The sequence below is a fragment of the Agrobacterium sp. CG160-95 genome (assembly GCF_053521725.1).
Map to the genome: position 1 here is coordinate 971577 of NZ_JBNWDU010000002.1, position 57671 is coordinate 1029247.

46 protein-coding genes (2 of these 46 cut by a window edge) are annotated in these 57671 nt (G+C 57.7%); 20 read left to right on the plus strand and 26 right to left on the minus strand.

Annotation, left to right across the window (positions count from 1 at the left end):
* The 4 genes from ACQZ63_RS11060 to ACQZ63_RS11075 form a co-directional block, all read right to left on the minus strand.
* On the minus strand, nt 1-980 hold the 5' portion of the coding sequence (locus ACQZ63_RS11060; RefSeq protein ID WP_113556229.1) for a DUF4910 domain-containing protein. 364 nt of this gene lie to the left of the window's left edge; only the first 980 of its 1344 coding nucleotides appear in the window; the start codon lies at nt 978-980; its stop codon lies off the left edge, out of view.
* A gap of 13 nt (nt 981-993) precedes the next feature.
* Nucleotides 994-2064, minus strand: a complete 1071-nt coding sequence (locus ACQZ63_RS11065) for an NAD-dependent epimerase/dehydratase family protein (RefSeq protein ID WP_080800974.1) — start codon at nt 2062-2064, stop codon at nt 994-996.
* 117 nt (nt 2065-2181) lie between these two features.
* Nucleotides 2182-3585, minus strand: coding sequence for a glutamate-1-semialdehyde 2,1-aminomutase (locus ACQZ63_RS11070; RefSeq protein ID WP_113556228.1), 1404 nt, complete (start codon nt 3583-3585; stop codon nt 2182-2184).
* A 216-nt stretch (nt 3586-3801) separates the two neighbouring features.
* Nucleotides 3802-4530, minus strand: coding sequence for a LuxR C-terminal-related transcriptional regulator (locus ACQZ63_RS11075; RefSeq protein ID WP_038493595.1), 729 nt, complete (start codon nt 4528-4530; stop codon nt 3802-3804).
* A 787-nt stretch (nt 4531-5317) separates the two neighbouring features.
* Between ACQZ63_RS11075 and ACQZ63_RS11080 the strand changes: the two genes are divergently transcribed.
* Nucleotides 5318-9601, plus strand: coding sequence for a CheR family methyltransferase (locus tag ACQZ63_RS11080; RefSeq protein ID WP_113556227.1), 4284 nt, complete (start codon nt 5318-5320; stop codon nt 9599-9601).
* Between the two features lie 33 nt (nt 9602-9634).
* On the opposite strand, the gene ACQZ63_RS11085 is transcribed toward ACQZ63_RS11080, so the two are convergent.
* From ACQZ63_RS11085 to ACQZ63_RS11095, 3 genes are all read right to left on the minus strand, one after another.
* Nucleotides 9635-10594 (minus strand): glycosyltransferase family A protein, encoded by a 960-nt coding sequence (locus ACQZ63_RS11085; RefSeq protein WP_113556226.1) that lies wholly within the window; start codon nt 10592-10594, stop codon nt 9635-9637.
* Nucleotides 10591-12102, minus strand: coding sequence for an oligosaccharide flippase family protein (locus ACQZ63_RS11090; protein WP_113556225.1), 1512 nt, complete (start codon nt 12100-12102; stop codon nt 10591-10593). The genes ACQZ63_RS11085 and ACQZ63_RS11090 overlap by 4 nt, the downstream gene beginning before the upstream one ends.
* A 222-nt stretch (nt 12103-12324) precedes the next feature.
* Complete coding sequence (locus ACQZ63_RS11095; RefSeq protein WP_113556224.1) at nt 12325-13557, minus strand: polysaccharide pyruvyl transferase family protein; 1233 nt, start codon at nt 13555-13557, stop codon at nt 12325-12327.
* A 270-nt stretch (nt 13558-13827) separates the two neighbouring features.
* Here ACQZ63_RS11095 and ACQZ63_RS11100 point away from each other — a divergent pair, with 270 nt between their 5' ends.
* From ACQZ63_RS11100 to ACQZ63_RS11125, 6 genes are all read left to right on the plus strand, one after another.
* On the plus strand, nt 13828-15027 hold the full coding sequence (locus ACQZ63_RS11100) for a glycosyltransferase family 4 protein (protein WP_113556223.1): 1200 nt from the start codon (nt 13828-13830) through the stop codon (nt 15025-15027).
* 64 nt (nt 15028-15091) lie between these two features.
* The gene (locus ACQZ63_RS11105; protein ID WP_448799140.1) at nt 15092-16351 is read left to right on the plus strand and encodes an apiosidase-like domain-containing protein; all 1260 of its coding nucleotides are present in this window, start codon (nt 15092-15094) and stop codon (nt 16349-16351) included.
* 254 nt (nt 16352-16605) lie between these two features.
* A complete protein-coding gene (locus ACQZ63_RS11110; protein ID WP_112155848.1) occupies nt 16606-17751 on the plus strand; it encodes an MraY family glycosyltransferase in 1146 nt (381 codons plus the stop codon).
* A 142-nt stretch (nt 17752-17893) separates the two neighbouring features.
* Nucleotides 17894-18457: a YdcF family protein gene (locus ACQZ63_RS11115; RefSeq protein WP_448799141.1), complete on the plus strand. Its 564-nt coding sequence runs from the start codon at nt 17894-17896 to the stop codon at nt 18455-18457.
* Nucleotides 18454-19731, plus strand: a complete 1278-nt coding sequence (locus ACQZ63_RS11120; RefSeq protein ID WP_162763658.1) for a hypothetical protein — start codon at nt 18454-18456, stop codon at nt 19729-19731. Before ACQZ63_RS11115 ends, ACQZ63_RS11120 begins: the two co-directional genes overlap by 4 nt.
* A 3-nt stretch (nt 19732-19734) precedes the next feature.
* Nucleotides 19735-20343 carry an LbetaH domain-containing protein gene (locus tag ACQZ63_RS11125; protein ID WP_113556221.1) on the plus strand — a complete coding sequence of 203 codons (609 nt, stop codon included), beginning with the start codon at nt 19735-19737 and terminating at the stop codon, nt 20341-20343.
* Here ACQZ63_RS11125 and ACQZ63_RS11130 read toward each other — a convergent pair.
* Genes ACQZ63_RS11130 through ACQZ63_RS11140 form a run of 3 tightly spaced genes read right to left on the minus strand, consistent with a single transcriptional unit; the run spans nt 20307 to nt 23961 of the window.
* On the minus strand, nt 20307-21482 hold the full coding sequence (locus ACQZ63_RS11130) for a glycosyltransferase (RefSeq protein WP_019566354.1): 1176 nt from the start codon (nt 21480-21482) through the stop codon (nt 20307-20309). The genes ACQZ63_RS11125 and ACQZ63_RS11130 overlap by 37 nt on opposite strands.
* Entirely contained in the window at nt 21479-22762 is a 1284-nt protein-coding gene (locus tag ACQZ63_RS11135) for a glycosyltransferase family 4 protein (protein WP_113556220.1), read from the minus strand. The genes ACQZ63_RS11130 and ACQZ63_RS11135 overlap by 4 nt, the downstream gene beginning before the upstream one ends.
* Nucleotides 22759-23961, minus strand: a complete 1203-nt coding sequence (locus ACQZ63_RS11140) for a glycosyltransferase family 4 protein (protein WP_448799149.1) — start codon at nt 23959-23961, stop codon at nt 22759-22761. Before ACQZ63_RS11140 ends, ACQZ63_RS11135 begins: the two co-directional genes overlap by 4 nt.
* A gap of 687 nt (nt 23962-24648) precedes the next feature.
* On the opposite strand from ACQZ63_RS11140, the gene ACQZ63_RS11145 reads away from it, so the two are divergent.
* Together ACQZ63_RS11145 and ACQZ63_RS11150 are read left to right on the plus strand one after the other, a co-directional pair.
* A complete protein-coding gene (locus tag ACQZ63_RS11145) occupies nt 24649-25125 on the plus strand; it encodes an Hsp20 family protein (RefSeq protein ID WP_113556272.1) in 477 nt (158 codons plus the stop codon).
* A 73-nt stretch (nt 25126-25198) separates the two neighbouring features.
* On the plus strand, nt 25199-25498 hold the full coding sequence (locus tag ACQZ63_RS11150; protein WP_065660130.1) for a DUF982 domain-containing protein: 300 nt from the start codon (nt 25199-25201) through the stop codon (nt 25496-25498).
* Between the two features lie 196 nt (nt 25499-25694).
* Here the strand turns inward: ACQZ63_RS11150 and ACQZ63_RS11155 are convergent, their stop codons facing one another.
* The 11 genes from ACQZ63_RS11155 to ACQZ63_RS11205 form a co-directional block, all read right to left on the minus strand.
* Nucleotides 25695-26942, minus strand: coding sequence for a glucarate dehydratase family protein (locus ACQZ63_RS11155; RefSeq protein WP_113556218.1), 1248 nt, complete (start codon nt 26940-26942; stop codon nt 25695-25697).
* Nucleotides 26942-27739 (minus strand): TIM barrel protein, encoded by a 798-nt coding sequence (locus ACQZ63_RS11160; RefSeq protein ID WP_113090417.1) that lies wholly within the window; start codon nt 27737-27739, stop codon nt 26942-26944. The genes ACQZ63_RS11155 and ACQZ63_RS11160 overlap by 1 nt, the downstream gene beginning before the upstream one ends.
* Nucleotides 27736-28770 (minus strand): hydroxyacid dehydrogenase, encoded by a 1035-nt coding sequence (locus ACQZ63_RS11165; protein WP_162763657.1) that lies wholly within the window; start codon nt 28768-28770, stop codon nt 27736-27738. Before ACQZ63_RS11165 ends, ACQZ63_RS11160 begins: the two co-directional genes overlap by 4 nt.
* Nucleotides 28767-29936 (minus strand): SGNH/GDSL hydrolase family protein, encoded by a 1170-nt coding sequence (locus ACQZ63_RS11170; RefSeq protein ID WP_019566346.1) that lies wholly within the window; start codon nt 29934-29936, stop codon nt 28767-28769. The genes ACQZ63_RS11165 and ACQZ63_RS11170 overlap by 4 nt, the downstream gene beginning before the upstream one ends.
* A gap of 15 nt (nt 29937-29951) precedes the next feature.
* On the minus strand, nt 29952-30701 hold the full coding sequence (locus ACQZ63_RS11175) for an SDR family NAD(P)-dependent oxidoreductase (RefSeq protein ID WP_003517575.1): 750 nt from the start codon (nt 30699-30701) through the stop codon (nt 29952-29954).
* Nucleotides 30702-30719: 18 nt separating this feature from the next.
* A complete protein-coding gene (locus ACQZ63_RS11180) occupies nt 30720-33050 on the minus strand; it encodes an alginate lyase (protein WP_448799142.1) in 2331 nt (776 codons plus the stop codon).
* A gap of 70 nt (nt 33051-33120) precedes the next feature.
* On the minus strand, nt 33121-34650 hold the full coding sequence (locus tag ACQZ63_RS11185; RefSeq protein WP_003517573.1) for an extracellular solute-binding protein: 1530 nt from the start codon (nt 34648-34650) through the stop codon (nt 33121-33123).
* Nucleotides 34651-34710: 60 nt separating this feature from the next.
* Nucleotides 34711-35592, minus strand: a complete 882-nt coding sequence (locus tag ACQZ63_RS11190; protein WP_013761268.1) for a carbohydrate ABC transporter permease — start codon at nt 35590-35592, stop codon at nt 34711-34713.
* Nucleotides 35593-35603: 11 nt separating this feature from the next.
* The gene (locus ACQZ63_RS11195; protein ID WP_013761267.1) at nt 35604-36533 is read right to left on the minus strand and encodes an ABC transporter permease; all 930 of its coding nucleotides are present in this window, start codon (nt 36531-36533) and stop codon (nt 35604-35606) included.
* Nucleotides 36530-37645 carry a sn-glycerol-3-phosphate ABC transporter ATP-binding protein UgpC gene (locus ACQZ63_RS11200; RefSeq protein ID WP_113556216.1) on the minus strand — a complete coding sequence of 372 codons (1116 nt, stop codon included), beginning with the start codon at nt 37643-37645 and terminating at the stop codon, nt 36530-36532. The genes ACQZ63_RS11195 and ACQZ63_RS11200 overlap by 4 nt, the downstream gene beginning before the upstream one ends.
* 30 nt (nt 37646-37675) lie before the next feature.
* Nucleotides 37676-38464 carry a GntR family transcriptional regulator gene (locus ACQZ63_RS11205; RefSeq protein WP_003517566.1) on the minus strand — a complete coding sequence of 263 codons (789 nt, stop codon included), beginning with the start codon at nt 38462-38464 and terminating at the stop codon, nt 37676-37678.
* 365 nt (nt 38465-38829) lie between these two features.
* Between ACQZ63_RS11205 and ACQZ63_RS11210 the strand changes: the two genes are divergently transcribed.
* Both ACQZ63_RS11210 and ACQZ63_RS11215 read left to right on the plus strand, forming a co-directional pair.
* The gene (locus tag ACQZ63_RS11210) at nt 38830-40152 is read left to right on the plus strand and encodes an NAD(P)/FAD-dependent oxidoreductase (RefSeq protein WP_113556215.1); all 1323 of its coding nucleotides are present in this window, start codon (nt 38830-38832) and stop codon (nt 40150-40152) included.
* A gap of 15 nt (nt 40153-40167) precedes the next feature.
* A complete protein-coding gene (locus ACQZ63_RS11215) occupies nt 40168-40869 on the plus strand; it encodes an SDR family NAD(P)-dependent oxidoreductase (protein ID WP_019566339.1) in 702 nt (233 codons plus the stop codon).
* Here ACQZ63_RS11215 and ACQZ63_RS11220 read toward each other — a convergent pair.
* The gene (locus tag ACQZ63_RS11220) at nt 40863-41633 is read right to left on the minus strand and encodes an IclR family transcriptional regulator (protein WP_019566338.1); all 771 of its coding nucleotides are present in this window, start codon (nt 41631-41633) and stop codon (nt 40863-40865) included. The genes ACQZ63_RS11215 and ACQZ63_RS11220 overlap by 7 nt on opposite strands.
* Nucleotides 41634-41808: 175 nt before the next feature.
* Between ACQZ63_RS11220 and ACQZ63_RS11225 the strand changes: the two genes are divergently transcribed.
* The 7 genes from ACQZ63_RS11225 to ACQZ63_RS11255 are packed head-to-tail and all read left to right on the plus strand — an operon-like array spanning nt 41809 to nt 49091.
* Complete coding sequence (locus ACQZ63_RS11225; RefSeq protein ID WP_013761261.1) at nt 41809-42642, plus strand: transporter substrate-binding domain-containing protein; 834 nt, start codon at nt 41809-41811, stop codon at nt 42640-42642.
* A gap of 18 nt (nt 42643-42660) precedes the next feature.
* On the plus strand, nt 42661-43377 hold the full coding sequence (locus tag ACQZ63_RS11230; RefSeq protein WP_113556214.1) for an amino acid ABC transporter permease: 717 nt from the start codon (nt 42661-42663) through the stop codon (nt 43375-43377).
* 2 nt (nt 43378-43379) lie between these two features.
* Nucleotides 43380-44192 (plus strand): amino acid ABC transporter permease, encoded by an 813-nt coding sequence (locus ACQZ63_RS11235; protein ID WP_003517556.1) that lies wholly within the window; start codon nt 43380-43382, stop codon nt 44190-44192.
* The gene (locus tag ACQZ63_RS11240; protein ID WP_013761259.1) at nt 44189-44935 is read left to right on the plus strand and encodes an amino acid ABC transporter ATP-binding protein; all 747 of its coding nucleotides are present in this window, start codon (nt 44189-44191) and stop codon (nt 44933-44935) included. Before ACQZ63_RS11235 ends, ACQZ63_RS11240 begins: the two co-directional genes overlap by 4 nt.
* Nucleotides 44936-44980: 45 nt before the next feature.
* Nucleotides 44981-46297, plus strand: a complete 1317-nt coding sequence (locus ACQZ63_RS11245; protein ID WP_113556213.1) for an FAD-dependent oxidoreductase — start codon at nt 44981-44983, stop codon at nt 46295-46297.
* A 1-nt stretch (nt 46298) separates the two neighbouring features.
* The gene (locus ACQZ63_RS11250) at nt 46299-47759 is read left to right on the plus strand and encodes an aspartate ammonia-lyase (protein WP_112154452.1); all 1461 of its coding nucleotides are present in this window, start codon (nt 46299-46301) and stop codon (nt 47757-47759) included.
* A 3-nt stretch (nt 47760-47762) separates the two neighbouring features.
* Nucleotides 47763-49091 carry an NAD(P)/FAD-dependent oxidoreductase gene (locus tag ACQZ63_RS11255; RefSeq protein ID WP_113556212.1) on the plus strand — a complete coding sequence of 443 codons (1329 nt, stop codon included), beginning with the start codon at nt 47763-47765 and terminating at the stop codon, nt 49089-49091.
* Nucleotides 49092-49262: 171 nt separating this feature from the next.
* Here ACQZ63_RS11255 and ACQZ63_RS11260 read toward each other — a convergent pair whose 3' ends face one another.
* From ACQZ63_RS11260 to ACQZ63_RS11275, 4 genes are all read right to left on the minus strand, one after another.
* Nucleotides 49263-51086: an ABC transporter ATP-binding protein gene (locus ACQZ63_RS11260; RefSeq protein WP_112682004.1), complete on the minus strand. Its 1824-nt coding sequence runs from the start codon at nt 51084-51086 to the stop codon at nt 49263-49265.
* Nucleotides 51087-51103: 17 nt separating this feature from the next.
* The gene (locus ACQZ63_RS11265) at nt 51104-51946 is read right to left on the minus strand and encodes an ABC transporter permease (protein ID WP_035199211.1); all 843 of its coding nucleotides are present in this window, start codon (nt 51944-51946) and stop codon (nt 51104-51106) included.
* Nucleotides 51943-52890, minus strand: coding sequence for an ABC transporter permease (locus tag ACQZ63_RS11270; protein ID WP_013761253.1), 948 nt, complete (start codon nt 52888-52890; stop codon nt 51943-51945). Before ACQZ63_RS11270 ends, ACQZ63_RS11265 begins: the two co-directional genes overlap by 4 nt.
* Nucleotides 52891-53016: 126 nt before the next feature.
* Complete coding sequence (locus ACQZ63_RS11275; RefSeq protein ID WP_113556211.1) at nt 53017-54546, minus strand: ABC transporter substrate-binding protein; 1530 nt, start codon at nt 54544-54546, stop codon at nt 53017-53019.
* A 476-nt stretch (nt 54547-55022) separates the two neighbouring features.
* Between ACQZ63_RS11275 and ACQZ63_RS11280 the strand changes: the two genes are divergently transcribed.
* Nucleotides 55023-57074, plus strand: a complete 2052-nt coding sequence (locus ACQZ63_RS11280; protein WP_112948814.1) for a hydantoinase/oxoprolinase family protein — start codon at nt 55023-55025, stop codon at nt 57072-57074.
* On the plus strand, nt 57071-57671 hold the beginning of the coding sequence (locus ACQZ63_RS11285) for a hydantoinase B/oxoprolinase family protein (RefSeq protein ID WP_233283667.1). The gene runs 1052 nt beyond the window's last position; only the first 601 of its 1653 coding nucleotides appear in the window; its start codon is at nt 57071-57073; the stop codon falls past the right edge of the window. The genes ACQZ63_RS11280 and ACQZ63_RS11285 overlap by 4 nt, the downstream gene beginning before the upstream one ends.

Below are 57671 nucleotides of genomic sequence, written 5' to 3' on the forward strand. Positions count from 1 at the left end.
GTTCCGAAAGCGCTTCTCTGCAATAGTCCAACCGGCAGGTTGAAGCCCGGCGAACAGAATTGGCGCTCGTCATAGCCGTAGGGAATGAAGTCGGCGATTGCCAGATGTTTACGATCCTCTCCGCAGCGGGTGCAGGCGGCGATCCGGTCGATCAGTGCATCTCCCCTGCGGCTGCGCTTGTAGTTCGGCCCGCCCCCGTCACCAATGCACGAAACCACAAGACCATGCGCAATGTTCGATATCCCGTCTTCGTTCTGCGCAAGCCATGACAGGGAGCCGATCGTTCCGGGTGCGAAGACGAACCTGTAGCTGTAATATGTGGACCTGCTTTTCAGGCCTGCAGCAAGACACGTCAGCAATGCCAGGCCGGAACAATTGTCGTTTGCGAGCGACGGGTGACAGATATGCGCGAAGAGAAGCACTTCTTCGGTACTTTGTCCGATATGCAGATATTCGCCGTAATACAGATTGCCTGACGCCTTTTCGGTGTCGATGACGACCTCATAGTCGCCTTCCTCTAGCTTGAGGAATTCATGATGCGACATGCAAAAGCCCCAGGCATCCGTGTAATAGGCTGTTTTGTAAGGAATGAGATCGGGTTGTGCCGGCAAGGTGTAGATATGCGCTTGCAGTTCGGCCAGCGGCATCACGCGACGTTGAGGGATGCTGTAGCTCATGAGATGCAGGTTCGACATTTGAAAATCGATTACCTTGCGTCCCGCCGCGTTCTTCACATAGGCGTCCCGGACGTTCCATTCCTGGGGCACCGTCCAGTCGAAAACCCGCGTCCCGCTAGGGACGGCGCGCTGCTCGATATCGATATATTCTTTAAGGATATCGATGGTGTCGCGCACGCCTTTGCCGGTGATGCTGCGACAGATCGGAAAGAGGCGGGAAGCCAGATCATGAATAGTCTGGCCGATACCTGCCTCTCTCCATGCATCGCCTGTCAGCTTTGCACCGGGCTCCATCTTGCCCATCCGGGCCTCCTGTTTAAACCGATGCCGCAATATCGGCGTTCTGGCGCGGCGCGGCCATGGGGCGGCGCAGGTTGATGTCGATATCCTTGTCGCCGATCAGCTTCTGGAGCTGGCCGATCCGCTGATAGTGCGGTCCCTCGAATTCGGCCATTGTCAGGCCGGCACTCTTGTAGGCCCGGTAGAGTTGCTCGGCACCCGCGGCCGCCGTCCATGTCGGTCTGAACGCCGGAAGCGCACGGGCGATCTTGCCAAAATCGACGCGGTAGGAACGGGTATCGGGGCTTGCATCGCTCGCATATTGCAGCCGGCATCCGGGCACCGTGAGAGCGACGATTTCGGCAATCTCCCGGATCTGATAGTTGTGCGCATCCTGTCCGACGTTGAAAGCCTGATTGTGTATGGCATCGGTCGGCGCTTCGAGCGCAGCCAGAAAGGCGCGCGAAATATCCTCGATGTGAACGATTGGGCGCCATGGCGATCCGTCGGATTTCAGGAGGATCAGTCCTTCCGTCACCGCCCAAGCGGTCAGGTTGTTGAGGACGATATCGAAACGCAGCATGGGCGAAAGGCCATACGCTGTAGCCGGACGCATATAGACCGGCGAGAAGCCGGGGCTCGCGAGGCTTGCAATCTCCCGCTCCGCCAAGACCTTCGACGTGCCGTAGGCCGATACCGGTTTCAGCTCTGCCGTCTCGTTGACCAGTCCCTCGCCAGCGGCGCCGTAGTTGCTGCACGACGAGGCGAAGATGAAACGCTTGACGCCAGCCTGTTTTGCGGCTCGCGCTGCCCGAACGCTGCCGCGGTAATTGATCTCATAGGTAATTTCCGGATTGAGATTGCTCAGCGGATCGTTGGACAGCGCCGCAAGATGAATGACAGCGTCGAAACCTTCCATATCCGAAGGCTGGATATCGCGGATGTCCTTGCATACGCCGGGGACCTGCGGCAAAGGTCCGCCTGGTACATAAGCGCAGCGATGGTAGAATTCAGTGTCATAGCCGTGTACTTCGTGACCCGCCTTGCGCAGGATGGGTACCATGACGGAGCCGATATATCCGCGATGCCCGGTGACCAGAACGTGCATGAAATTTCCCCTCAAAATCTATTTTCGATTGCAACGAGCGTATCTTTTCAGGCGAGATCGATGCACCGCACAAAGCGGCTGTATCGATAATGCGAACGGTCTAGGTGCCCCGGCCGGTTAAGGCTTTCGGATGCTTTCCGATAATTCGGGCATGTCGGCCATGACCAACCCATGGCTGGCGTGATGCTGCGCGTTGCCGTTGAAACGCCGGAAGACGACATCGGATGGGCGTCCCGTCAGGAATTTGTCGACGCCGTATTCCAGCGCTTTACGGTAGACGACGAGCGCTCCATCGATGGCGTCAAGCGTTTTGGCTATATCCTCGTCCTCATGCGTGTAGCTTACAACGAGAGAAGGTGCGAGAAGTCCGCGACGTATGGTTTCCTGCAGAAACAGCGAGCGAAAAGCCTGAGACGGCTTTCCGGTCTGGTCCAGCGTGAAGTAGCTGAGGCACGCGGAGTGGCCCTGAATGCCGAAGTAGGAATCGAGTCCGTGCGCAATTGCGATCTGGCTGATGGCGGCGCGCAGCGAATTTCCCTGTCGGACCAGATGTGGGACCACGGGTTCCTGCATGTAAACTTTCATGGTCGCGATGGCCGCCGCCATCGCATGCGTTTCCGCGCCATGCGTCGTCGAAAGCAGGAAGACGCGGGGGGCATCGGTTTGATCGATACCGCCTCGTTCCATGAACTCCCGCTTGCCGGCAAGTGCGGAAATCGAAAAGCCGTTCCCCAGCGCCTTGCCGAAACAGGATAGATCGGGGACGATATCGTATGTCTTCTGCGCGCCACCCGCATCCCAGCGGAAGCCGGTGATCATTTCGTCGAGAATAAAAAGCGCGCCGTTTTCGTGACAAAGCTTCTGGAGTTTGTGAAGAAACTGGTCCCGAGGCGGATCACCGCGTGACGGCTCCAAAATAAAGGCGGCGATACGACCTGGAAAGCGGTCAAACAGACTACGCGCACTCGCCAGATCATTGTAGGTGAAGCCAAGGACCAGCTCCTGGATCGCCTGAGGAATGCCCGCATTCATCTCCGTTGTTCCGATGAACCAGTCGTCCGTGGAGAAAAAGGGGTGGTCGCTGCAGCGCGCGATCAGGTCACGGCCGGTAACAGCCCGTGCAAGTCGTATCGCGGCGGATGTCGCATCGGAACCGTTCTTGCAAAATTTGACCATTTCGGCCGTCTGGATCGTATCGAGAAAGGTCGAGGCGCAATCCACCTCGATCTTTGACGGGCGCGTGAAATTGCAGCCGCGGTATAGTTCCGCACGCGCCGCCTCTACGACGTCTGCATAGGCGTGGCCTAGGCCGACAGCCCTATTGCCCATGCCATACTCTATATATTCATTTCCATCGACATCCCAGACATGACAGCCATATCCCCGTTCAATAAAGCCGGGAGACAGGACAGGGTACTGGTCGTCACCCTTTGCATAGGTATGTGCACCGCCCGGTATGATGTTGCGGGAGCGCTGGCGCAGTCGATCCGAGTTTTCGAAATTTTCGACGAAAGTTTGCATGGCGCAATCCCGGGTCCATATGTCCAATGACCAGAGATTACCGTATCCGGCTCGGTGGCCGTTACCCCGTCTTTATGTTGGGAATGCTAGCCGAAAGGCTTAGAGGAGATGTACAGCCTTCCCGTCATAATCGCGCCGATGCGTCCGCATCATGCGGGGCCCGACACCCGCAGGCAATTATGGTTCTGCAATAGGTCCACTGCACGACACTTGATTTTAGTTTTTGAAGAGATCGGATATTTTGAAGATCACTTCCGTTCTGTTTTTGGCGCCTACTTTCTTCATGATATTGCGAATATGTACCTTTACGGTGCTTTCACGAAGATTGAGCTCATAGGCGATGATCTTGTTTGGCTTGCCTTGCGTCAAAGCGTTGATGACGTCGACCTCACGTTGGGTGAACATGGCCGTGCGCTGTCGTTCCTTGTCTTCCGCAACCACGAGCAACTGCCTGAGATCGCTCAGATTTTCAGCCGATACGAACGCGCCGCCCGCCAATGCAAGTGAGATGGCGCCCACGCACACCGCCAGTCCTATCGACGAGGAGATGTATCCCCGAACGCCCGCGTCGAACGCCCTCATGACCTGACGCAGATCGCGGTTTTCAGCGAGAATGACGACCGGCAGATAAGGGAAGTCGGCAATGAACTCCCGTAACTCATGGAGGGATACGTCATCGCAAAAATCGCTGCGACCGACGTTGACCAGGATGCCGCTATGCTGGCCGTTTGGAGCATGTCTCCAGTCGTCGAGTGATGAAAACAACTCGACTTCCATATCAAGGCCGTATGCGATCAGGCTCTGAGCCAGACACTCACGGTCGAGCGCGCGGTCATCGATGATCGCCAGCTTTCTGACTGAAGTTTCCATAGGTTTCGAGTGCGCAACCACATGGAAATTTGATGAGAATTGGCTATGTCCGTTGTTGGGAACTGATGTCAGCATGGTATGTCCTATCCGCGCTAAAGAGTGCTTTGCGGATCTGTCTGGCTTGGCAGAGACGCAACCGAAGATTTTCTTTCTAAGATTCGGCACCACGGAAGTTTGAAGTAATTCAACCCGGAACGCCGTCATCAATCAGAACTTCGGAAGCTACTCTGTTGCGGTCTGGATTTTTCGGAATTTAAAAATCGGCCAGAAATCAACAGACGTGGCACTACCCGAATTTCGACTCCGGCATCCTACAATGGAGTATCGCAACTGGAAAAGGTTCGGAAATTACTCACTTTTGATTGAGATTTCGAGCGGGCGTTCAATCTGGCATGATGTGGGTAGACAACCAGACACGCCATAACTGTTGAAATATAATTCTTTCAGGCCATCATCATGTTTTGCGCGACACCACTAACTATAATGGATGAATTATAATCGCGGCCGGATTGATTTATCATCCTCCATTCGTGCGTTTGTTCGCGATGTCAGCAACTTATACGTGTTAATCGCATTTTGAAATTGCACCTCACGACAATCGGACGCGCTGCGCCCCGCATGTGACGGGGCATGGTGACTATGTATCCCTGACTGATGATCTCAAGGCCTTGATGGCTGCTTTCAAGACTTGTTGACCCACAACGCCTGACGCTTCGCAAGGGTCGATCTCTATTTGGAATGCGCGTCAATTTTAACGAGAGCGAATATGGCGGAACGCGGCGAGGATAGTAAAAAGGTTCCTTCTACTTTCGAGGTAGACACCGGTTCGATGTCCGGATCACAGGAAGAACGTCCTGTTAGGATGTTCCCGATTGTCGGCGTCGGTGCTTCATCGGGTGGACTGAATGCGTTCAGAGCCCTGCTCAAAGCGTTGCCTGAAAAAACCGGCTGTGCGTTTCTTCTCGTTCAGCATCTTGACCGGTCGCATGAAAGCATGCTCGCAGAACTTCTGGCAAGCGAAACGACTATGGTCGTAACGGAGGCTGTCAACCTTGCCTTGATAGAGCCCGAGCACGTCTATGTCATTCCACCAAAATTCCTGATGTCGGTTGACGGAGGAAGGATATATCTGTCGCCCCGGCGGGAACTGCATGAGGCACCTCTGCCGTTTGATTTTCTCCTGGGTTCTATGGCCAAGGAATTCGGGCCGTGGGCGATAGCAGCTGTCCTGTCCGGCACGGGGTCAGATGGCTCATCCGGCGTCCAGCAGATCAGGGATTTCAAGGGACTTGTTCTGGTCCAGGAGCCTCAAGAGGCACAGTTTGGCGGCATGCCCGAAAGTGTTATTTCGCTGGGCATTGGCGCTACGGTTTTACCGGTTGAAGAGATGCCTGCGGCCATCGCCAAACATATTGAGCTGCTGTCGCGGCTTCGAGCCGATCACTCGATGGTGCGCCGAATGCCCCAGCTGGACCGGATCATCGAGATATTGAGGTTTTCCACAGCGAATGATTTTTCGGCCTATAAACATGGAACGATGCAGCGCCGGGTCGAAAAACGCATGGCGGTTCTCGGTATCGAGATTGAGAAGATAGACCGGTATCTTGAGATTCTCGAAAGCAGCGAAGACGAGCGGCAAAATCTCGTCAGAGATCTCCTGATCAACGTCACCAGCTTCTTCCGCGACGGGAAGGTGTTCGACTTTCTACGAGATACCATTATTCCGGATATTCTCCACGCAAAAGCGCCTCACGGAGCAGTGCGGGTCTGGGTCGCTGGATGCAGCACGGGGGAAGAAGCATATTCTCTGGCTATTCTCTTCCTCGAGCTCATTCAGTCCATGGGCCTTCGTCTCCAGTTTCAGATGTTTGCCTCGGACGCTGATGGCGAGGCGGTCGCAATTGCCAGAGATGGACATTATTCACATGAGGCGACCAAGTCGCTGCCGCCCGACTTGCTGGAAAAATATTTCGTAAGGGATGACAACGGATACACCGTGACGGCGCAACTGCGTGGGGCGGTGGTCTTCACCGTGCAGAATGTCCTCAGCGACCCACCGTTCTCACGGATCGATCTAATTTCATGCCGCAACTTGTTGATTTACCTCGAAGCGGAAGCCCAAGCCAAGGTCTTGTCGCTTTTCAGGTTCGCCCTGCGGGAGAACGGCATTTTACTGGTCGGAAAATCCGAAACCGTTGGCGGAATGGATGACCGTTTCAAGCTGATTTCGGAATCCGAAAGGGTATATCGGCGTATCGGGCCGCCGGTTTTCGGTGATCTTAATTTCGGTGCGGTTGCGGGCGGAAATGTCAGAATTCCCTCTTCGCTAGGAAAGGTGACTTCAGCGTCGAGGCACAGTGCGCTTGCCGAGGCGGTTTCCCAGGTTCTGCTGGGTAGCTACGTGCCCGCCGCAATCCTCGTCAATCGGAAGTATGAGTATCTCTACTCCATCGGCCCGACAGCAAGGTTCCTGCGGATCGCTTCAGGCCCGGCATCGCATGACCTGTTCGCCATCACACCGACGGCGCTCCATAATAAGATCAGGTCTGCGATCCACCATGCGAGCCGGGATCAAAAGCCGTTCGTAGCCAAGAATGCAAAACTCGACAGCAACGGCGCACACATCGAGTTCAACATTCATGTCGAGCCGCTCTTCAGTCAGGGTGAAGAGCTATTTCTCATATGTTTTGTGGAGGATGCTGCGCAGGCCAACGGTGTTGTCCGATCGCAGAAATCATCAACGACAGATGCGTCGCCCATTACCGAGCTTGAATTCGAACTGGAGGAGACACGGGCGGAATTGCAGGGCGCCATACGCAATCTGGAAATTGCCAGCGAAGAACAGAAGCAGATCACCGCCGAAGCGCTGTCTCTGAATGAGGAGTATCAGTCGACGAATGAGGAACTCTTTACTTCGAAAGAGGAACTGCAATCCCTCAATGAAGAGCTGACAGCCCTCAACAATCAATTGCAAGAAGCACTGGAGCGTCAGCGGGCAGTTTCCAACGATCTGCAAAATGTCCTGTACAGCACCGATGTCCCAACGCTCTTTCTGGATGCCAGCCTTCGTATACGGTTTTTCACACCAGCCACCCGGTCAGTATTCAAGATTATATCGTCCGATGTCGGCCGTCCCCTCTCGGACCTTAGCGGCTTTGACGGCGACATTACGCTTCAAGTCGATGCAACGGCGACGCTGCTCCGAGGCAACACAATCGACCGAGAGATAGGAGGACCCGATGGTCGCTGGTATGTCCGCCGCGTCAAACCCTATCGCGGCGCGAGCGAGGCAATCGACGGAGTGGTCATCACCTTCATCGATATAAGTGCCCAGAAACAGGTTGCCGAAAGCAGGGAAGCTGCCAAGAAATTCGCCGAGCGGGCGACCGAGGCCAAGTCGCAATTCCTGTCTGCGGCAAGCCACGATCTGCGTCAGCCGCTGCAAACCTTGAAGCTGTTGCACGGGCTTTTGGAAAGGAACGTGGCTGAAGGGCAAGCACGCACTTTCGTCCAGAGGATGGGGGAGACGCTATCCTCGATGCTGGGTATACTCAACTCTGTTCTTGACATCAACCAGATCGAAGCGGGGATGGTGGAACCGCAGATCGTGAACTTTGCGATTGGCGATCTTCTGGGAAGGCTCTTCAAGGAATTTTATTATCCCGCTCGGGCGGCGGGGCTGCAACTCCGTGTCGTACCGTCCAGCCTTGCCGTTCGCACCGATCCCCGCCTGTTCGAGCAGATCGTTCGCAACCTTCTATCCAATGCACTGAAATACACGCCGAGCGGCAAAATTCTGGTCGGCTGTCGCCGGGTCGATGCAAAGGTTCGGTTCGAAGTGTGGGACACCGGTATAGGCATTCCCGAAAACCATATCGAGGAAGTCTTCCAGGAATACCATCAACTCGACGCATCTGCTGGCGCGGAAGACCGGGGCTTGGGGCTGGGATTGTCAATCGTCAAGCGGCTGAGCGAACTTCTGGGACTGAAGATAGCGGTGCGGTCGCGATTGCATGAAGGTTCCGCGTTCATGATCGAGATCGATCGGGCGCCGGCAGGGGAGCCGCTTGCGCCATTGCGTGCGCCAGTCGACGACAATTCGCGTCAAGCGATCGCCCTGTCGTCCGCGTCGATTTTGATCATCGAAGACGAAAACGGAATGCGCGATCTGCTCAAGATCGGTTTGGAGCAGACTGGATACGTGGTCGCTGCGACCTCAACTGCTGCCGAAGCGATCGCGATTGTTCGAGGGCTGAAGTTCATGCCCGACGTTGTTCTCGCAGACTACAATCTTCCTACAGGCGGGAATGGCATAGCTGCAATTGAAGATATTCGGCAAGCACTCCGCCAAAATGTTCCGGCACTCATTCTCACTGGGGATATTTCAAGCAAGGCCCTGAGGGATTTTGCTCAGCACGAAATTCCTTATCTGCACAAGCCGGCGAAACTCAAGGACGTCATGCAGATGGTGGAGACACTGGTCGTTCGCCAAAACGGCGGGAGAGCAGGTCACATAAGCGAACCTGAATATATGGAGCCGATGACGGGCAGGCTCATCGAAGTCATAGACGACCAGCAGGACATAAGAGACAATTTGCGCGCTCTGTTCGAAGGAGAAGGCTGGGTGGTCGCAACCTATGTTTCGGCAGAAGAGTATCTTGCAAACTACAAGCCCGACAGATCAGGTTGTCTGCTTGTCGATGCGTATCTCCCCGGCATGGTCGGCATGGAGTTGTTACGTTTGCTGAAAGAAAGACATCATCGGTTTCCGGTGATTGTGATCACGGGTCGCAGCGATGTCCGTATGGCAATCAATTCGATGCGATATGGAGCGGCCGATTTCATCGAGAAGCCTTTTTCTTACCAGGAAATATATCGGAGCGTGCAGTCGGCCCTCGAGCGATCGCGTGATGCGAACGAGCGCGAAGAGCGGCGTGAAACAGCTCGAGCCACGCTGGCGATGCTTACTCGCAAGCAACGTCAGATCCTTGACCGAATTGTTCAGGGGCAGGCCAACAAGGTCATTGCAGCCGATTTGAAGCTTAGTCAGCGCACTGTCGAGAATCATCGCGCCTCAATAATGCGCCGAACGAAATCCACTTCGTTGCCGGCGCTCTTGCGGCTTGTCCTGAATGCAGAAGAATAGGCCTTCATCATCGAAAATTTGGCCGGTCGATCACTATCGGCGGGCGATCGCTGCGCGAATTCGATGCAACGCATCAGGTCGGCGGACAAGATAACTTACCGGCGGCAGAAACGCTGAAGCGGGTCTCAGGCGGAAAGCCTGTGCAAGAAGGGCACCCGCGCCGGGCCGGCGTCGGATCAGATTGGAAAGCGCACACCAATAGGCGCGGTCGCTCAGGCTCGCGCGACCGCGCCGGAGCAGGGTTTGGGCATCGGCAAGCAAAGCCCCTTCATTGCCAAAGAAGCTTTCGAGCGCGGCTTCGATTTCGGTATTCCAGGCAAGGACGTTATCAAGGATGGCCGACTGGTTGGCACCGTGGATACGGGTAAAATTCTGCACGGCGTCAAGTTCGACGATATCGCCCAGAACTGCGAGCCGCATCCACATCTCGACATCGTCAGTATGGCGCAGTGCTGGCCGATAGTGACCGGCATGTTGTTGAATGTGTGTTCTGGTGACAGCGAGTGGGCCTGGCACCGGGCTGCGTCCCGTCGCGCAAATTTTGGCGATGAAGTCCATGCCCCGATGAAGCTGCATGCCATTGGCGTCGCTGCGAAGGCCCGATTCTATTTCGGCGTCGTCACGGAAGAAGGCGGTGCGCCCGAAGGCCATGTGCGCGCCGGGGTGATTGTCGAGCGCCTCCATCGCGCGCGCGAGTGCTCCACGCGACAGGACATCGTCGGCGCAGATGATGGCGAAATAGTCCGCCCGGGCCCAATCAATGCCTTCGTTGAAAGACGCGTGACCGCCGAGATTCTTTGGCCGCAGGCACGTTTCGATACGGGGATTTGTTGTCGCGAGAGACCGGGCGACCGCGACACTTTCGTCTGTGGAGGCGTTGTCGATGATGAGGATACGCATGTTCGGTATGTTCTGGCCAAGGACGCTTTCTACGCATCCCTCCAGAAAGCGACCGTAGTTGTAGTTGGGGATGACGATATCGATGCTGCTCATGGTTCCACCGCTGCGGGAACGACGGTGTCGGGAATGGAAGCCGATACAGGAGGTTTTCCGATCTTGCGCGGACGCCCGGCAAAAGCATCGAACGTCGAACGTATTTCGCTGACGAGTGGGTGACGCAGAAGATAGAGACAAGCGGCCCAGCCTGTCACCGAAAGGAGGACGGCGCCGCCAGCCTGGGCGAGGGAGTAATCGAAGCGGAATCCCATCCAGGCGGATATGGCGAGCGGCCCCGCAATCGCGGCAAGGGTCACAGCGGAACTCGGCCCGATGGCAGCGAACAGTTCGGGTAGTTTAAAGTGCGCATGGCGTCTTACCAGATAGAAGGCGACGAGCATCTGGAAGGGCAGCGTGACGAACTGGCTCAGCGCTACCGCGGTGAGACCGAAGAAGCTGGCAGAGCAAAGCACAATTGCCGAGACGCTGCGGCAGACGAAATTGCCCAGGAAAGCCTCCCGGTTGGCGTTGAGAGCGATCAGCAGCGGCGTTGTCAAAACCATGGGAAACCAGAAGATCGACGCAAGCGCGAGAATCCGGGTGATCGGTACGGCGGCAAGCCACTGGTCTCCAAGCGCAAGGCGCACGATAGGATCGGCGAGAATGGCGACCATGATTAGCGACGGCCAATACAGCACAGTGATGTAACTGAGGGCGCGCAGGTAGGACCTGCGGACATCTCCACCCTCGCGAACCTCGGCGGCGAGCGCCGGGAAGGCGAAGGAAAAGATCGCCGAGAGGAAAATGCGATCGGGAATGGAGCAAACGGTATTGGCGCGATTGTAGATCGCGACCGCTGTCGGTGTCATGGCAAAGCCGAGCACCAGTTGCGGCAGGGACTCGTATAATTTGTCGACGATGGTTGCAGCGCCCCTGTAACGGCCGAATTCGGCCATACGGCGCCATGACTTTAGAGAAAGTCGTGCGGTACGCTGGGCCGGATCGGCATAGGCGGCAAGGGCGCTGGCAACGCTGTTGCCGACGAGCAGGCCGAGCGCGAAACTGACAAAGCCCCATCCATTGCTGGCAGCGAAGATCGTCACGCCAGCCATAACGACGAGGCCGGTGGTCCGGACGCGTGCGATGGTGCCGAAGGCCAGCCGGCGACGCAGCATGGAAAACGCCGGCATGCCCAGGCTTTCGGCCATGACGGCGGCAATCGCCAGGATAAGATAGTGCTGGAGACTGGGCTGGTGGTAGAAAATCGCCAGATAGGGGCCGCATAGATAGAGAACGATCCCGAGAATGCCGCTGACCAGGAGCAAGAGCGTAAGCGACGTGTTGATGTCATCGCGTTCAACAACATCGAGTTGAATAAGGAAATCGGAAGAAACGAATTCGCGAAAGGCGAAGATCACCGCTGTCACCCCGTAGCCGATAACGGCAAAACCAACTTCCGCAGGCGAGAGCAGTCTCGATACGATCGCGATCAGAGCGAAATTGATCGCAATTCCGAGATGCTGTTCCAGCATGGCCATGAAAAAGGCGCGGCGGACTTTGTGCATCGAGGGCTCCGACAGCGTCGCCGATAATCGACGGTAGCGTCAAATCTAGAGTGTGGACTTGGACCTTGGAAATCTGACCGTTGGGATGGCAGCCGGATCCGTAGGTGTAGGCCGTTTGGAGAATGTTTGTTGAGGGGCATGCAACAGCGTGCGGTCTACTCCCGTCGAGTATTGAAGAGCCTCGGTATTACGCCGAAAGCATTAGGTTGCAGGACTGCGTGTCTAAGGCGTTACGCTCTGCGGCGTTGCGACGACATCAATTGAGAGAAATTCCCGGCCGAGCAGCGCTTCCTGCTCGGAAAGCTGGCGCTTGAAGCGATCATTGGCGTGGCCAATCCTCTCCCTCACCGCACTGGCTCCAGCGAGTATCTCCTTGACCAGCTCAATGACTTCCTCGACTTCGAACGTATCGATATGCCGGGCGAATTTCTCCTGGTCGAAATCGTTCATCAAATCACCGAACTTTCTGGCGTAACCGATTGATATCGTTGGAATGCCAAGTTTTAGAGAGCAGACAACTCCATGATATCTCGACACCAGGGCAAGATCGATTGCTGCCATCTGCTGCATGATGTCGCGCAGCGTTGCGGCAGAGCTGATGTCGATCCGCGACAGCTTGTCCTCGGATAGCATATCCGTCAGCAGGAACATCAAATCCGCGCAGGCGACCCTGTCGGTAACGTCCCCCATCAAAAGGGTGATGCGATGGCCTTCACCGATCAACCAGCTCACGAGACGTGAGAGCTTGTGGATGTAGGTCTTGTAAATCCTGGCGGCCTCGGGATCGTTGTGACGCCAGCCGCGATAGTCCATAACGCCGACGCCTATTCTCATTGAGCCGCCGGCGGGGCTCTGCCGGTGGGGCACAGGAACAGGAAGATCAAAGGCGATATCGGGGTAACGGTGGTCGCGCGACACGTCGACACCGATCATTTTCATGTAGTTGAGCGAGAAATCGTCCCGGTACGATCGATATGAAGCCATCTGTGCGGCGGAGCGCAGGAACCAGCGGCTGAGCCGGCTTTTCATCGGGCCGGCGCCGATGCTGACGAAAGCGATCCGCGTGTTGCGAAGGCGTGCGACGAGGCACCAGCAAAACACGACAAAGGGCCAGCCGAACCACTTTTCCTGAAAATCATCGAGGATGCCGGTCCCCGGTATGATCATCAGGTCAGCCTTGTCGAAACTAAACAGGGAACTGACCAATAGCATGAGCCGTGAAGGCACCTTGCCGAGCAGCTTGTCCAGTTGCCTCATCCACGCATTCGTTATGGGAGGCCCACCAACGCCCATGGCACGAATATTGAACTTCGCGCTTACGACTGTCGGACTTGCACAGATACACAACAGATCGGCATCGGGCCTCATCCTGCGCAGATAAAGGAGCATGGCTTCCAGCGATCCGTCATTGCCCGAATTGCCAGAGCCAAATTGTCCAAGGAGAGTGATCCTCATTTATTTTCCAATCGCAGCCCGGCGCCGACACGCTCGATATGGTATTGATATCCGCTGGATCAGCACGACCCCACACCGACCTTCGGGTTGCGTCTTACGCCAAACGAATAGTCTGGCCGACGCAAACCTCTCAAAGGAAGATACAGCTAAGCCTAAGATGCAACTGACTGTCATCCCGTGGCTTTTTAGTATGTCGCCTTAGCAGCCACTCGAACCGTCCGCCGTCGATCCGTTGCGGCATGGTTGTGGATGCAGGAGCGAGAGTATCCCATGAAGCTTGCCTATTTTGTCCTTCCTCATATTGGCGGCACCTATTCCGTCTTCAAACATCTTCGCAAAGGCCTCGCAGCCTATGGCATAGACGTGCGATGGCTCGGCGTGTGCAAGGAAACATACGGACTGCCTCTCGATCTGCAGGGTGAAAAGGCATTCGGGCAACTGCTGCGCATGCCCGTCAATCTCAGCGAACGTGAATGTGCATCGCGAATGGCGGCCGCCATCGAAGAAGGCGAGTTTGACGGGGTGATCGTCAATGTTCTTGGCGATCAGTTGCAGACGAATATCGCGCGCTATCTCCCCGAAGGTATCCTGCGTATTCTCGTCGTTCATAATATCTCACCCGGAACATACGCGGCCGCGCGTTCGGTCCGGGACTATGCCCATGTCACGATTGGCGTATCGGAGCGGTGCCGCGCCGATCTGGTCGCGCGCAACGGCTTTTCGAAGGATCGCACCTACGCAATCCCGAATGCGGTGGACAGCGATGCGTTCCGGAGCCAGGCGGTTCGGCGCGTCAACCGGGGGCCGGAACTCAAAGCTCTCTTCGTCGGCCGCATTGAAGATGCTTCGAAGGGCGTGATGTGGCTGCGGGAAATACTGGATGCCTCGCCTGAGGCAGTGCGCCTGACGATCGTCGGAGATGGGCCGGATATGGGCAAGCTCAGGCGAAGGCTAGACGGCCATGGCGATCGCGTCAGTTACGCAGGATCCGTGCAGCTTTCAGACATACCGGTCATCATGTCCAGTCACGATGTTCTCATCATGCCGTCCCGCTTCGAGGGGCTTGGCATGACGATGATAGAGGCAATGGCCGGCGGCTGCGTCCCGGTCGTGTCTCATATCCGGGGTGTGACGGACACGATTGTCGAGCCGGCCCGAAACGGCTTCCTGTTCCCGATCGGCAATTATACGGCAGCTGCGAATGCGATCGCGCGCTTGCATGCCGATCGCGACCTTCTCGAGCGGATGTCGATCGCGGGAAAGGAAATGGTTCTGAACCGTTTCAGCATCGAACGGATGGCCGCACGCTATAACGAAGTCATTACTATGACACTGAACGACCGTCCCGGCCTGTCAACAGTGCTCAGGATGGAGGACTGGTCTATTCCCGCCGGTCTGAGGCCGGGCCTTCGAACCTATCTGCCGTTGCCCTTGAAAAACTGGCTTCGCGTCGTTCGTGAACGGCTCTGAAGCGATGTTCGGCGATCAGCGGCGACTTGGACATCTGTGCGGCGTCTTCTTTTTTTGGCTATGCATGTTTTCGGCCTGCAACGCACAGGATCCCGTTTTTCCGCTGCAGACGTCGCAGGACGGGCGTTATCTTGAAGACAGCAAGGGTCTGCCGTTCCTGATTGTCGGCGACAGTGCGTGGTCGCTCATTGGCGATCCCTCCATTCCCGATGCGGAATTTTATCTGGAAACCCGAAAGCGGCAGGGCTTCAACACCGTGCTTGTATCGTTGATCGAGCATCAGTTCTCCCGCAAGGCGCCGGCGAACTTCTACGACGAGAAACCTTTCGCAGGCGATGCCTTTGAGCAACCGAACCAGGCCTATTTCGACAGGGCGGAAGCCGTCATAAAGGCAGCCGCCAGTCGCAATTTGCTGGTGCTTCTCTGTCCTGCCTATAGCGGCGCACGCGGCGGCCCCGAGGGATGGTATCAGGAAATGGTCGCGGCCGGGCCAGAAAAGCTGCGGGCCTATGGACGTTATGTCGGACAGCGTTTTGCGAAGTACCCCAACATCATCTGGGTGCAGGGCGGAGATTACGATCCGCCAGATCGCAATCTGGTCATGGCTGTTGCAATGGGAATTGCGGAAACCAATCCTTCGGCATTGCAGACCGTGCATGGCAATCCCGATACCGTGACGAGCGACTTTTGGCGGGATGCTTCCTGGCTCGATATCGATTCAGTTTATACTTACAGCAATGTCGCAGTGGCGGTGCTGGATCGTTACCGATCTGGACCAAGACGCCCTTTTTTCCTCATCGAGGGCGCATATGAAGGCGAGAACGATGTGAAGGAGCGTCAGGTTCGTCTTATTGCCTATGGTGCGCTGCTTTCAGGAGCGAGCGGTCAGCTCTTCGGCAACAATCCGGTCTGGCATTTTTCCGCCGCCGGGCTTTATGAAGCGAAGGACAGCTGGCAGGGTTCGCTGAACAGCCGTGGTGCTCAAAGCATTACCCATCTGGCCTCGCTTTTCAGACAACTGGCATGGTGGAAGCTCGTGCCCGATCACGGCAGCTTGCTGAAAAGCGATGCGGGCGCATTCGCGGCGCGCGACAGGGAAGGATCTTTCGCCGTGCTCTATCTCGATACTCCTTCCGTTGCGATTGATCTCGACAGTTTGGCGGCAGGCGAGAAAATCCTTCGCTGGTACGATCCCTCGAATGGAATCTACATCGAACCGATCGAGCGTCTTGGCCGCAGCGGCCTTCGCAACGTGACGGTGCCGGCATTGGCGAATGCTTTCGGCTTTCAGGACTGGATTGCCGTTCTCTCCACACAGGAATGATCACTCATAAGATGCCGCTGGCTGCCGAGTCGTTCATTTGTGGTCGCTTGCCGTCAAGGTCCCAAACCTAGCTCTTTCGATGGTCGATCCGGTTCGGGGGTAGGCAGGGTAGGCGTTAATTTCGACACCCTCTCCCTTTGGTGGATTTCACACGCCTTTTGCCCGCATACCCCTCAAGCCCGGTGTTTTTTAGGATCGTCAGGAGGCGAGTTTCGTCACAAGTGCGCCGCCAAGGTTCAGCGTGGGGATCAGACATGTCGGGGATACTCTTCAATACCATCGCTACTTTCATTCTGTGCGTATCCCTCATCGTCGTTCTCAGGCGCCTGACCATTGTGTTTCAGCTGGTGGATCGCCCCGATTCAATCCGCAAACGCCACACGGGAGCCGTTCCGCTTTGCGGTGGCATCGCAATCTTTGCCGCTTTCGCCGTTTCCGCCTTCGTTGGTGGGTGGAGCGAGGCTCTCGGCATGAACTTCTGGCTCGGACTGGCGGTCATCCTGCTAATGGGCGTCGTCGATGATCGCCGGCCGCTGCCCGCAGCAGGACGACTTCTCATGCAACTGGCAATGGCTATCGCTCTCGTAGGCGGCGCCGATATCGGCTCTCTCTCCATCGGCGTGCTGTTCACGCAGCATTCGGATCTGTTCCTGCCGCTGTTTTTCGTCATCGGAGTTCTCTTCGTGACCGGGCTGGTGAATTCGTGGAACATGCTCGATGGTGTGGACGGGCTTGCTGGCGGCACTGCGGGTGTCGCGTTGATCTGGCTGATGATCGTGGCGATCTTCGCAGGTATCGGCGACGTCATCCCGCCGCTCCAGGCACTCTGCGTATGCCTCTGCGCTTTTCTGGTCTTCAACATGCGCGGTCCATGGCGCGCACGGGCGAGCATATTCCTCGGCGATGCGGGCAGTACCGCACTGGGTGCGACGATTGCCTATGTTATCGTCCTGCTGGCGACCACAAGCGCTGCCGTATCCTTTCCGGCATTGCTCTGGATCGTGATCCTGCCGATCACCGATACGCTCAGCCTGATTGTCCGTCGTATCATGAACGGTCGCAGTCCAATGTCGGCCGATCGCTGGCATTTTCATCATCTGCTGCTGGACTATGGTTTCACGCCGGCGGCGGCAACGAACACGCTGGTCGTCATTTCCTTCATTTGCGGCGGCGTCGGTTTTGCCGGGATAAAAGCCGGTATCCCGCCGGAAATGATGGCGGCAGGACTTCTCGTGCCGATTGCCCTCCACACGGCCTTCGTTCTAACCGCGACGGGCTATCTCTCGAAAACCTGGCTTCACAGGGGTAATTTCGATCTCTACCGCGAGGTGGCGCGTCTCCCTGTCTCCGCCAACGCCGCACCGGAGCCAAGAGCCATGCAATCGGCGAGTGATGAGTAATCGCATCATGAAAGCGCCGTGGCCCGGAACGCGAATCCCCTCGACACCGGTTTCGAAAGGACGGCTTTCGCGTTTGCGAATTTCCCAGAACATCAGAAATTCTCCGCCATTGAAACGGAACGCGTTTTTACTGGGCTTGATGATGCTGAGTTCAATCGGACTCTACGGACTTGCCCTCGTTTCAGCGGGGTCGCTCCTTGTCGTGGAGGACCCGCCTGCGCAGGCCGACGTCATCGTTGTTCTGGGCGGTGACGGTCCACCTCGAGCTGCCCAGGCCGCAAAACTATGGCACGAGGGAAGGGCGCCGCTCGTTTTGGTTTCTGGTTATGGGGATTGCGACTTCATCCGCGACATGCTGGTGCGGTTGGGCGTGGATTCGGCAGCCGTCTCAACGGAATGTCTTTCGCTCAGCACCTGGGAAAACGCGACATTCTCACAGCCGATACTGACTGGAATGGGAGCAAAAAGCGCCATTCTGGTCACGAGCTGGTTTCATTCAAGGCGCGCGGTAAAGCGTTTCCGGTTTGTGATGCCCCAAATTCAGTGGATTTCCCTTCCTGCGCAACGAACCGTGTCGCTGTGGCGGCTTGCCATCAACGGCGACGGGGTGCAGGTGTTCAAGGAATACGCCAAAGCGCTCCTCTACGACCTCAGAAGCAGTTTCGTGCGGGATTTTCCTCCGGTTCAGGCGAGGCTCGCCTCATGAACACGCTTCTGGTTTTTTGCCTCTTTGGTGGTGTTATCCTGCTCATCTGTTGGGGAATGATGCGTCGGGAGCGAATTTACGAGTTCCCGTTTCTGACGGGCGTCATCACGTTCAGTTTCATCTTGCCCCAGGTTCCCGGACTGGCGTCAGAACGATTCTTGCCGGAAGGCGCGTTTGCAAGAACCGCAATCTTTATGATGCTGTGCCTGTTCATGTGCTGGTGGGGGTGGAGCAGAACGGCAAAACCCTTTGCATTCTTTCGTATCGATTTCGATGAAACACGTCTGCTGATCGTCGCAGCCGTTCTCTCGGTCGCCGGCGCCTACTTCTATTTCAAGCTTAGCCGTTTGCCGGGAGAGTTGACCATTGCGGTGCAGATGACCGGAGTTCCGGTCATGTACATCTTCTTTTCGCGGTTGTTGAGCTATGGTCTGGCCATTGCGGTGCTTTGCCTTGCACGGCGATTTTCCTGGCTGGCGCTGGCTGTCCTTGCGTTCGATCTCGTCTTTTACCTGGATCGCATCGTGATAACGGGAAAGCGCGCCGAAGCGGTGGAACTCATCATGATGTTCGCGCTGGCATGGTGGTTTTACAAGGGATGGGCGGTCCCGCGCATCTTCGTGATCGTGGCACTTTTCCTCGGCACACTGTCGATGAACAGCATGGGCGACTACCGCGCCATCACCAAGGCCAACGACGCTCCCGTGTGGGATGACATCAAGAAGATAGATTTCATTGGCAATCTTGAGAGAGTGTTCCGGGACGGCGGCGACGAGATGCGCAACGCGATCATGCGGATCGACAACACCGCAAACACCTTGCAATTCGACTACGGCAAGTTCCACTGGAACAGGCTGGTGTTCAACTTCGTACCCGCGCAACTCGTGGGCGTGGAAGTCAAGCAATCCTTCATGCTGCCGGTGCCGGTCCAATCGCGCGACTACAATCCTGTCCTCGGCACGACCGAGACCGGAATGGCGGATGCGTTCGGATCCTTCTGGTATCTCGGGGCGTTCAAATTTTTCCTGCTCGCCTATCTGGTGCGCCGGATCTGGGTGACCGCAAACACGGGCGAGTTCGCTGCGCAATTCACCTATCTGCTGTCGATCATACCGTCCATGCACGCCATCTCGCATCAAACCGACTGGGTTCTCATGGTCTGGGTGCATATGCTGATGTTTGCAGCGCCGGCGCTGGCATTTGCCGTCATACCCGCGCGCGTGCAGCAGCGTCGATACGCGATACCATCCTTGACGTCTCAAGCCGGAGGATAGGCCATGCGCTCACGATACGACGATCCTGCCTTCCAGCATGCAACGACGCCCCTGCCGCGCTTCGGAGGTCCGACCTTTGCACTGCATTTGCGGCTGAAACGGCTGGTCTGGATGATCGTCTGGCGGCTTCTTGCCTCCTGGACGCCGCCGCCGATGCGGCGCTGGCGCAATTGTCTCCTGCGTAGTTTCGGCGCGCGCCTGCATGCCACGGCGATGGTGCATTCCAAGGCGATCGTTTGGTGGCCGGGGCACCTCGTCATGGAGCGTCATTCATCTCTCGGACCTGGGGTGATCTGCTACAACGTCGACATGATCACCATCGGCCAATATGCCTCTGTCTCGCAACGTGCCCATCTGTGCACCGGGTCGCATGACGTTCAGGATAGTGCGTTTCCCCTCGTGACGCGGCCGGTGGTGATCGAGGAGGACGCGTGGGTGGCGGCGGAAGCCTTCGTCGGTCCCGGTGTCGTCGTCGGCAAGGGGGCTGTGCTAGGCGCGCGAGCCGTCACCGCGAAGTCATTGGAGCCTTGGACGATCTATGTCGGCAATCCGGCAAGGCCAGTCGGCTCGCGTCGTCAGGAAGCGGCCGCGTCCAACGCGCTCAGCCGATAACCTTCAAGCGTGGCATGGGCGATTGCCGGCCAGGTGAATTTCTCCAGCACGAGTCGACGGCCGTTTTCGCCCATCGTCCTCGCCTTGGCGGGATTGCTGAGCACGCTTGCCAAACCCTTGGCAACTTCTGCCGCGTCAACCGAGACGATAACCCCGGCATCGGCAGCTCCGACTTCGGGAAAGTGACACTGGTCGGTGATAACAACAGGCGTGCCGCAGGCAAGCGCTTCGGTGATCGCCATGCTGAAACCCTCCTGTCGGCTTGGCAGGCAGAAGCAGTCGGCATCGACCATGGCTTCGAGCTTCGCTTCGCCGTAGATCGCTCCGACCATAAAGACGCGGTGCCGGATGTTAAGTTTTTTCACCAGGTGCATGAAGTGGCCCTCTGCGCCACCGGGCGGGCCTGCGACGACGAGATCAACGTCGACGTAGGTGTCACAGATAGCCGAAAAGGCCGAGGCAAGGATGTCGATACCCTTTTTGATGTGCAGGCGTGACAGGAACAGAATGTATCGCCTGCCGTGCGCCAGGGCGATTTTCTGCCTGAAATGTCCTCGGGCGGGCAGGGGATCGAATTCCTCGGCAAAAACACCGTTCGGAATGATCAGATTTCGTGCCTGGAGATTCAGCGGCTCTACAGCTGCCATTTCATCGACATTTAACAGGTGCAGGAACGCAGCCTCGTTCAACATCTTGCGGTAGCACAGCATCAGGGCGATCTTCTTTTTCCACGATCGCTGGCCGAGACTCCAATGGTCCAGCATGCCGGCCGGGCAAATGCAGTAGGGTACGCCAGCGGCGCGGGCGAGCTTGGAAGCATAGAGCAGAAATGGCTCCCACACGCCGTGAATATGCATGAAGGAGGCATCTTTCAGCACGGCTTTCAGCATGCGCCGGCCCCTGAAGCAGAACAATGTCTCCAGCCTCCCGGCCGGCGGCAGGAGATGCCAGTGGATATTCTCGAAATGCGGTATGGTGCGGCCAATTTCCTTGACCTGCGCTTCAATGGCGGCGTCGCCATAGCTGACGATATTCACATCTGCGCCGAGGCCGGCCTGTGCAGCGGCTAGGCGCATGGCAACGGCCTGCAAGCCGCCGTATTTGGGATCAATCGAAGCGATGACGTGGATGATCTTCATTTCTCTTTGTTCCCCAGGTATCGCGTGTCATCGGCCATGCAAAGACCCGCCGACCCTGACAGATTCGGCCCGGACAAGGCGGCAAGAAGCCGCTCGCCATATGACTCCACGGTATGTTCAGCTGCGCGCAGGAGTGCATTGGTGGACATGCTTCGCCTCAGCTCAGGATTGTCGGCAAGCGCACGCACCGCAGTTGCGATAGCTTCCGGATCGCAGACGGGAACGATGAAACCTTCGACACCATCGCGAACGACGCTGCCGGTATTTTCGGTCGTTATAACCGGCAGGCCCGCGGCGAGCGCTTCATAGACGGCGGTCGCGGAGCCTTCGCAGAGCGACGGTAGCAGAAAGACATCCGCCCACCGGAACTCCTCGACGATCTGCGAGCGCGGAACGATCCCTCTCAGCTCGACCCATTGCGAAATCTCCTGCTTGACGTCATCGGGCACACGAACGCGGCCCGCCATCCGGAAGCGGGCGGCGCCCTCCATCAATCTGGCGGCTTCCACAACATAGGGCGATCCCTTGCGCAGCCCGACTTCGCCTACGGTCAGGACCCTGATTGGCCCCGGCATGCGTGCCGGTCTGTCGATGGCAGTGCTGGCATTGACCCCATAGGGAACGACGACACACCGGTCTTCCGGCCCACCACATGCGACGACGTGCTTGCGGACAAATTCCGACGGGCAGACGATGACATCTGCAAGGCGCCACTCCGCTTTCTCCCGATCGGCGAATAGACGCGCATGCGGATTATCCCGCACAGGGCCGGCCCATTTGGGAAACCGCATCATTTCCTGGTCCAGAAGCGTTTCGACGACATCGCGTGGCGCGATCATTTGCTCGACTGCGGTCCAGAGGCCCTGCTGTTTTGCCGCCCGCATCTGTTCGAGTGCGTCGCCACTGAAGGCGTAGAGCCCAGCTGCGCCATGGAAGCCGCGCCGGGCCACCATTTCGGAGAAAACCGACCCGGCCCAGATCGCGTGAGAGGTTTCCTCCACAACGTCTCTCGTTCGCATGTGGCGCAGCACGGAACGGAGGCCAAAGCTGGAAAACACCGTCGTCAGCGCTGTCGGCACGCCTTTGGGCAGCCGGCCGGCCAGCCGTTTGACAGGTGCGGGATAAAGGGTCGCCGGAAACGAATTGACGATCCGGGGCCAACCTTTCGTGGCGCATATATCAGTGTAAAAATGCGCAAGGCGGCCAGCGGATGCAAATATTCTCGGTACGGCATAATGCATGCGGGCGCCGAGCTGACTGACGACGACTTTGTCTTTCATGACGAGATACCTTGAGCGATAGGTGGCCTGGAAGGCTCGACAGTCTGCAGCCCGGCGATCAGCACTGCCCAGGCATCTGCCGCCTTTTCTCGGGAATAGTCGGCACACAGCAGCCGCCGTGCCGCATCCCCCATTGCTGTCGTGGCATCCGGGTCGTCGCAGAGCTTTTCGATGGTGCCGGAGAGCTTTTCGGTCTCTCCGATTTCGACGGTGCTGCCGCATCCTTTGGCTCTGAGAACGCGCGGCACCTCTCCATCAGGGTCGCCGACGAAGATCGTCGGCCTCCCGGCCGCTAGGATTCCATAGAATTTGCTTGGAATGATGCAGTGTTCCAGTTCCGGCAGCAGCGAGACCAGATGCACATCTGCAACGCTCAGGCTTTCAGCAAGTTTCTCCACGGGCTGCAGCGGCTTGAAGATGACGTTCTGAAGGCCGAGATCCTGAACGACAGTCTTCACAGCCGCGTGCTGGTGCCCGCCGCCAATGAGAAGGAACCGGATATCCTGCCGATGCTCGAGGCGTTTCGCCGCTGCCAGCATAGTGCCGAACTCATGCGCCCGCCCGAAGTTTCCTGAATAGCCGACGACAAACACACCCTGCAGTCCCCACGCCTTCCGCAGGCTGTTATCCTTGGGCAAGACAGGATAGATTTCCTCCCCATCCGACCAGTGATGCAGGACGCTGACGCGATCATTTGCAAGGCCTTGAGTGAAGAGGAATTCCGCCATCTTGTCGGTAGGGCAGACAACCATGCCGGGGGATCGCAGAGACCAGTTGCGCGCCTGAGTCAGCCATGGCGCAAGCCACCGTGCACGTTTCCTGAAAAATCCAAGCTCGATTGCGGTCTCCGGAAAAAGATCCATGATCCAGTTCACCATGAGTGCGCCCTTGAGGCGGATCGCGATACTGCTCACGACGGAGAGGAGCGGAGGATCGGTGCAGACAACGACCGTGTCCGTCGCCCGAACGTTGCGCAGAAGCCAGGCGAATGCCAGCACCTGAAAAAGAAGATAATCAACGCTACGGCGCATGAGGCTGTGCCGGCCGAAGCGGCCGCTTGCGAGCCGTCGGATATGTACACCCCGAACCGTTTCGGTTGCGGGCAACACGCTTCCGGGATGATTGTGTATTTCGCGACTTGCAACGACAGTCACATTCATTCCGCGCTGCGCCATTGAAAAGGCGAGCGATGATATCATACGGCTTGTTGCCGACTGGTCGGGGAAACCGTACCTATTCAGGAAGATCGTCCTCACGCTTTTTTCTCCCACGAAATGTCCGGTCTGAAGGAGCATTCTTGGCGAGGTGAAAACAGGCGGCAAGCTGGTCGTAAGGACTAGTAGGCTCATGATACGGAGTGGCTATTACTCCGAAGTTGGCGCCGTACTATCCTTTTGGTAGCTGAAACGCAGATGACGCCCTTACGGGTTATGAAATCCATGATGCCCCGGCCAATCAATGGCAGGGACGGCCGATGTGGATCGCGAGCTGACTGCGCGCCGTCCCGAGGCGCAGCCGCACGCGACGCTCTGTGGCCTCGAACCGAAGTCCTGTCTTAGATATGGATGTAACACCGAGTTCGACCGAGCTCTCCGCCGATGCCCAGGAGAGCGGCGCCTCAATGGCGGTTCCAGGTTGTGCCCAGGCTCCGGCAGAAATCCTCCTTCCCGGGCCGAATATCGGCGTGGCTGGAGGCGTTTGATCGCGCGGTACCCGAGCCATATTTAATACCGGTGCGAAAGCAAATTTCGTTCGCTTCGCCTCTTGATTTTGAAAACACGAAAAACCAAATCGTCAGCCGCCAGTCGCTGATGACAGGATTGGCCGTGCTGGAAGCGCCGCTTTTGGCGCTTTGGTACCCATGTTGCTTCAAGGAGGATATGGTTATGGCAACATCTTACGACTATGCACCGTTGTACCGATCGAGCATCGGATTCGACCGGGTCTTCAATCTTCTCGAAAACGCCCAGCGCACCCGCTCGATCAGTGACTGGCCGCCCTATGACATTATCAGGACGACCGAAGACAGCTATCAGATTTCTATTGCGGTGGCTGGTTTTGCACGGGACGAGATCGACATCACTTTCCAGTCCAATCTCCTGACCGTGACAGGCAAGAGGCAGGAGACACCCTCGGAGGGCTACCTGCACCGCGGCATTGCGGCCCGTCCGTTCGAGCATCGGTTCGAACTCGCCGATCATGTCAGAGTGAGCGGCGCCGAACTGAAAAACGGTCTCCTTTCGATTGATCTCGTCCGCGAAATCCCGGAGGCCCTGAAGCCCCGGAAAATCGACATCCAGACCGATGCGGTTCTGGTGCCGACAGTTGCCCCGGGCCAGATCGAAGCACAAAAGGCGGCTTGATTTACATTGTTGGATGAACAGGGGCGCCGTCGCGATGGCGCCCACCAATATCCGGGATGGGAAGGAGAAAGCAATGAAACCCGATATGTTCAGACAGCCTGTTTTCATTCTTGTCGGTCTCGGCTTTCCAGCGGAGGTTCGAAACGTGCTGGAGGCATACCGACATCTTTCCGAGTGGCCCGCAACAAACCGAGATAGCGCACATTCCATTGCGCTTAAGGCATGTGCTGCCGCGTTGCGCGGCGAGATTGAAGCGGAGACCGCCCGCGGTTTGTTCGTGGCCTTTGCCGAAAGACACGATCTGCTTGCACCGGAAGATAGTGCCATCGCCGCGTCTCGTCTTTCGCGCGACAGAGATCCGCATGTGAATTGAGATAGACACAGTTATAAATGTGCAGCGGCGAGTTGTCCGTTATGCGGGGGCGGTATCGTGCACGGGCTCTAGAATGCCGAGCGAGCTGATTTGCCGCCCCTGCGAAAGCGATTAGCGCGAAGACTGTCACGGTCTGGGTAAGGAGGACAGGTGTGCTGCCTCGAGGTTGACGAGGGTGTAACATGGCATCTTCTCGTCACCAGCGTGGCACACGTCTTTCATAGGCTGGGTCGAAGAGCTTCATATAGGCTGTATCATCGCGTTCTTTCATCGAGGTCTGTTCGTAAAGTGCCGCAAGTTCGGTGAGTTTTTGCCGATCGAGCGTCACGCCAAGTCCCGGCCCACTGGGAACATCGAGGCGACCGCCACGGAACGTGAACGGCGTGCCCTCGATCACGTCGACACCGGTCCATGGGTAATGCGTGTCGCAATCGAAGCTCAGGTTCGGCGTTGCGGCGGCAGCATGGACCATTGCCGCCAGAGTGATGCCGAGATGCGAGTTGGAATGCATGGAGACGCCAAGCCCCAGTGTCTCGCAAATCTTCCCGAGATGGGTCGAGGCGCGCAGTCCACCCCAATAATGGTGATCTGACAGCACAATCTGCACCGCATTTTTGCGGAAGGCCGCGGCGATCTGGTCGAATTCAAGGACGATCATGTTCGTGGCGAGCGGGATCGACGTAGCGGCTGCGACTTGTGCCATCTGATCCATACCGATGACCGGATCCTCGAGATATTCAAGGATATTCTCAAGCTTGCGTGCGATGTAGATGGCTGTGTCCACAGTCCAGCCGCCATTGGGGTCGATCCGCAGCGGATGATTGGGAAAAGCTTCCCGAAGCTTCAGCATGGTCTCGATCTCGAGATCCGGATGCAGCACGCCACCCTTGAGCTTCAGCGACTGGAAACCGTATGTGTCGACCATCCTGCGGGCTTCGCCAACCATCTGATCAGGCGTAAGAACCTCTCCCCATTCATCCGGGGCTTCACCTATATGGGCTGCGAATTTGAAGAACAGGTAGGCGCTGAACGGAACGCTGGTACGAATGGCGCCACCAAGCAGATCCGAGACCGGCCGCCCGAGAAGCTTGCCCTGAATGTCGAGGCAGGGGACTTCAAAGGCTGAGGCAACCACGTCCGTCAGCTTGTGATCGGCCACCGCCGATTTGGCATTGATGCCGCCACTGCCGGGCAATGCGGTGGTGACGCGAGATTTCAACTCGTGAAGATGAAACGGGTCGAGCCCGATCAGGGCAGGGGCCGCCCGTCGCAACCCATCCAGCGCCTTGATACTTCCGTAACTTTCACCAAGGCCGACCGTACCGTCGTCACATATGACCTCGATGACGGTGCGCAACGCATGCGGCTGATGCACGCCTTTACAGTTCAGTAGCGGCCTGTCGGGAATGGCGACCGGTGTGAGGCGAATTTCGGCTATGCGCATTAAAAAGCTCCTTGTCGCCACCAGCTGCGCGCAGCTTTTAGCGCATCGTCCAGCGGGGACAGTTCGGGGTGCCAGTGGCGTTCCCATTCCAGACTGAGAGGGATATGTCGTTCATCCGACTGTAAAAGCGAAAGCAGTTCCGCCATGGGAAAATCGCCATGGCCGGGCAATACGTAGCGTCGTCGGCCATCGCTGTCCGTGGTGCTGTCCTTGACGTGCAGATGGACGACATTTTGTGCGATGTGTTGCCAAAGGATTTTGAGATCGCTGCCTTTGGCCCAGGTGTGGTGAGTGTCCCACAAGAGCTTAGATGCTGGCACGCACGCGATGAAGTCGAGAAGCTGCTCGAAGTCCGCCAGCGCGTCGTGTGTTTCAATCATGAGGTCGACATTCAGACCGCGTGATAGTCGCAGCGATTGCCAGTTGTCCAACAGGCCCGCTGCATGTGTCATCTCATCCTGTCCCAACTGTTTGCCACCGTCGAAGATGCGCAGATAGGAAATGTTTGCTGCTTCCGCCCAGTCTATAAAGGGCTCGATGGCGGAAAGATCGGTGCTGCCGAATAGCCGAATGGATGTGTTTAGGGCGGCAACCTCGAGATCACTTCCGGCCAGAAAGGCTGCAAATCTGGAAGGAGTAGCAAATTCGGCAGTGAGTGCCGGGATGAGGTCGACCGTACCGGAGAGCGTGCGCAACTCCACATGCACGATGCCATGCCTCTGTGCCAGATCGGCCGCTTCGTGCAGGCTAAGTTCGGAGCAGCCAAGCGTTGAAAAACAATAATCGAAAGCGCTCATGCCATACGCTCCATATCCTGTTTATGGACCGGGTGAAGCGCGGCTTGCCCCGCGACGAAACGTTCGATCTCGGTAATGGCGAGATCGGAAAGCGCCCGCAATTCATTTCCCAGCGCCCCGGCAATGTGGGGGGTGAGCACGACATTGGGCAAATCGTAGAATGGGCTATCCGTCGGCAAGGGTTCCGGCTCCGGTGTATCGATCAGGATACGCAGCCGCCCGGAAAGCGCCTCGGCCAGCAATGCGTCGTGATCGACCAGCCAGCCCCGTGCCGTGTTGATGAAGATCGCATGATCCGCCATCAGCGCCAGTTCGCGGGCACCAATCATGTGGCGGGTTTCAGGCAGGATCGGCGCGTGCAGGGAGACCACATCGGACCAGGCGAGAAGCTCGTCGAGCTCCATTTTCGTAGCACCGAGTGCGGCCGCGTCTTCCACCGAAAGAAAAGGGTCGTAGGCGGCGATCTCGAATTTTCCGCGCGTCAGCATCTCCATGACAAGCCGACCAATCCGTGACGCGCCGACGATGCCGACTTTGCGGGAATGATTGCCGAGGTAGGGCAGGCTCATGCCACGTCTGCTGCCAAAACCGCCGGTGCCGCGCTCTACCCGATGCTCGTCTCTCAGACGAAACACATCCTTGCCGCACATGATGATTGCCGCATAGGTAAACTCGGCAACCGGCACGGCCATGGCCGATGCCGCCGTGGTGATAAGAATATCGGATGTTTCCCAGAATTCGGCGGGGGCAACAGCGCGCACCGAGGACGCGGCATAAGCGACCATCCTGAGCTTCGGCGCACGGGCGAGGCGCTCGCGTGTCAGGGATGGCGTGCCCCAGGCGGCGAGGAGAATGTCCGCCTCGGCCAACGCTTCTGCTCCCGCTTCCGTGTCGAAATCCGTGTAGGGGAAACCCGGTATGATGTCGGTTACGGCATTCATGCGTGCCCATTCGCGCGAACCAAAAAAACCTTCGGGAAGCTCGTTCCGCATGGCGATCAACAGCCGTGGTTTCTCTTGAGATGGTCTCATTGGCGTACCGGACTTGAAACAGGTCGAACCTCGATGCGGTTGACGTCGATTTCGATCGGTTGAGAACCGGGCCGCAGGATCACATCGAGAAAAACTTCCGGAGGGGCTTCACCTGGCCTGAGTTTCAGGGGAGGAGTTCTGAGCGCCCCTGTCCATTGGGTGGCGGGGAAAGGAAAAAATGTGCCGTCTTCGGCAGGGAAAGGCGCAAGTGCTACCGCCTCCTGTCCTTCGGCTGCAGCATCTTTCAGACGCAGCGATATTCCGAGTACGTCGCAATGCGCCGGCACATCAACATCGCATATGGCCTCCACCCATAAGCCTGTGCCCGGATGGACAAGCCGCCCGCCGAGACGGTGGCTTTGTTCACCTGTTTCCGTGACTGTCAGGGCTGAAAAATCAGATGCCAGATTGCCTGCTGGATTGTTCACCGGGTCAAAACGATCGTCTGTCGCCAGGATACGGGCCGGCGCTCGCGGCACGATCGCCTCCAGATAAGTGGCAAGCAGCTTTCCTACGGCAAAAGCGCCTGTCACCGCAAAATGGGTGCCGTCGTCGGAATAGCCGGGGTGAGGCTCGCCGAATTCACTTTCGGGATCGACCCATGCCGAGTTCCAGTCGAAGACATGGCAATTGGCATTATCTGCGGCAAATTCGATGCTCTGCCGGTTGATCCAGTGCGCTTTTGCCCGCTCTGCACCGCCTGCCGGCCATTTCCCGGTGCCACGGGCGAGGATCGGGAGCAGGATGACGGTTTTGCCTGCGTCGAGCAGAGCCGAAGCGATCCGCGCCCGTGTATCGGCAATCGTCTGGCGTGTTTCCACCATCATGTCGTTGGTGCCGGCATCGACGATGACCAGATCGAAATCCGATTGCAGCAGTCGCGGTAGCCGCCGTTCGATCTCGATTGCCTTCTGGCCGGAAACTCCGAAATTGAGGCCGGAAAAGAACCGGCTGACACCCGGTCGATTGCTCGGTTCCCAGCCTGTTGGTGCTGATGGATCATGGTGGACAGGGCAGCAAAGCCTGCCATGCGACAATACCTCGGCCCAACTCATCCAGCCGCGGGCCGATGTGGCCAGCGAGGACGCGTCGCCAATATGGTTCTGTTGGACGAGCGAAGTGCCGAGAACGGCAATCCGGCTCGCCCTTGGTAACGATACGGACATGGTTTTCACCGGATATCAGGAGAACAGGACGCCGCCATTGATGTCGTAGCAGGCGCCGGTGATATAAGCGGCATCGTCGGACGCAAGAAACGCCACCAGACCGGCAACGTCTTCGCTTGAGCCTTCGCGCTTCAGCGATGTGGCGCCTGCTACCCTTTCACGCACTTCGGGTTTGGTGAAGGTGTCGTGGAAGGTGGTGGAGATCATGCCGGGGCAGACGGCATTGACGCGAATATTCGGGCCAACTTCCTTGGCAAGTCCTCGGGTAAAGGTCATCACGGCACCCTTGGAAGTGGCATAGGCGAGCGCGCCCGGCCCACCGCCGTCACGGCCCGCCTGCGACGAGAAGGTTACGATCGCGCCGCCCTTTGCCATTTTGGGCAGTGCGGCCTTGGCTGTCAGGAATAGCGACGTCAGGTTGACGTCGAGGACCTGATGCCAGAAGGCTTCGTCCATGTCAGCTATTGTCTTGCGGGCGATAAGCCCACCCGCAACATGGACGAGGCCATGGATCTCACCGAATTTGTCTGCGGCAGCAGAAATGGCAGCCTCTACTTCGCTTGCGTTTGTCAGGTCTGCCTTGATCGCCAGAGCCGAACGGCCAAGCTTTTCGATTTCGGCAACAGCCGTGGCCGCACCTTCAGCAGCTCCATTGTAGGTGAGGACGACATTGGCGCCTTCCTGCGCAAAACGAATGGCGCATGCCCGGCCGATATCCCGGCCGGCGCCGGCTACAACAACGGTCATGTTGGTAAAACGCTGCATTTGAAGAACCTCGTATGGTTAGAATTGCTTGGGAAGGGAGAGCTTGAAACGCTCGTCGTCGACGTCGCTGAAATAGATGTCGGTCGAAAAACCCTGATCGTCTATGAAGCTGAAGATACGCTTCGGCTCCTTTAAACTGTAAGGCACCAGAAGGGTGACCAGCCGATGCCGAATTGCTGCCGGAACCGTGGCGCAGACGTGATGGTGGATATCAAGACCCTCGAACTCCTTGGGATCAATGTCGGGAAAACCTTCGACGGCAGCGATCTGCGGGGTGCCCGCTGACGAGAAGACAAACTGGCCGTAAAAGCCCGCCTTTTGGCCATTGTAGCGAAAGCTCGACTTGCCGGTCTGCGGTGCCCCTGTGGTATGGCAAAGCCATTGCAGTTCCTGGGGCTCGGAGCACTCCACCTCATCGACAATCACGAAATAGCTGTCGTTGACGAAGTGCATTTCGCGCTGCGCTTTCATAACCAGCGGGTTCGCGACCTGATAGGCAGACGTCGCATCTCCGAGGATCCGGATATGTCCCGGATTTTCCTCAACCGATACGATACGGCCGGCGGCACGACGCGCGAGTGCCTTGTCCTTTTCCGCATATTGTCCCTTGCCGCCGATCAGGACGGCGTTCTTCGACCGTGTCTGACGGCGCCAGTTCAGATGCATCTGCGAGTTGAACGCCACGTAATAGCCGGACTGGATCGCCAGATCGTCGCCGTAGGCATAGAGGACAAAGGCATTCTGGTCGCCATGGCTGTGGCTTAGCGAACCGTAGGGACTAGATTTGAAGACGAATTGCAGATGCCGTTCCGGGTCTTCCATATGTTGCTGGATGGTCGCCCAACCGATATCATCGAAAACAGCGAGTGCCGGCAAGTCTGCAGGCGAGACTGCTTCCACCTGCTGATAGTCGTGACGATATACGAGATCGTCGAAGTTCAGGTCCCACCAGCCGTAATTGTAGAAGGCCATTTCTGTGCCCGTCGCATCGGCCTTGATGTGATCGAAATACCATTGGTAATGGCCGTTGCCGGTAACGCCGGCAAATTGCCGAACATTGTAACCCAGTTTCAGGCCGGGAAGATCGCCAAGCGTGGAGTCGTCGCCAAAATTGGCGCGACGGGTTCCCGGCGCCTTGGTATAAAGCGGGAAGCGCCCCGTGTTCTGGAAAAATGGCCGCTGATAGAGATCGTAACCGATATAGGAGCGGACCAAATTGGCGGCCTCTATGAGATAAGCCATGCCGGTCATCCAGTAATGTGGCCCTTCCGCCCAGCCACCGTCAGTTCCAGCCCAGGGAGAATAGAGGGTGGCGAGGAATTCAACGGTATAATCGAGCCATTCGCCCGCCTCGTCGCTTTCGCCCTGAAGTGCGATACAGGCCGGCGTCAGTACTGCCGAAAGCGAACGTACGGCATGGCTGTCATAAGGAAACACGTGGATGCGGGCATGCGCAATAACATGGTCGGCGACCTCCCGCGTTCGTTCAAGAAGAACCGAGCGTACGGTCTCGCGCTCGTCTTCGCTCAGATAATCGTATAGCCAGTCATAGCCCCAGGCGAGTGCCACGACGACGCGGAACCCCGCCTCGTCATTATAGGCCCGGGAGGTCGCGCCTTTCGGATCCCAGCCAGCGACTGCCAGCAGCCACTTGCGCGACGCATCGAGTAGTTCGTCGCGTCCGAGCACCCGACCGGCAATGGCCAGGTGCCGGATCGCATAGATCACTTCCTGGCAATCAATATACATCTGTCGCCAGAGTCCTGCGACGCGCATATTGTTGGGATAAGGCTGAGGTTCCGGTATGACCGGCCGCTCAAGCCAGGGTTTTACCGATTTCTCGTAGAACTCGGACCAGCTGCAATGATTGGGGTCCTTTGCCACCGCCTCCGAGAAGCAGCGCAACTTTTCCGGATTGAGCCAGAGCCGTGGATGGCTGGCATGCGCGGCAGCATGACGCGCCTTCCTGCCGGGTAGCGGCGTTTTCGGCAACGAAGCGCCGATCTCGAAGCTGCGCACGGTACTCCAGTTGGAATCCGGCGTCGCGGACGTCTGGCCCCACAACGCATAACACCAGTGATAGCGGCCTTCCGGAAGGGCTTCGTCCGGCGTGAAGAAATTCCACGCGAGATCTTCAAAGACGAGCGTCTTTTTGTCTGCAAAACCGGGATCGGACGAAATCCGCAATACGTAGCGCGCACCGTCGTCGATGTCGGGCAGCCATGAAAAGCGCGGAGGGTTCTCCCTCGGCGGTACTTCTTCGCTCGGCTCGTAGCCAATGGTCAATGAACCCGGCCGGGGTTCATCGAGAAGTGTCTGTCGGGAGATGGCCGGGGCAGAGGGACACATTGCGCTCTAACTCCTATGAAAACAGAAGGGAAAGGATGGCGGCGACAAAGCCGCCATCACGGTCGAAGGTTTATTGCGCGGCCTTGTACTGGCGGTCATAGGCCGATTGCATCATCTTGATGACCTCGTCGTAACCGAGGGCCGTGAGGCGCTTCTTGTAGGCATCCCAGCCGGCATCGACGTCCTGGGCACCCAGTATCCAGGTCTGCTGCATCTCGGTCATGTAGGTGAGGATGCTCGGCCAGTAGCGGTCGAATGTCGCCTTTTCCTCTGCGTTCAGGGAAACGCCCATGAACTCATCCTTGAGGCAGTTGCACTTGTCGTACATATCGATGCCTTCAAGCGCGATCTTGTTTGTCCACTGGCGCTCATATTCGTAGTCCATCCAGTATCCGCGCGGGATCGCCGCACCGACCGCCCACAACTGGGCATTCACCGGGTCCTTGTTGTCGAGGATTTCCTTCTTGAATTGCGGCTTGCCATCGACCATCTCGTAGGTCAGGCCCTCGACGCCGAAATTCGACAGGATGCGCCCCTGTTGAGAGAACCAGAAATCGAAATACTTGATTGTTTCGACCGGGTGTTCGTTGGTCGCCGAAATAGCCCAGCCGACGGGCTGGACACGCAGCCGACGGGAATCCTCAAACCGTTGGCCCGAGACCGTCTTTGGCGGCAGCATCGGCTTTAGCGCGAAACCGTTGATCTTTGGCGAAAGGGCGTCGTTGTAGGTCGAGGTGCTGGCGAACCAGTCATGCGTCATGCCGCCGAGATTGTTGCCCAGCAGATATTCACGCGAGCGAGCACCGCGGGTGAAAATCTCCTTGTCGATCAGGCCTTCCTTGTACCATTTGGCCACGTTGGAAATCCCGGTCTTGTAGTTTTCCTCCGCCCAGGGATGACGAAGTTGTCCGTCATAAACGGCAAAGTCGCCATAACGCTCGGATCCGGACACGCGCGCATCCCACAGATTGATAAGGCGGACCGCATCGATTTCCTCACGGGCAAAGTAGGGAACTTCATCCTTGAGACCGTTGCCGTTCGGGTCCTTGTCACGGAAGGCTTTCAGAACTTCGTAGACCTCTTCCGGTGTTTCCGGCTGCTTCAGCCCAAGCTTGTCGAGCCAATCCTGGCGGATGAACCAGCCGCGCGAGAACTTGCCATCAGGGACGTAAGGGATGAAATAGAGCTTGCCGTCCGGTCCGGAGATGGCGTTGCGGATTTCCTTGTGGCTGTCGAAGAATGCCTTGAGGTTGGGGGCGTTTTCCTCGATCAGGTCATCGAGTGGAATGAATGCGCCCTCCAACCCGTAGCGAATGAAGTCTTCCTTCAGCCCGCCCGTGGCGTCGCCGCCGACGATGTCGGGAAGGTTGCCCGAGGCGATCAGAAGGTTGAATGCATCGCGGCTGCTGGTGGTCGCCAGCGACGCCACGTTGCGGACATGAATGTTGGTGATCTCGGCGGCCTTTTGCTCCACCGGCCATTTTTCCGAGTAGACGTATTTGTCACGGAAGTGGAAGTGGATCGTAAGCTCCAGCGGATCCTTGGAAATTTTCCCTGAATCCTGCGCCGATGCCGGCAAGGCCAGGGTTGCGGCTGTCATCAACGCCAGTAGGGGCGTGCCTTTTCGTAGTGCTCTCACAGGTTCTCCTCCCTTGTGCTGCTACTCTTTGACTCCGCCCAGCAGAATTCCTTTGGTGAAATACTTCTGCGCGTAGGGGTAAATGATGAGGACGGGAATGATGGAAGCGATCATGATCGCGGATGTTACCGTCTCGAACGAATAGTGGGCGGTGAGCAGACTCGATGCGAATTCGTCGTTCGAGTTAAGATCGACGATCACGCGCTTCAGATAGACCTGAAGCGGGATCTTTTCCTCGCCGCGCAGCAAGACCATCGCCCAGAAGTAACCGTTCCACCGCGAAACGACGCAGAACAGCGCAACGGTGACGATTGCTGGCTTGGAAAGCGGAATGAACACCTTCCACAGCAGCTGCAACTCGCTTGCGCCGTCCATTTTGGCGGCTTCTTCGAAGGACTTTGGCACCGCTTCGAAGAAGTTGCGTAGCAGAATGACGTTGAAGGCGTTTGCCGCAAACCCGAGGATGATGCCGAAGCGGCTGTCGAGAAGTCCAAGATCGCGCATGTTCAGAAAGAAGGGGATCATGCCGGCGTTGAACCACAGCGTAAAAGCGATGGCGATGTTGAAGAAAGTGCGGCCGCGCAGGCGTTTGCGCGAAAGGGCGTAGGCTCCGGGGATCATGATCAGCAGGCTCATCAGCGTGCCGCCGAAGGTGTAGATGAACGTGTTGCCATAGGCGACCCAGAACATCCTGTCCGACAATACCCTGTCGTAAGCGGCAAGGGTCACATCAACCGGCCATAGCGTGACACGGCCAGCCGTGACGGCGGCCCCAGAAGATAGCGAGACCGACAGCACATAGATGAAGGGATAAAGCGTCGACAGAACGAACAGACCCAGAAGAATGGCATTTGCCCAGCCAAAAATCCTGTCGCCGCGGGAATATAGATTGAAGTTTGCCATCTTTCAGCTCCTCACCAAAGCGATGTCGACGAGACTTTTCGGCTGATGCGATTTGCCGAATAGACGAGGACGAAAGCGATAACCGCATTGAACAGTCCGGCGGCCGTCGCGAGATCGTATTGGGTACCCTGCAAGCCGGTGCGGTAAATGAAGGTGGAAACGACATCTGCCGTTTCATAGGTGGATGGCCGATAGAGCAGAATGATATATTCGAACCCGACCTCGACCAGATTGCCGATGCGGATGATCAGCATGATCACGATTGTCGGCAGGATGCAGGGCAGGGTGATCCGCCACATCATCTGCCAGCGCGATGCCCCGTCCACCCGGGCCGATTCATAAAGCGTCGGGCTCACGCCAGCGATGGCGGCGAGATAGACGATGGATTCGAAGCCCGCTTCCTTCCAGACCGACGAGCCGATATAAATCGGACGAAACCATTCCGGCTGGGTCAGGAAATATATCGGCTCGAATCCAAGGCCTTTCAGCAGAAGATTGACGATGCCTATCGACGGCGACAGGAAGTTGATGACGATGCCGGCCACGATCACCACCGAAATGAAATGCGGCAGGTAAACGATCGTCTGGGCCCAGCTTCGGGCAACGCTGTTTTGAACCTCGTTGAACATCAAGGCCAGGATGATCGGTACTGGAAACGCGAAGATCAGGCCGAGAGCGCTGATTTTTAGGGTGTTCCAGAAGGCGCGGATGAACATGTCATTGTGAAAGAGCTCCGCGAAGTTTTCAAAACCGACCCACGGGCTCTTTGCAATGCCGCGAAAAATCGAGAAGTCCTGAAACGCGATGACCAGCCCGTACATGGGCTTATAGAGAAAGACGGCGAACCAGATAATCATCGGAGCGAGAAGTAGGTAGAGCTGCCAGTCGCGGCGAACATCTTCCTGGAGATCGTGAAGGCGTTCCTGAAAACCCTTTTTCATGGTCGCGCCCCGCTTGGGGTTTTCAGCGACCTTCCGGTTGCCGCATCGAAGACATGGATGCGTGTGGTATCGATGCCAAGTCGGGTGACGCCGTTGAGAGTATGATCGCCGTAAAGTGTTTCCGCCTTGGCGATAAATGGCTGGCCATCAGCCCTGCCGTGGAGCAGAGCCTCCGCGCCCAAGGGCTCCACGAGGTCGATGCTGCAATTGAGGTTTTCACGACTGTCTTCGGTCTCTACCGACATGATTTCGGGTCGCAGGCCGAGTTTGACCTGCTGTCCTTCCGTCGCATTTTTCGCAAATGCTTCCGGGACGCTGAAGCGTTGTCCGGCACTACCCGTGATTTTGACCTTTACGGTGCCATCCCGCTTTTCAATCGTCCCGTCCAGAAGGTTCATGGGCGGTGAGCCGATAAAACTTGCGACGAACGTGTTGGCCGGTTCGAGGAAAACCTCCATCGGCGAACCGACCTGCTCGATATGGCCGCCATTCATGATGACGATGCGGTCCGCAAGTGTCATTGCCTCGACCTGATCGTGCGTCACGTAGATGCTGGTGGCGTTCATCCGCTTGTGCAGCAGTTTAATCTCGGCCCGCATGTGGGTGCGCAGCTTTGCGTCGAGGTTCGAGAGAGGTTCGTCGAACAGGAAGATTTTCGGCCTGCGCACGATGGCACGACCCATGGCGACGCGTTGGCGCTGGCCACCGGAAAGATCTGCCGGCTTGCGGGCCAGATATTCGGTGAGCCCGAGGATCTGTGCAGCTTCTGCCACCGCCTTGTCGATAACCGCTCGCTTTTCGCCCCTGACTCGCAGGCCAAAAGCGATGTTATCGGCCACGCTCAGGTGCGGATAAAGCGCGTAATTCTGAAACACCATCGCGACATCGCGGTCTTTGGGCGCGATCTTGTTGACCACTCGGCCGTCCATTGAAACGGTGCCGTCCGAAATGTCTTCCAGCCCGGCGAGCATGCGCAGCGTGGTGGACTTTCCGCATCCCGAAGGACCTACGAGGACAACGAATTCCTGCGGCTGTATGGAAAGATTGATACCGTGGACGACTTCAAGGGCACCATAGCGCTTGACGACGTCGTTGATTTGAACTGCGGACATGAAAGGCCCCTCCTCAAAAGCCTTGAATGTTCAGTCAGGCGTCTTCTGCCCCCGTGAAGCGCGCTTCCTCGTGACGCGCGTGTTGACCTGCTCGATGAAGGTCCAGATCTTCGGGTTCTTGGAGAGTTCTGCGATTTTGGTTTCGAGTGATCCGAGGTGGCGCTGTACGGCCTCTCTTGCCGCTTCGACATCGCCGGATTCGATTGAGTTCACGATTGCTTCGTGCTCTTCGATAACCTTCTCGGTGCGACGGACTGCAAAAACGCGCTTCAGGTGTCGCATTCGGTCCATTTCGCCTTTCGCCTGATTTACCACGCTCCAGGCTCCAGGAAGGCGAGCTGCCGAAAAGATCGTGCGGTGGAATTCCTCGTCGAGCAGGAAAAAGTTGGTGAATTCCTCATCCGCGGCAGCAGTGCGCTGCTGCGACAAACAGGTTTTCAGCCGTGCGATGTCTTCCAGCGAATGCCGCTTGGTGGCCTCGATCACAGCGCCTTCTTCCAGCTTGAACCGGATGAAACAGGCCTCCATGTACCGCTGAACGTCGATCGGCGAGATGTAGGTGCCACCTTGCGGCACGACAGTCACGAAACCTTCTTCGGAAAGGCGAATGATCGCCTCGCGGACGGGCGTTTTGCTGACGTGCAGCAGTGTCGCGATCTCCTTTTCCGACAGCGCCCGCCCTGGGAGCAGCTTCACCTCGACAATCAGTTTGCGAAGTAAGGCATGGATCCTGTTGGTCATGTTTCCGTCAGCCGGCAGGTCTTGCGGGGTGACGAGTTCGGACAGCGGTAACGATGGGAATTCAAGGGTAACAGACATATCAAATGCCTAACTGATATATTAGAATTGAAAGTGACATATCTTTTGATTTTCCGTGAGTCAAGCCCTGGGCAGTCTCGTGTTGGCGGTTGAATAATCGGGTCCGACCTCAATGCGTCCGGCAGTGGCCGGTGTTGTCTGGCTATCTGCCGATCCATGCTTGCCGCTCGTCGCACGGCAAAAAAATCACTATATGAAAAAAGAACGCCGTGACGGTCGTAATATGAGATCGCGATTGACGATTTGCTGTAAAATCTGGCACGCATAGAAAATCAGCAGTGCTCATCTGTAATCCATGTCGAGACATCTTTTCCCGGAACTGTGCTGTTCCCGGATTACCTTCGTGCGCCTTGAGGAGAACGAATTTGGGAAAATTTTCACCTTTTGACCAAACCTTGTGGTTTGCAACCGCAGCGCCCGCACCGAAAACCGCGACGCTCGAAGGCCGTGTCGATGTGGACGTCTGTGTCGTGGGCGCGGGATATACCGGATTGACGACGGCGCTGGAGCTGGCGCGCAGGGGCGTCAAGGTTGCTTTGGTCGAAGCGCAAGAGGCAGGTTATGGCGGTTCGGGCCGCAATGCCGGCCACTGCACCCCGACCTTCAGCTATTACAGCCTGCCGTCGCTCGGAAAAATTCTGGGCGAGCCCTGGGCGGAGCGCCTTATTCACCGCCAGACGCGGGCCAATGATCGCGTCGTCGAGATGATCTCGACCTACGGAATCGACTGCGAATGGGTCCAGAATGGTTATGTTATGGGCGCATTGCGTCCCGGCGCCATGTCCACGCTGCAGATGAAGTCTGATGCATATGCCGGCGCTGGCGCGCGCTGCCGGGTCATTGGCAGGGACGAGGTCGAAGCGTTGACAGGCAGCCCTCGTTTTTATGGCGCCTGGTATCACGAGGAGGGCGGTCATTTGAACCCGCTTTCATACGCACGTGGCCTTGCGCGCGCCGTTATCGCAGAGGGCGGGCAGGTGTTTACCGCGTCCCCGGTCGAGGATGTCCAGCCAGAGGCCGGGAAATGGTCCGTGCGAACGCCCCGGGGCGCTGTGCTTGCTGAAAAGGTGATCTTCGCGACCGGCGCCTACACCGTCGGTGGCTGGAAAAACCTCGATAAAAGCTTCCGCATCAAGAAAGTATTTCTCGCGGCCACCCAGCCGCTCGATCCGGAAACGCGCGCAAAAGTCCTGCCCCACAATACGACCATGCATGATGGGCGCGGCGATATCTATGTCTACAAATACAACCGTGAAGGTCGCATTGTTGCCTCCATGTTCCCCATGGGCCAGCGTGGCGCCGACCCTGACTATACCCGGCAGGTTCTCACAGACCGGCTGAAATTCCTTCATCCGCAGATCAGCGAGGAAATCCGTTGGGAATATTTCTGGTTCGGCGAACTGGACATGCAGATGCGCACTGTCCCGAGGCTCTATGATCTGGCGCCCGGCATCGTTGCCTGTACGGGACTTTCTGGCCGCGGGGTGCCAACCGGCTCCATGCTTGGCGGCGTCTTGTCAGAATGGGCGCTGGGCGTGCCGGACAAGGATCTCTCCCTGAAAATCGAACCGCTGCACAAGGCGCCGTTGCTGATGTCCTTCGCGCCCGGTCTGCGCCTTCGTTATTTTCGCATGCAGGAAAACCGTGCAACCCGCAAGGAAGGCGCCACCCTTCTGCCCCATGCCTGAGAAAGGAAAACCTATATGACCGACAGGAAAACCGTCCTCATTTCCGGAGGCAATCGCGGTATCGGTGCTGCCACTGGCAGGGCCTTTATGGAGGCCGGCTGGAAGGTCTCGCTTGGAATGCGCACGCCGCTACTGCCGGAATGGGCAGATCCAGCGTTAGTCCACGTGCAGGCCTATGACGCGCTCGCCCCGCAATCGCCTGTCGACTGGGCGGCTGCCGTTCTGGCACGGTTCGGCCGCATCGATGCTGTTGTTGCCAACGCCGGCGTCATGGTGCGCAAGACCGTGGTGGAAGCGACTGACGAGGAGTTCGCCTCATTGATGGACGTCAACGTCAATGGCCCGCGGCGCCTTGTGCAGGCCTGCTGGGACCCGCTAATCGCGTCCGGAGCAGGTCGCGTGGCGATTGTCGCCTCGCTATCGGGGAAAAGGGTCAAATCGGCCGTGTCTGGCGCCTACTCGGTCTCGAAATTCGCAGCCCTTGGCCTGTCGCATGCAATCCGTCATGCCGGTTTCGACAAGGGTGTGAGGGCGACCGCCATATGTCCGGGTTTCGTTGCGACTGATATGGGGCTGCCTCTGGCAGGCGCGACGCCGTCGGACACCCTGACCCAACCTGAAGATATTGCCAGCTCCATCCTGCATGTCGTCAGTTTGCCGAACCGCGCGAGTGTTTCGGAATTCTGGGTCAACTGCCTGCTCGATGACAGCTATTGATCGACGATCGCCGAGATTTCGTCCTTCAGCAGCATCGCATATTGCTCCAATGTGCCGGGCTCCAGCTTGGCACTTAAAAGTGTGAAGCCCAGGGAAGCGTTTGGCGTTGTACCATCCGAAAAAATCGGCACGGAAACGCCGGCAATCCCGGGGATAAGCTCGCCGACGTCGATTGCATAACCGCGTTCGCGTGTTTCAGCGATCAGTCGGCGCACTTTGTCGGCGGTGAGATCGCGGTAGGCGGCATAGCGCTCGATATTGGCGCGGATGATGAATTCCTGTTCGTCCTCTTCGAGGAAGGCGAGCATGGCAATTGAGCCTGGACCGACGCCAAGCGGGACCGAACCACCGATCGAGCCGGTCAGTGTCGGCACCACGCATTCTCCGTCGCGTCTGTCGAGGCAAACGGAATCGTGGTTCAGCCGGGCCATCAGGTGGATGGTATCGCCGGTTCGGCGCCGAATGCGGGTCAGCGCCATTTCGCAGCGGCTGATGATGCCAGGTCCACGTGCGGCGCGCGCACCGTAAATCGCCATACGCGCGCCCAGCCGGTAACAGCGCTTCCTGTCGTCACGGGCGAGGAGCTTGTGGCCGACCAGCGTGTTGAGGATGCGGTGGCAGGTAGCCGTGTTGAGTCCGGATCTGTTCGTCAGTTCCTTGAGCGTGACGCCCTGTACGCCGCCGTCTGCAACAAGATCGAGAAGAGCTACCGCTCGATCCAGAAGCTGCGCGCCACCAGAGGAGGATTGGGTGGATTTGGCCATATCGTCTCACATTATGAAAATAAAATCTCAATAACTTGTATAATGAGAAAACTGCGTATTCAATGACCAAAATTGAGCAGATTAAATAAGTGAATATTTTGTAGGCAGCTTGATTTTGAAGACGACCTGCGGGTTTCGAGAACGCCAGACCCGCTTGAACAAACAGGGGAACAAAATGAAGAAAAAAGCAGCAAACATTCTCGCAACTACCGCCCTGGCGGCCTTGGGCATGCTGGCGGCCAGTGCCGCGCTCGCCGGTACGCTTGATGACGTCAAGGCCCGCGACAAGCTGATCGTCGGCGTCAAGAACGATTATCCACCTTATGGGTATCTCAACGACAAGGGTGAGATCATCGGCTTCGAAGTCGAACTGGCGAAATACGTCGCCAAGGAACTTCTGGGGTCTTCAGACAAGATCGAATTTGTGCCGGTCGTTGCCGCCAATCGTATCGAGTTCCTGACCGCTGGTCGTATCGATGCGATTTTCGCGACGCTTGGCGTCACGCCGGAGCGCGACAAGGTCATCGATTTCACCACCGCTTACGTATCGTCGCCAGGCCCGGCGGTCATGATGGCTAAAGAAGCGACCACCAGCAAATGGGAGGAACTGAAGGGTAAGCCGGTCTGCGGCATTCAGGGATCCTATTATAACAAGAAGATGACCGAGGAATTCGGAATCCAGCTCGTTGCCTTCAAGACCCAACCGGAGGCCATGCGCGCTTTGCGCGACAATCGTTGCGTAGGTTTTGTCTTCGACCAGATGACCCTTGACCTTAAGGTTCAGGAAGCGGACTGGAAGGGCTACAAGGTCGCCGTCCCCACCTATGAGTATCTGCCGATGGCAGGTGGTATCCGCGAAGGCGACAAGGCGTTCCAGGAGGCTGTGGACAAGGCCATCACCAAGGCGGAAGCCGAAGGCAAGATGATCGCCTGGGAAACCGAGTTCAATATTCCCCACGCCGATTACATTGCCGAGCGCGCCAAGGCTGCCAAAGCAAAACTGAACTGATAGGGTCTGGAGCAGCTATTGTTCGGTCTTGATTATTCCTGGCTTACGGATCCAGCCTATCAGCAATGGCTGCTCACCGGGGTCCTCAACACACTCAAGCTTGCGGCACTGTCATCCAGTGCCGCGATCATCATCGGCCTTCTCGGTGCGCTTGCGCTGACTTTGCGGATTTTCTGGCTGGATGCCATCATCGAGCTGTTCGTGGAGGTGTTCCGCAACACGCCGCCACTGCTGCAGATGCTTTTTGCCTATTTCACGCTGTCGACACTGGGGTTGAAAGTCACCGATCCCTCCACCGGTTTGCAGATGCCGCTACTGAGTGCATTCGCCTGCGCCTCGATTTCGCTCAGCCTGTTTGGCGGAGCGCTGGCGATCGAGGCTTTCAGGTCCGGTATCGAAACGATGCCGCGGTCGATCATAGAAGCGGCCCGGTCGCTCGGATACAGCCGGTGGTCGCGTTTCTGGAAAGTTGAGGCGCCGATTGCTGTGCGCATCAGCCTGCCAGCGATTACCAACATTCTCACCAACCTGTTCAAAACAACCTCTCAGGCTTCGGTCATTACGGTGCCGGAACTGATGTATTACGCGGGCCAGATCTACAACGACACGTTTCGCACACTCGAGGTCATGATCCTCGTGCTCGTCATCTATGTGGGGCTCGTATCCATCCTGACATTTGCAATGTCCAGGCTCGAATCCTGGATGGCTTTCCCCGGTTATGGAAAGGGACAGTGACCATGGTCTCCACCATGACTTACGAAAACAAAAAACGCGCCGTCCTGCTTTTCATCGCGCTTGCGGTGGCAATCTGGATTGCGATCGATGCACTCGCCGGCGGCGCGCAACACTGGAACCGCGTCGCCGTGCGCCTGCCACTGCTCCTGACAGGCTCCGGCTCCGGCTGGCCGATAAGCGGCGGCTTCATCCTCAACATCCTGCTGTCGATTGCCTCCATGGCGGTGGCGACTACCCTTGGCACAGTGATGGGTCTTGCGACGCTCGCAAAATCGCCCTTCATTCGCCTGCCGGCATTTTTCGTCATGAATTTCCTGCGAAACTCGCCTTGGCTCGTGCTGCTTTTCGCGATGCTTTACATTCTGCCTTTCGAGATGAAGATCTTCGGCTTCGTCGTTCCCTTCCCGCCTTTCGTAAAGGCGGTCATCGGGCTGGCGTTACCGACGGCGGCGAACTTCTCCGAAGTCATTCGCGGGGCGGTGCAGTCGATCCATAGCGGTCAATGGGAGGCGTCCCGTTCGCTCGGTTACACCCAGCTGCAGATTTATCGTTACGTCATCCTTCCCCAGGCCTTGCGCCGGATGATACCTGGCTGGATGAACCTCTATGCCCTGCTGATGATTGCAACCGCGCTTGCCACGGTCACGGGTATTCAGGACGTCTTGACCATCCTCAACACCTCACTGGCGATGGAGAGCGAACGGGCGCTCGTCTATTTTTATCTGACCATCCTCTTCCTGTTTTTTGCCTATTGCTACCCGATCGCGATCTTCGCGCGGCGCCTGGAGCATGCGGTTAAAGGAGACAATCTATGAACCGCTCCAACGCCCTGATCGAGATCGATGGCATCCGGAAATCTTTCGGCACGTTCGAGGTCCTGAAAGGAATTTCCCTCAGCGTCGGCAAGGGGGAGGCTGTCTGCATCATCGGACCGTCCGGTTCCGGAAAGTCGACCATTTTGCGCTGCATCAACGGCCTGATTCCGGTCAATGAGGGTTTTATCCGGGTGGGAAATCACAAGGTGCACGAGATGCGCACCGAGAAGGCAATGCGGCCATTGCGCCACCAGGTGGCGATGGTGTTCCAGCAGTACAATCTCTTTCCGCATCGCACCGCCCTGGAAAACATCATGATGGCGCCGATCCAAGTGCTCGGCCATGACAAGGCAGAGGTCGCGGATCGCGCTCGGAAGCTTCTCGCCAAGGTGCGCCTGTCGGAAAAGGCCGACAGCTATCCTGGCCAGCTTTCCGGCGGCCAGCAGCAACGCGTGGCTATTGCCCGCGCGCTTGCCATGCAGCCGGAAGTCATTCTTTTCGATGAGGTGACTGCCGCCCTGGACCCGGAAACGGTCAAGGAGGTTCTCGTTACGATCCGCGAGCTTGTTGAGGAAGGGCTGACCTGTGTCCTCGTCACCCATGAAATGAAATTCGCGCGTGAGGTTTCACACCGCGTCTGCTTCACCGACCGGGGGTTGATTGTTGAAAGTGCCCCACCCGTCGAGCTGTTCGACCATCCAAAAGATCCGCGCACACGCGAGTTTCTTGGCCAGGTTCTGTGATTGCCCAAAACTCCTGAAAGGCGGGCCTTTGCGGCCCGGTATGCAATGCGTAAGTTTGACGATATCTACGCCGCCGATTTCAAGGAAGCTCCCTATTGGTGGGAGGAGGCCGAGCCGGAGACGAATCTCGATCCCGTTCCCGAGTATGCCGACGTCGTGGTTGTCGGCTCCGGCTATGCCGGTCTTGCTGCCGCAACCCACCTTGCGCGTGCCGGACGCTCCGTTGTCGTGCTGGACAGTGACCGGCTCGGTTCCGGTTGCTCGACGAGGTCCGGCGGAATGGTGTCCAGCGGCCAGAAGCTCGTCGTTGGAGGCGCGATCAAGGGAATTGACCCGGAGTTGATCAACCGGCTTATCGGCGAAAGTAACGAAAGCTTCGAATATCTGAAAATGTTAATCGACACGGAGAAGCTCGATGCCGGGCTGAAGCTGACTGGTCGCTTCTTTGGCGCCTACACCGCCACAGACTACGTGACGCTGAAGCGCCACGGCGCTCTGCTTGCCGAAAAGACTGGCGTGAAGGTCAGCTTCCTTGATCGAGATCAGCAGCGCGCGGCCATCGGTTCGGATTATTATCACGGGGGTATGCTGATAGATGACTATGGCGGCCTGCATCCGGGACTTTACCACAAGGCGCTGCGCGGGCGGGCCAAGGCTGCCGGTGTCATGCTGCGTTCCCACGCCCGTGCTGGCGTCGTTGAGGACGGGCCAAACCGCGATAAGATTGTACCAACGGCGCGTGGGACGATCCGCACGAAGGATGTGATCGTCGCGACCAATGGCTATACGGCGGATGATGCGACGCCGGAATTGGCGCGCCGGCTCGTGCCCGTAAAGAGCTATCAAATCGCTACCGAGCCGTTGCCGGCCGATCTGATGGCTGAGCTTATCCCGCAGGGCCGCATGATTTCGGACACCCGCCGGGATCTCATCTTCAGCCGACCATCGACGGACGGGACGCGGCTGTTGTTCGGTTCGCGCCCGGGTGTGTTCGAAATGTCGGAAAGGCGCGCCGCAAAGCACATCTATGCCAGGATGCTGGCTGTTTGGCCCCAGCTCGCTGGCGTCAAGATCACCCATTCCTGGGTCGGAAGTGTCGCCATGACGGTTGACAAGCTCGCTCATATCGGTGAGCGCGATGGGGCGAATTTTGCGGTGGGATGCAATGGCAACGGTGTCGCGCTGATGACCTATCTCGGTTATCAGACGGCGCGAAAGATCCTGGGCGAGCAAAACGCCAAATCGGCGTTCGACCGGCAAAAATTCACCGCCGTTCCTTTTTATTCCGGCAAGCCATGGTTTCTGCCTGCCTTTACCGGATGGTATCGTCTGCGCGATTTCCTCGACCGGCCGGGGCGTTGAGATGGATGAAGGGCAAGCGGAAATGCGCCTGGAAGAAGATGCGCTCGGAACACGGCTGATACCGGCCGCCCTGGCCTATGGCATCCAGACGGCGCGCGCGGTCGAGAATTTCTCGATTTCCGGCCGGACGATCGCCGATATCGAAGGCTTCATCCCGGCGATTATTGCCATAAAGCAGGCTGCCGCACGGGCCAATTGCAGGGCCGGCGACCTTGATCCGCAGATCGCCGGGGCAATCGAAATGGCTGCGAGCGAACACGCTGTAATGCCAGGCAGGCAGGATTTTCCTGTCGATATCTATCATGGCGGCGGCGGTACTGCGGCCAATATGAATGTCAACGAAGTCCTGGCCAACAGGGCAAGTGAAATTCTGACCGGCAGGAAGGGACAGGATCCCGTTCATGCCAATACCCATGTCAACATGGCGCAATCCACTAACGATGTCATTCCCTCGGCAATGAAAATGGCGGTTGGGGGTGAACTGGCTGGCCTCCGCGCAGGTCTGGGCTCTCTCGTCGATGCTCTTCGGGTCAAGGAGAATGCCTTTCGCGACGTGGTCAAGCTTGGTCGAACCTGCTTGCAGGATGCGCTCCCTGTCACTTTCGGTCAGCAGTTTTCAGGTTATTCAGCCGCCTTTGAGCGACAGATGGCGGGGATGTCTGGTCTGGAAGACGTTTGTCTGCGGCTGCCGCTTGGCGCCACTGCCGTCGGCACTGCCTTTGGCGCCTCGCAAGCCTATCGCCGCTTCGTCTTCGAAGAATTGCAGGCACTGACCGGCAAATCTTATCAGCCGGAGGAGAATTTTTTCGACGCGCTGCAAAATGCCGACGATTGGGTGAGGATTTCAGCCGCATTGAAAGCAATCGCCCTGACCCTGTCGAAATTTGCGGCCGATCTGCGCCTGATGTCATCAGGACCGCGGGCGGGGCTTGCCGAGGTCACCCTTCCGGCGGTGCAGCCGGGTTCGTCGATCATGCCGGGCAAAGTCAATCCGGTTATGCCTGAAATGATGATGCAGGTCTCCTTCCGTGTGATCGGTAATGATGCCACAGTCACCCGCGCCGCCGAGGGTGAACTTGACCTCAATGTATGGGAATCGATCATTCTCGAAGCCATCAGCGAAAGCATTCGTTTGATGCGACGCGCGATCCCGCTTTTTGTCTCCCATTGTATCTCGGGGATAACCGTCAATACGGAGCGCGGCCTCAGCGATGCATCCGGATCGCTCGCCCTGTCGACAGCACTGGTGGCGATCTACGGCTATCCGGCGGCATCTGCCGTCGCCAAGCATGCGGCCACCAACGGCCTGTCCGTCCAGGAGGCTTCCGAGGCTTGCGGACTGATGACGCGAGCGGAGGCCGACCTGCTTTTTTCCGATGTTGCAGCATTCGCAGACCCGGACCGGACCGAGCAACGGATCGCCAGCTTCCGCAACCGCACATCCACCCTCAACAGGCGCTAAAAAATGTCCAGAATAATCCCTGATGCCGTCTTGTCGTCGAAGACCCTGCCTGCGCACGTGGATGTCGTGGTTATCGGTGGCGGCATCATTGGCGTATCGACAGCGTTGTCGCTGGTCGAGCGTGGCATCAGCGTTGCCGTCTGTGAAAAGGGGCTGATCGCTGGTGAGCAATCGTCCCGGAACTGGGGCTGGGTGCGCCAGATGGGGCGTGATCCGGCCGAGTTGCCGCTTTCCATGGAAAGCTTGAGGCTCTGGAGAGGCATGAACGAGCGGGTCGGCGCCGAAACCGGGTTGCGCCAGTGCGGCATTGCCTATCTGTGCGAGACGGACGCTGACGTCGCCTTTTACGAGGAGTGGCTCCAACATGCCGCCGCACTGGGTCTCGACTCGCGCATTGTGCGCGGTGAGGCAATGCACGCGCTGGTGCCGGGCATGGGCAGGCAGTTCAAGGCCGTGATGCACACTCCGAGCGATTGCAAGGCCGAACCGTTCATGGCGGTTCCCGCCATGGCACGCGGTGCTGCCGCAAAGGGTGCCCATATCCTCACGGGCTGTGCGGTCCGGTCAATCGAACGCTCCGCCGGGAAGGTAAGCAGTGTGGTGACGGAACATGGCGAAATCCGCTGCTCTTCCGTCGTGCTGGCGGGTGGCGCGTGGTCCAGGCTTTTTGCGGGCAATATGGGAATTGATATTCCGATCCTCAAAATCCTGGGCAGCGTCGCGCGTCTGTCGGGTGTTGATGGCATGACGGATATGCCGGTGGGCGGTAACGATTTCGCCTTCCGTCGCCGTCATGATGGCGGCTTTACGGTAGCGCAGCGCAACGCCGATATCGCGCCCGTCACTCCGGATAGCTTCCGTCTGTTCGCCGACTACCTGCCGTCGCTCGTTAAAAACTGGCGGGCATTACGCTTTCGGACAGGCGGGCAGTTCCTGCGGGAAATGGCGATGCCCCGCCAATGGAAAAGTGACGCTGTGACGCCGTTCGAGCAGATCCGCGTTCTCGATCCCGTTCCGTCATCGAAGCTCATTTCCCAAGGTATCGACAAGTTGTCCAAGTCCTTCCCGGCATTTGCTAATGCCCGCATCACGGCTACCTGGGGCGGCCTCATGGATGTCACGCCGGATGCCGTTCCGGTGATCTCTGCTGCAAGTGCCATTCCCGGCCTTTATCTGGCCGTCGGATTTTCCGGCCATGGATTCGGTATCGGCCCCGGTGCCGGAGCGCTGACGGCTGATCTGGTGACAGGCTCCAAGCCATGCATCGATCCGGCGCCGTTCCGCCTGGAGCGTTTCGGGCGACTGCACCGCTCGCTGGAGAATTTGCGGTAAGATTTTTAAAGATCAAGAGATAGCGTCCGGTGCGCGACCCCGCTTCTGCGAGACGCGCTACAGGCGAGTTGATACTTGCCGCGCCGGTCATCTCGCAGACATCTTACGGCTCGGAAAACGGCCAGGTTTCCCGTCAGGTCGTCCAGGCTGATACGGACGCCCAGGGCCAGATCAGGCCCACTCCTCATTCCACACCTGAACCATGTGGCCGGGTGTAACTTCGCGATATTCGCGGTTTGGCGGCGTGAAAGTTTTCGGCCGGATTGGGCTGCGCAACTCTGTATCAGCGAATTTGCGCCGCATATGCCTGCGTGAGGGATCTGGTAGCGGCACGGCCGATAGCAAGCGCCTGGTATAGGGATGTTGCGGATTGGAGAAAACAGCTTCGCGCGGTCCGGTCTCAACGATTTCGCCGAGATACATTACAGCTATGCGATGGCTCATGCGCTCGACAACTGCCATGTCGTGGGAAATGAACAGCAGGCCGAGTTTCAGTCGTTCCTGAAGGTCCAGTAACAAGTTTACCACCTGAGCCTTGACTGAAACGTCGAGTGCCGAAACCGCCTCATCGGCAATGATGAGTTCGGGTTGGAGCGCCAGCGCTCTTGCGATGCAAATGCGCTGGCGTTGCCCGCCGGAAAACTCATGCGGATAACGGCTCGCCATAGCCCCAACCAGACCGACTTCGCCAAGCAGATCACGCGCAAGCTTTCGGGCATTTCGGGGCGTTTCCAACCCATGGATCAAAAGAGGCTCCGCGATGGCGTTTTCAACTGTCAGGCGGGGATTGAGGCTGGCGAATGGGTCCTGAAAAATCATCTGAACTTGACGGGACAGGTCCGATCTGGTGAAGGAGCCAACATCCGCGCCGTGGATATGGATTGAACCGGAATGCGGCCGGTTAAGTCCGGCCAGCAAGCGGCCAGTGGTCGATTTTCCGCAGCCCGATTCACCTACCAGCGCAAGTGTTTCACCTCGCGACAGCGAAAAGCTGACATTCTCGACCGCATGCACGCGCGAGTGCACCATCCGAGTGAAGGCGGATCGCATCTCGAACCGCGCCGACAGGTTCCTGACCTCGAGAAGCTTGCCACTCGCCGCGTCGATGGTATCGGGCCGCTTCTTCTGTGGCAGTGCCTGTCCTGTTTCCATGTCGATAATCGGGAAAGGACTGGGGCCATCTTCGCCGGCAGAACCGAGTTGCGGCACCGCGGAAAGCAGGGCGCGCGTATAGGGCTTTTGCGGGCTGGCAAAGACTTCTGATGTCGTGCCGGTCTCAATCTGGTCGCCGCGATACATCACCAGCGTACGGTCGGCGATTTCAGCGACGACACCCATATCATGGGTGATGAAAAGCACAGCGGTGCCTTCCTCTTCCTGCAGGGTTTTGATGAGGTCGAGGATCTGCGCCTGAATGGTGACGTCGAGCGCCGTGGTCGGTTCGTCGGCAATCAGAAGGGCGGGGCGACAGGCAAGTGCTATCGCAATCATCACGCGCTGGCGCATGCCTCCGGAAAACTGGTGCGGGTAATCGTCGATACGTTTGGCGGAGGAGGGAATCCGCACTTTCTCCATCAGTTTCAAAGTTTCCGTCCGTGCCACGCTTTTCGAAATACCGTTATGGGCAATCAGGGCTTCCGCGATCTGTTCCCCGACGGTCAGTACCGGATTGAGGCTCGTCATCGGTTCCTGGAAGATCATCGCCACCCGGTTGCCACGGATGTCACGCATGCGAGCAGGGGAAGCGCCGATCAGTTCTTCGTCGTCGAGCTTGATCGAGCCTTCGATGCGGCTCGTCTTTTCCGGCAGAAGCTGCATCACGGACAGTGCCGTAACACTCTTGCCGGAACCGCTTTCTCCAACGATCGCAAGTGTTTCCCCGGCACGGATGTCTAGGTTCAGCTCGCGAACCACGGGGTTGAACGTGCCGTCGCGCAGGAATGAGACCTTGAGATTGCGGATGGAGAGGACAGGATGAGTCGTGGTTTCGGTCATTGTCACTTTTTCCTGTTTCATACGCCGCTCTTGCCGCCGCCCGCAAGGACGGCTCCTGCCGCCGAACGCGGATCGAGCCAGTCGCGCAGCAGATCGCAGACCCCGTTGAGCACGAGGATCATCACGACCAGCGCCAGACAGGGCCAGACAAGCAGCATGGGCTGATGAGCGATGGCCGCCCGGCCGGTTCCGATCATCAGCCCGAGTGAGGGCGAGGGAGGGACGACGCCGAGACCAAGGAAGGACAGGCCCGATTCAAGCACAACCGCCGCCGCCGTGACGAAGCTGGCCTGAACCAGAAGAGGTCCCATGATGTTGGGTAAAATGGTTTTCAACATGATGCGGATGTTACTGGCACCCATGGCCTGTACCGCCTCGACATAATCCTGCGAGCGAACGGTAAGCACGCTGGCATAGGCGATGCGGGTGAAGCCGGGAACGAACACTGCGGCAAGCACGGGGATCAGTGTCATCGGGCCTGGCCCATAAAGGGTTACGGCGAGCATGGCGAGGAGAAGCGGGGGGAAACAGAGCACGACATCCATGGCCCTGAGCGTCAGGATTTCCGGAAAACCTCGCATGTAACCGCCGATAATGCCGAATGCGGTACCGATGACGCCAGAAAGGATGGAGGTCGAGAGGGCGATAAACAGCGAGATACGGATGCCGAAGACCAGCCGGGAGAGAATGTCGCGGCCCATTTCATCCTGCCCGAGCGGGAAAGCTGAAGATGGCCCGGCGAACCGCTGACCCATGGTCATCTTCAGGGGATCTGACAGGGGCAGTACTGGAGCAAGCAGGCATATCAGTGCGATGAGCGCAAGCAGCAGCGGCCAGACGAGACGAAGCGAGCGCGTCATTTGCGAATCCTCGGATCGGTGACACCGTAGACAATATCGACGATGAGGTTGAGCGTGATGAACAGGGCCGAAATGACCAGGATGACCGCAGTAACTGTGGGGTAGTCGCGTGAATTGACGGCGCTGACCAGCATGCCGGAGAGACCCGGCCAGTTGAAGACGTATTCCACCAGCACCGTGCCGCCGAACAGGCCGCCAAGATTGAGCGCGAAGACCGTGATGACCGGCATCAGCGCGTTGCGCAGCACGTGGCGGGCAATGATGCGCCGTTGCGGCAGCCCCTTGGCGCGTGCGGTTCGGACATAATCCAGCGGCAGAACATCGAGCACTGAGGCACGCGCGATGCGCACGACGATCGCCGCAAGACCGAGCGCTATGGCAAAGGCGGGCATCGCCAGCAGGATCAGATGCTTGCCGGGGTCGTCTGAAATATTGACATATCCACCGGCTGGCACCAGCTTCCACATCTGGGCAAAGACCAGAATTATCAATGTACCGGCGACGAAAACGGGGATGCCCTGGGCAAAACCGGCAAGAAAATTCGAGACGCGATCGAAACTGCCGCCCTGTCGCAAGGCTGCGACAACGCCGACCGGTAAGCCGATGATCAAACTGAGGATCGCGGCGGCTGCGATCAGCTCAAGTGTACGCGGCAGGCGTTTGGCAATTTCGGGTGCGACCGGTGAACCGTCGATCATCGAGTTGCCGAGATCAAAGCGAATGAGGCCGGACATCCGATCGACATATTGCGTCAGTATCGGCCGGTCGAGGCCCAGATCGTTGCGCAACTGCGCAACCGAAGCCGCGTCGGGCGTCGAACCTTCTCCTGAAAGCAGCAGTTCAGCCGGATCGCCTGGCACCATATAAATGGAAAGAAAGACGAGGCTGGTAACGACCCAGAGCAGCGCCAGAGAAATGGCAATTCGCTGCAGGAACCAGAACATGAAGACCCTCCGGCAGTCAGCCGTGCAACGTCAGCCTGAAAATACTTGCCTTTCAGGCCTCTTCCGCACGGAAGATGAGAAACGGGTGCCCGGACAGGCGAGTGCCGACCGGGCTAATTCCAGATGTTACGACAGCGAAAGCTCGTCGAAAAGGCGACCGGAGAAGGGAGAAATCTGGTCCGGAAGCATATGGAAATTGTTGACGCGCTTCAGGTGGGCAAAGCCGGTGGCGCGGTAGGAAAGACCGCAAAAAGGCGTGTATTCGATGACGAGCTTGTCGACTTCGGCATATATCGCCTTGCGCTTTTCCAGGTAGAACTCCGCACGGCCCTTGGCGAGCAGCTCGGTCAGGCCTGGAACCTCGAAATTGCGTGAGCGGAAGAAGGTCGGCGACAGCGTCGGGTCAATAAGGGCGCTTGTCGCATCCGGATCGAAGGTGTCGAGGCCGAGACCCTGAATGGCAAAATCGCCCTGACCACGGTTACCCATGGTAACGCGGGTGGACCAGTCGGGCATCGTCAGTGTCACGTTGATGCCGACTTCAGCCAGATGGCCCTGGACGATGACGGCGGTATCGCGGTGCATGCCGTACTGCGCGGTCGAGAGCAAATTGACGGTCACACCTTCTGCACCGGCCTCCTTAATCAGCGCCTTGGCGCGGTCGGGGTCGTAGCTCTGCCCCTTGGCGAGTTCGGCGTTGTAGAACGGCGTCGCGGACGAGCGCGGCACGCCTTCGAGCACTGCGCCACGACCGAAGAACACGCCCTTGACGATCTCTTCGCGGCGAATGGCGAGGGAAACGGCGCGCCGCAGGCGCTGGTCCTTGAATGCACCAGCTCCGTTGAACGACAGGAACATGAAAGCGCCTGTGGCAGCTGTCTCGAGCGCAACACTGGCGTCCTTGTCGAGCTGGTCCATTGCGCTCCACGGAACGTAATCGATCACATCGACATCGCCCGCAGTGATCGCTGCAACACGTAGGTTTTCGTCGGCGTAGGCGGTGACACGAACCTTCTTGAAATGCGGCAAGCCGTCCTTGAAATAATGCGGGGAGGCTTCGAAATCGAGGCCTACGCCCTTTTCTGCATTGGCCAGCGTGAACGGGCCTGCGCCTATGCCATGGTCCTGTTTGTCGGTCGAACCCTTGGCGATAATCTGCAGGAAGGGGTTGGCGAAGAGCGCCGGCAGCGCCGCGTTCGGTGATTTCGTCAGGAGCTTGAAGGTGCGGTCATCGACAATCTCGACCTTCTCGACTTCGAGCATCGCATCACGGGTATAGGCGCCGGAGCCCTCCGCCTTGATCTTCTCGATATTCCATTCGATGTCGGCCGACGTGACGGGCTGGCCGTCGGAGAATTTAACATCCTTCAGCTTGATCACCCAGGCGCGGTCGCCGTCTCTGTCGAAGCTTTCGGCCAGTTCACCCACAAGTTTGCCTTCTGGCGTGTAGGCCATGAGGAAACGGTTGATCAGCGAAGAAACGAGTTGGCCGGCATAGCCGACATTCACCCACGGTTTCAGATGAGCGGGATAGGTGGAAAGGCCGATGCGCAATGTGTCGGAAGAGGCCTGCGCAAAGGATCTGGACGCTCCGATGGCAAATGCGGCACCTGAAGCGGCGGTCAGTTTCAGAAGGGTACGGCGATCGAGTATCATGGTTAGTTCCCCATTATGTTTTGATACATGCTTGCCAGCCGGCGTGGACGATTTCGGCGCGCCACCTTTCCGGAAAAGTGTCGGTCCCGGTGGGCGTGATCTGGTCCCGTCGATATCGAAAACAATAAAGAGAGCCTTTTCCGGGTGTCAAGCGAAATTCCATTAATTAATTCATTGCAAAATCTTTGTGTCAAATAACGGAATAAGAACGCAAATTTTTCAACCTCTGGCGTAATTTTGACTTATAATCTAATTATAGGAATGCCAAAAATATTCTGGTCGTAATAATGGAATTGAGATTGACAAGGGAATGAAGCCGATCTTAGGGTCTGAACAACTGGCCCGGATTGCCCGGCAGCCGTTTCTCCGGGGCCGAAGGCTTGGCTTTCGCAGCGGGCGGCGCATGCAATCAAGGCAGTGTCGCACGTCCTCCAGATGAGGCGTTGCCTTATGACATCCAGAAGAAGGAGCGAGCCATGGCATGGCGGATTGGCGTGGATTCCGGTGGTACTTTTACCGACGTTTGTCTGTTTGAGGATGAGACGGGCGAGGTGGTGATCTGGAAGGTTTCATCGACACCGGATGACCCTTCGCGCGGGATCACGCAGGGTGTGGCCGATGGCATCGAGCGCGTGGGCATCAAGGCCGAGGACGTTTCTTATGTCGGTCACGGTACAACGGTTGCCACAAACGCGCTCATTCAGGGTCGTGGCGCAAAAACAGGGCTTCTGACGACCGGTGGTTTCCGCGATCTGCTGGAAATCGGCCGTCAGAAACGCCCGGACCTCTATGATCTCCAGGCAGATAAGCCTGAACTTCTGGTCGAGCGTCACCTGCGCTTCGGTATTGAAGAGCGTGTTTTGGCCACTGGCACTGTTGAAACACCACTGGACGAGACCGCATTGCGCGAAGCGGTGCGGGCTCTGAAGGCCGATGGCGTAAAGGCGGTCGCAGTCAATTTTCTGTATTCTTTCATGCACGCCGAGCATGAGAAGATCGCGGCCCGCATTCTGGAAGATGAGTTTCCTGAAGCCTTCCATTCGCTGTCACACCGTATCGCGCCGGAATTCCGTGAGTTCGAGCGATTGTCGACCACGGTCGTCAATGCCTATCTTGGCCCCGTCATGCAGGGTTATGTGAAAGCGCTGTCCGGCAAGCTCACCGATCTCGGCATCACGGTTGCGCCGCAGCTCACCCAGTCGAATGGCGGCGTTATCGGCTTTGATGCTGCTGCCGAAATGCCGGTACGCACGGTTCTGTCCGGTCCCTCGACCGGTGTTGTCGCTGCCCAGGCGGTTGGTCGGATGACCGGCATCGACAACCTCATCACGTTTGACATGGGCGGTACCAGCTCTGACGTTGCACTGCTTGCTGATGGTCAGTGCCGAGTGGTGAACGAGTCGGTGGTCCACGGTTATCCGATCAAGGCTCCGATGCTCGATATACACACGGTCGGGGCCGGTGGTGGCTCGATCGCCTATATCGATTCCGGCAATCACCTGAAAGTCGGTCCACGTTCTGCAGGCGCCAATCCTGGTCCGGCCTGCTACGGCCTTGGCAATGACGAGCCGACGGTCACTGACGCCAATGTCGTACTTCAGACACAGAACCCGGAATATCTGCTCAACGGCCGAATGAAGATTGACCGTTCGCTGTCGGTAAAGGCCGTCGAACGGCTTGCGGAAAAGCTCGATATGGGCGTTCTCGAAACCGCGAACGGCATTCTCGACATCGTGACGGCCAACATGGCCAAGGCCATTCGCGTGATTTCCGTCCAGCGTGGCCATGATCCGCGTGACTACGCGCTGGTCGCCTTCGGCGGAGCGGGTCCGGTGCATGCCGTGCGTCTGGCCCGTGAGCTGGGCATGAAGCGCATCGTCGTGCCGAAGACGCCGGGCGTCTTATGCGCTCTTGGCCTTTTGATGACGGATCTGAGAACGGACTTCTCTGCGACTGTCCTGCATCGCCTCGACCAGGTGGCGTCGGGAACGATCTCCACGCTTTATGATGGCCTTTCAGCTCAAGCCAATGCCTGGTTCGAGCGTGAGAAAATCGCACCAGCCGCCCGCGTTGTCACCCGCACTGTCGATTGCCGCTACGCCGGCCAGAATTACGAGATCGCAGTCGCCTTGCCGGAAGGACCGATCACCGAGGAAACCTTCCGCCTCGTCAAGGAGCGTTTCGAGCAGGCGCATCGCCAGCTCTATGGCTTCATCGCCGAAGGTGAGCCGGTGCAGCTTGTTACCTATCGTTTGGTCGCAAGCGGCGTCGTCGAAAAAGCAGCGTTCAAGGCCCGCGAGATGGAGGGCGAGGATTCCTCTGCTGCGATCTCCGGCAAGCGTGATGTCTGGATGGCCGAAGCCGGCGGTTTTACTGCGGCGACGCTCTATAACCGCGATCTGCTGAAACCCGGTAACGTCGTCGCCGGTCCTGCCATTATCGACCAGATGGATTCGACCACGGTTCTGCCGCCTGGATATGTCGCCACGGTCGATGCCTATCTCAACCTCATCGTGGAGGGAAAATGATGACGAATGCAGCCATCGCACAGAACACTGCTGCAGCACTCAATCCGATAACTGTCGAGGTCATCGGCAGCGCATTTGCCTCCACCGTCGAGGAAATGGGAGAGGCGCTCGTTCGTGCCAGCTATTCCACCAATATCAAGGAACGCCGCGATTGCTCGACGGCACTGTTCGACGCCAGGGGGGCAATGCTTTGCCAGGCAGAACATATCCCGATGCATCTCGGCTCGTTTATCGGCTTTATTCCCTATATTCTGGAGCATGTGGGCGCGGATAGTCTTGCTCCTGGCGACGTGTTTATCGGCAACGACGCCTATGAGGGTGGCGGCACCCATCTGCCGGATATCGTTCTGGCGGAGCCGATTTTCCAGGACGGCAAGTTGATCGCCTGGGCGATCAATACAGCGCATCATTCCGACTTCGCAGATCGCGGCCATGCCCACATCTATCAGGAAGGCCTACGCATTCCCCCGGTTCGCCTCTATCGAAAGGGCATTCTTCAGGAAGACATCCAGAAGCTGTTTCTCCTGAACTGCCAGGTGCCGCATGAGCGAATGTCGGACCTGCGCGCCCAGATGGCAGCGAACCGCCTTGGCGTGA

Coding starts and splice junctions, on each gene's coding strand:
- ACQZ63_RS11220 (WP_019566338.1), bottom strand. CDS start 41,633: ATGGCCAAATCCACCCAATCCTCCTCTGGTGGCGCGCAGCTTCTGGAT.
- ACQZ63_RS11130 (WP_019566354.1), bottom strand. CDS start 21,482: ATGAAGATCATCCACGTCATCGCTTCGATTGATCCCAAATACGGCGGC.
- ACQZ63_RS11265 (WP_035199211.1), bottom strand. CDS start 51,946: ATGACGCGCTCGCTTCGTCTCGTCTGGCCGCTGCTGCTTGCGCTCATC.
- ACQZ63_RS11140 (WP_448799149.1), bottom strand. CDS start 23,961: ATGATATCATCGCTCGCCTTTTCAATGGCGCAGCGCGGAATGAATGTG.
- ACQZ63_RS11105 (WP_448799140.1), top strand. CDS start 15,092: ATGTTTTCGGCCTGCAACGCACAGGATCCCGTTTTTCCGCTGCAGACG.
- ACQZ63_RS11275 (WP_113556211.1), bottom strand. CDS start 54,546: ATGATACTCGATCGCCGTACCCTTCTGAAACTGACCGCCGCTTCAGGT.
- ACQZ63_RS11070 (WP_113556228.1), bottom strand. CDS start 3,585: ATGCAAACTTTCGTCGAAAATTTCGAAAACTCGGATCGACTGCGCCAG.
- ACQZ63_RS11145 (WP_113556272.1), top strand. CDS start 24,649: ATGGCAACATCTTACGACTATGCACCGTTGTACCGATCGAGCATCGGA.
- ACQZ63_RS11200 (WP_113556216.1), bottom strand. CDS start 37,645: ATGTCCGCAGTTCAAATCAACGACGTCGTCAAGCGCTATGGTGCCCTT.
- ACQZ63_RS11205 (WP_003517566.1), bottom strand. CDS start 38,464: ATGTCTGTTACCCTTGAATTCCCATCGTTACCGCTGTCCGAACTCGTC.
- ACQZ63_RS11110 (WP_112155848.1), top strand. CDS start 16,606: ATGTCGGGGATACTCTTCAATACCATCGCTACTTTCATTCTGTGCGTA.
- ACQZ63_RS11280 (WP_112948814.1), top strand. CDS start 55,023: ATGGCATGGCGGATTGGCGTGGATTCCGGTGGTACTTTTACCGACGTT.
- ACQZ63_RS11195 (WP_013761267.1), bottom strand. CDS start 36,533: ATGAAAAAGGGTTTTCAGGAACGCCTTCACGATCTCCAGGAAGATGTT.
- ACQZ63_RS11190 (WP_013761268.1), bottom strand. CDS start 35,592: ATGGCAAACTTCAATCTATATTCCCGCGGCGACAGGATTTTTGGCTGG.
- ACQZ63_RS11120 (WP_162763658.1), top strand. CDS start 18,454: ATGAACACGCTTCTGGTTTTTTGCCTCTTTGGTGGTGTTATCCTGCTC.
- ACQZ63_RS11150 (WP_065660130.1), top strand. CDS start 25,199: ATGAAACCCGATATGTTCAGACAGCCTGTTTTCATTCTTGTCGGTCTC.
- ACQZ63_RS11175 (WP_003517575.1), bottom strand. CDS start 30,701: ATGCAGCGTTTTACCAACATGACCGTTGTTGTAGCCGGCGCCGGCCGG.
- ACQZ63_RS11095 (WP_113556224.1), bottom strand. CDS start 13,557: ATGAGGATCACTCTCCTTGGACAATTTGGCTCTGGCAATTCGGGCAAT.
- ACQZ63_RS11170 (WP_019566346.1), bottom strand. CDS start 29,936: ATGTCCGTATCGTTACCAAGGGCGAGCCGGATTGCCGTTCTCGGCACT.
- ACQZ63_RS11215 (WP_019566339.1), top strand. CDS start 40,168: ATGACCGACAGGAAAACCGTCCTCATTTCCGGAGGCAATCGCGGTATC.
- ACQZ63_RS11100 (WP_113556223.1), top strand. CDS start 13,828: ATGAAGCTTGCCTATTTTGTCCTTCCTCATATTGGCGGCACCTATTCC.
- ACQZ63_RS11160 (WP_113090417.1), bottom strand. CDS start 27,739: ATGAGCGCTTTCGATTATTGTTTTTCAACGCTTGGCTGCTCCGAACTT.
- ACQZ63_RS11125 (WP_113556221.1), top strand. CDS start 19,735: ATGCGCTCACGATACGACGATCCTGCCTTCCAGCATGCAACGACGCCC.
- ACQZ63_RS11250 (WP_112154452.1), top strand. CDS start 46,299: ATGGATGAAGGGCAAGCGGAAATGCGCCTGGAAGAAGATGCGCTCGGA.
- ACQZ63_RS11085 (WP_113556226.1), bottom strand. CDS start 10,594: ATGAGCAGCATCGATATCGTCATCCCCAACTACAACTACGGTCGCTTT.
- ACQZ63_RS11255 (WP_113556212.1), top strand. CDS start 47,763: ATGTCCAGAATAATCCCTGATGCCGTCTTGTCGTCGAAGACCCTGCCT.
- ACQZ63_RS11135 (WP_113556220.1), bottom strand. CDS start 22,762: ATGAAAGACAAAGTCGTCGTCAGTCAGCTCGGCGCCCGCATGCATTAT.
- ACQZ63_RS11090 (WP_113556225.1), bottom strand. CDS start 12,102: ATGCACAAAGTCCGCCGCGCCTTTTTCATGGCCATGCTGGAACAGCAT.
- ACQZ63_RS11185 (WP_003517573.1), bottom strand. CDS start 34,650: ATGACAGCCGCAACCCTGGCCTTGCCGGCATCGGCGCAGGATTCAGGG.
- ACQZ63_RS11115 (WP_448799141.1), top strand. CDS start 17,894: ATGCTGAGTTCAATCGGACTCTACGGACTTGCCCTCGTTTCAGCGGGG.
- ACQZ63_RS11225 (WP_013761261.1), top strand. CDS start 41,809: ATGAAGAAAAAAGCAGCAAACATTCTCGCAACTACCGCCCTGGCGGCC.
- ACQZ63_RS11165 (WP_162763657.1), bottom strand. CDS start 28,770: ATGAGACCATCTCAAGAGAAACCACGGCTGTTGATCGCCATGCGGAAC.
- ACQZ63_RS11240 (WP_013761259.1), top strand. CDS start 44,189: ATGAACCGCTCCAACGCCCTGATCGAGATCGATGGCATCCGGAAATCT.
- ACQZ63_RS11065 (WP_080800974.1), bottom strand. CDS start 2,064: ATGCACGTTCTGGTCACCGGGCATCGCGGATATATCGGCTCCGTCATG.
- ACQZ63_RS11080 (WP_113556227.1), top strand. CDS start 5,318: ATGTTCCCGATTGTCGGCGTCGGTGCTTCATCGGGTGGACTGAATGCG.
- ACQZ63_RS11270 (WP_013761253.1), bottom strand. CDS start 52,890: ATGTTCTGGTTCCTGCAGCGAATTGCCATTTCTCTGGCGCTGCTCTGG.
- ACQZ63_RS11180 (WP_448799142.1), bottom strand. CDS start 33,050: ATGTGTCCCTCTGCCCCGGCCATCTCCCGACAGACACTTCTCGATGAA.
- ACQZ63_RS11235 (WP_003517556.1), top strand. CDS start 43,380: ATGGTCTCCACCATGACTTACGAAAACAAAAAACGCGCCGTCCTGCTT.
- ACQZ63_RS11260 (WP_112682004.1), bottom strand. CDS start 51,086: ATGACCGAAACCACGACTCATCCTGTCCTCTCCATCCGCAATCTCAAG.
- ACQZ63_RS11245 (WP_113556213.1), top strand. CDS start 44,981: ATGCGTAAGTTTGACGATATCTACGCCGCCGATTTCAAGGAAGCTCCC.
- ACQZ63_RS11155 (WP_113556218.1), bottom strand. CDS start 26,942: ATGCGCATAGCCGAAATTCGCCTCACACCGGTCGCCATTCCCGACAGG.
- ACQZ63_RS11075 (WP_038493595.1), bottom strand. CDS start 4,530: ATGCTGACATCAGTTCCCAACAACGGACATAGCCAATTCTCATCAAAT.